This is a genomic window from Larsenimonas rhizosphaerae (assembly GCF_023700005.1).
In the GTDB taxonomy this organism is placed as follows: domain Bacteria; phylum Pseudomonadota; class Gammaproteobacteria; order Pseudomonadales; family Halomonadaceae; genus Larsenimonas; species Larsenimonas rhizosphaerae.
The window spans coordinates 1,575,247-1,632,728 of sequence record NZ_JAMLJK010000001.1 but is presented as its reverse complement, the minus strand read 5'-3'; the positions used below and the strand labels follow the sequence as shown (position 1 = coordinate 1,632,728).

The following is a 57,482-nucleotide window of genomic DNA, read 5'->3' as shown; positions in this document are numbered from 1 at the left end:
GGCAATACGGTGAAGATTGGCAGGATAGTCTTCCGCCAGCGGATCAATGGACACTACATTGCCATCAAGTGACTCCGCCAGGCGGCGTGCTGTGGCCTGAGAAAACTGTTTCTGCACAAAAATCGTGTGAATCCCGTTTTTCCTCGCAGTGGTCATCAGGTCATGCAGGGCACGCGGCGTAGGCTCGCGACCGTTAAGCTCGATCGGGTGCTGATTCAGGTGATAATGATCGGCAAAGTATCCCCATGCAGGGTGGTACACCATGAAACTACGCCCCTTGTAAGGCATGAGCTGCCGGGTAATCTGCTGATCTGTCTGCTTGATCTCGTCGACCAGTGCGGACTCACGCTGGCGAATGGCGCCAGCCTGGTCGGGCAGGGCATTAACGAGGGCATCGGCAGCATTATGCGCCATGATGATCATGTTATTCGGGTCAAGCCAGATATGTGGATCCGGTGCGCCGGCTTCATGATGATGGCCGGATGCTGCTTCATGTCCATGATGATGGTCATCGTGCGCATGATGATCATTGTGTGCTTCGCCGTCATGGTGAGAGGGCTCATCATGAGATTCTATGCTTCGGTGCGCGACGTTCTTGTCCATGCTGACAATGTTCATGTCAGGGGCGCGCTCGGCAAACCGGTCAAGCCAGGCAGCCTCAAAGGGGACGCCGATTGAAAAATAAAGGCGGGAATGGGAAAGACTGGATAATTGCCTTGGGCTGGGTGAAAAATCTTCCGGTTCCTGCCCGGGCAGCACCATGGTCTGCACGTCGACGCTGTCCTGACCCAGCTGCTTGATCAGCCATTGCTGGGGAATGATGCTGACAGACACCGATAGCGGAGCGGCCATTGCCGTCAATGGTGATAGGGTCAAAAGGGCAGTAGCAACCAGTGCGGGGAAGCGCATGTGAAAAACTCTCCAACGGATAACGGGGTAGCGAGCGCATGCACGACAGCACATGAGCGGGATTTTGTTACGTTATAACATTTTTATCCCGACGCCAATATCATTCACTACGACACGTCTCACATATCCCGAGCAACTCAATGGTCTGCCGCTCGATATGGAAGCCTTCACGCTTTCCTGCCGCGTCCAGATCCGCGGCAATGGCCGTATCATGAAGCTCCTGTACAAAGCCGCATTGCTTGCAGATCATGAGCTGAAACCCGCGATGATGATCAGGGCAGGGACAGGCGACGTAGGCATTGAGTGATTCAATGCGATGAATCAAGCCCAGTTCCAGCAGAAAATCAAGCGCGCGATAGACGGTCGGTGGTCGAGCCGATGCGTGCTCGCTGGTCAGGCGATCGAGAACGTCATACGCCTTGAGTCCTGAATCGGAGCCGGCAATCAACTCGAAGACGCGCTGCCTGATCGCGGTGAAACGAACCCCACGGTCAGCACACCGATGCTCCGCAGCGGCCAGCATATTCTTCAATGAATGAGTATGAGCCATCAAATAAAGCCATAGGTAAATCGGAAAGGAAATCGACGAGTGATAAGATAACATCCCTTGCGCCGTCAGCGCACGAGATGCCACAACCACACACAAGCATCACAGCAGGAATCATGTTGATGACATTTGGCCCGGAGCTGCTTCTCCTTTTCTTCATGCTGGCCATGGCTGCCGGCTGCATTGATGCCATAGCCGGGGGGGGCGGATTGATTCTACTGCCATTTCTAATGGCTACAGGCATGCCGCCGGCTACAGCCATCGCTACCAACAAGCTGGGCTCCACGGCGGGGTCTCTGGCCGCAACGGTGCATTTTGTCAAAAAGAAACAAGTCGATCTTCGACTGATCAGGTTTCAGATTCTGACGGCTTTCGTGGGCGCAGCACTGGGCAGTGGTTTACTGCTCACCATGCATTCCGACGTGCTGGAGCAGGTGATTCCGGTGCTCTTGATCGGTTTTGGTATCTACTTCCTGATGGCACCACGGCTGGGTGAAGTGGATCAGCATCAGCGCATCACGCCGTTCGTGTTTGGTCTGACAGCGGCGCCATTGATTGGATTTTATGACGGATTCTTCGGTCCGGGCACGGGCGCATTCCTGGCCATCGCCTTCGTTAGCCTGATGGGCTATAACCTGGTCAAGGCCACTGCGCACGCCAAGGTACTCAATTTCGTCAGTAATCTGGCATCACTGATATTTTTCATTGTTTTTGGCGATCTGTACTGGAGCGTAGGCATTGCAATGCTGGCTGGTCAGGTTATCGGTGGCAGTATTGGTGCGCGCCTGGCAATTACCAAAGGGCAGAAGTTGATTCGCATCGTCATGGTAATCGTGACATTCAGTGTGTCGGTCAAGTTGCTTTGGTTTTCGTAATTCGTAAGCAGTGATTATCAGACTCGATTACCAATCCATTGCGTATTTAACATAATATATATTATGCGAAACAAAATAATGTCATGAATATGTCTGGTGCGCTCTTGTGATTTTGTGCCGAAATGCGCCTTTCCGATCTTTTTGTTACAGCTTTGTTGGTCTGGCCCTCTGTCTTGTGTGCTTGAAATCAGGCCATGGTAAGGTCGGCCTGATTCGTTTTTAGGGGGATTTTCACGATGCGTCATTTCCTGAAAGTGACGGTATGTGTCGGACTGCTGGCTAATGCCGGCGCAGCCTTTGCGTCATGCAGTACCACAATGGATGACATCGCCAGCAAGATTCATGGCAATGGAGTGCCTTACAATCAGTTTTCGCTGAACACGGTGAAGATGTCGGACGCCGATAGCGCTGAAGGCAAAATGGTCGGCTCCTGCAGCAACCGTTATTTTGCCATCATGTATACGCAACATGCGCCACGTCCATCATCGAATACCGATGCCGATAACACACCATCTGCTCGGATCAAACCGGCTCCAAAGGCAGATGGTAACGACAAGGCTGCCGCCAAAGGGTCTCAGTCCGAAAAAAAGGCGTCGTCGTCGTCAGCAGACACAGGCACTGCGAAAAGGCGTCATGATACGTACAGGGCTGCGCCGCAAGCTGATGATACGGCCGCTCAGCATAAACATGGCCGGCAGGACCCTTCAGTTGCAGACATGAGAAAGGATGATCTGTTCAAGAGCGAAGCTGATGGTACGCCCTGGTATTTGAAGTAGCTTTCAAGTACTCGAGGCTGGTCACGATAAAAAGCCGCTCCCGTAAATACGGGAGCGGCTTTTTATCGTGCTGCATGCCAGGCAACAAGGTCAGATATCATTCATCTGCAGCGGCATACGAGCCATCTTCACGGTGTTTTTCAGTGCCGGTAATTGGCGGGTTAAAGACACAGGCTACCGTCATGCCCTTCTCCTTGCCGCGCAGCAGATGCTCATCATGCTGATCCAGAAGGTACATATCGCCAGCCTTGATGGTGTGGATCTTGCCGTCAGCAATGGTTTCGACTTCACCTTCACCCTCATAACAGAATACAGCTTCGATATGGTTTTTATAATGAATGTGGGTTTCCGTACCCGGGTAAATACGGGTGATATGAAACGAGAAACCACACTTATCATCGGCCAGCATCAGCCGTGTGCTATCCCAGTTACCGTTTTCTGCTTCGACAAAACGTTCGGTCTTGCGGCATTCTTCAAGGTTACGGACAATCATTAAGAGGCTCTCCTTGCATGATGTAAATCAATTTGAGAGAAAGGCCGACGCCGGATGGGCGCCGACCACATGCCAGTATCAGGAAATGACTTCCCTGACACTTTCTTCAAGAATATCAAGAGCCTTACCAAGCTCATCATCAGTAATCGTCAGGGAGCACAGGCACTTGATCACGTTGCCATCGTGACCACAGGTTTCGATGATCAAGCCTTTTTCAAAGGCCTTGCCGGTAATTTTGTCCGCCATGTCACCTGTTGAAACATCAAGCCCTCGCATCAGCCCGCGTCCACGCTCACTGGCAGGATGTCCTGTTTCGCTGATCATGCGTGCCAGACGCTGATAACGCTCCTTGACCACCTCGCCCTTGCGCTGCACTTCCTTTTCAAAGGTATCATCGGACCAGAATTTCCTGAGCGCGGCCGTAGCCGTAACCATGGCGAAACTGAAGCCACGGAACGTACCGTTGTATTCACCCTTTTTCCAGACATCAAGATCGCGCCGCATCAGTACCATGGCAAAAGGCAGCCCGTACCCTGACAGGGATTTCGAGTTGGTAATGATGTCCGGCATGATACCGGCGTGCTCAAAGCTGAAGAACTTGCCGGTACGGCCGCAACCTGCCTGGATATCGTCCACGATCATCAGGATGTCATGGGCCTTGCAGATCTTCTCAAGACGCTGCATCCACGCGATCGACGCTACATTGATGCCACCTTCACCCTGTACCGTTTCAAAGAATACGGCCGCTGGCTTGTCGATACCGCTGGAGCTGTCATTCAGGGTTTTTTCAAGATAATCGAGGGTATCAACGCCCTCGCCCATATAGCCGTCATAAGGCATGAACTGGGCACCCAGCGTAGGAATCTCAGCCGCCTTGCGAAAGCGTGAATTACCGGTAGTAGCCAGTGCTCCCATGGTGACGCCATGGAAACCATTGGTGAACGTGATGATGTTGTGACGTCCGGTCGCGCGTCGAGCCAGCCTGAGAGCAGCCTCTACCGCATTGGTCCCGGTCGGGCCAGGCAACTGGATCTTGTAGTCCATGCCACGGGGCTCAAGAAGGTATTTCTCCACGGCCTTGTAAAAGTCGTGCTTGGCCTGAGTCCACATGTCCAGCGCATGAACGATACCGCCACTTTCAATGTAATCCAGCAGTGCCTTTTTCAGGTCAGGGTCACTGTGGCCATAATTGAGGGTCCCTGCCCCTGCCAGAAAGTCGAGATATTCAGTACCGTCCTTCTGCCAGATCCGGGCACCCTCCGCTTTCTCGAATACAACAGGAAAGGAGCGTGAATAGGTACGGACATTTGACTCGATATTTTCGAAATACTCGGTTTCCATCAAGGTCTCCTCGAATTCTTGATACATTGAGAGCAACATCGCCCTTCAAGGGATAGCACTTTTATATGCGATCTGGAGCAAACGGTCCTATACGGACCAGGTTTTCCGGGTCATGCTCACCACCCAATTGTTCTTCTGAAAAGTATTCCCGGCTGTTGAGTGGGGAATGCCAGCGGTGAGCAAGTTTCTTGAATAGCCCCCATGACGCTTCATTATCCGGCGTAATGGTTGTTTCCAGATGCCGAACCTCGCTTTGATGAGGCCGTTTCAGGACTGCTTCAATCAGCCTGGGGGCCAGGCCTGTTCCTCTGGCCTTTTCACCGACCGCCACCTGCCAGAGAAAATAGGTATCAGGTGCGTTGGTTTTGACGTAGCCCGATACAAAACCCACGATTTCGCCATCCTGCGTGGTGGCTACTGCACAACGATCCTTGAACTGCGTTGCCAGCAGCAGATAGGCATATGCTGAATTTACATCCAGCGGTGGGCAGGACTTGACCAGTTCATAGATGCCCCATCCGTCATCTGTCCCGGGTGCACGAATGAAAAGAGAATAATCCCCGTTGGTAATAACCTCCTCCGCGCCTGATCTGGCCAGATCGGAAGAGGACGTAAAAGGCTCTTTGAATGTATCCATGCTTATAGTTCGCAGGTGGCGAATTCGGTACTTACCATAACAATGTGGCACCAGGTTGGCAAATCTGAATGTTATGGATGGAAACCATCACCATAAAAAAATGTTATGGATATGACTGGCTGGTACCATCCCTTGGCCTGTCTTCCAGGATAGTTGATTTCAAAAAAAAAGCCGCACAATCGGTGCGGCTTTCAAAAGGAAAAAATGAAACATGGCTATTCGCGCGTAACGGTTCTCATGGTTACCAGCTCTTCGGCGCTGGTTGGATGAACCCCGACGGTGGCATCAAAGTCTGCCTTGGTCAGCCCGGCCCTGACGGCAATGGCTACGCCCTGAATCAGTTCACCAGCCTCATCGCCAACCATATGCACACCAAGTACACGGTCAGAGTCGGCGTCAACGATCAGCTTCATCAGGCAACGTTCATCCGCACCTGAAAGCGTATGCTTCATTGGCTTGAATGACGTGGCAAACACCTTGATGCGAGCGTACTTCTCACGCGCCGCTTCTTCGCTCAACCCTACGGTGCCAATATTGGGATGACAGAATACCGCCGTGGCAACCTTGCTCAAATCGAGCGGTGCGCGAACTTCGTTGTCGAAATGGCACGCCACCAGATGCATGGCTTCTTCCAGAGCTACCGGGGTAAGCTCGGGACCTTCAATGATATCGCCGATGGCCAGAATGGACGGCACCGTCGTCTGATAGCGGTCATCAACCACAATCTTGCCGGCCGGAGTGAGCTCGATGTCGACGCTTTCAAGCCCCAGACCGTCAAAGTTGGGTACACGACCCGTAGCCCCCAGTACTGCATCAACCGTTAACGTTTCACCCGAAGTCAGCGTGACGCGGTAGGCATCTCCGTCCGTGTCTATGCGTTCGATATTGGTTTCAAAGTGAAGGTTGACGCCCTTCTTCTGCATTTCATCACGCGTGAATTCACGTACTTCATGGTCAAATCCACGCAAAAATAGATCGCTGCGATAAACGAGATGTGTTTCGGCGCCCAGACCGTTGAAGATACTGGCAAATTCGACGGCGATATATCCGCCCCCCAGTACCAGAAAGCGGTCGGGGAACGTGTCCAGATCGAATATCCGGTTGGAGTCGAGCAGGTGCTCACGTCCAGGTATGTCAGGACTCCAGGGCCATCCACCTGTAGCCAGCAGAATTCGCTCCGCAGTAATGCGCTCGCCGTTGACTTCCACCTCATGAGCCCCCGTCAGACGAGCACGACCGTCGATGCGGAATACGCCCGAGTTGTCCAGCAATCGTTCGTAGATACCGTTCAGGCGGGTAATTTCGCGTGTCTTGTTGTCACGCAGGGTTGACCAGTCAAACCGGGGCTTCTGATCGAATGACCAGCCAAAGCCCTGACTGTGCTTGAAGTCTGCACTGAAGTGGGCTGCATAGGAGTATAGTTTCTTCGGCACGCAGCCAACGTTGACACAGGTGCCGCCCAGATAACGGTCCTCGGCTACCGCTACACGTGCACCCTTCCCGGCCGCCGTGCGTGCTGCCCGCACGCCACCTGATCCGGCACCGATAACAAATAGATCATAATCAAACTTGGACACTCTGGACTCCCTGGAAAGCAAAGGATTTAATAACGCTGAATGTGTTGAATACTGTACGCATTATACCGATAGACCAATGTCATGAGCGTTGAAAAGGACATGAATCAATGAGTAAAAGTACTTCTCCTGATATCCAGAAACTATTGGATCAGAACAAGGAATGGTCAAAGCAGATGCAGGAGAAGGATCCGGACTTCTTTAACCGGCTATCCGAGCAGCAGAACCCGCATTATCTATGGATTGGCTGTTCCGACAGCCGCGTCCCGGCCAACCAGATCATTGACCTGCCCCCGGGTGAAGTATTCGTTCACCGCAATGTAGCCAACATTCTTCATCACACTGACATGAATGCCATGTCAGTCATTCAATACGCCGTGGACGTGCTGAAGGTTGAACATATCATGGTCGTGGGCCATTACGGCTGTGGTGGCGTGCGCGCTGCATTGACCGGTGATGAATGCGGCATTGTAGACTACTGGCTTCATAGTATTCGTCAACTGCATGCCATACATCGTCATGAGCTTGAACTGCTGTCGCCCAAGGCCCAGGCAGATCGCATGTGCGAATTGAATGTCATGGCACAGGTAAGGAACCTGAGCTGCACCAAGATCATTCAGCGCGCCTGGGCGCGCGGCCAGAAACTGTCGGTGCACGGCTGGTGCTACAGCCTGAAAAACGGCCTGGTGAACAACATGGAATGCTCGCGTAGCGGGCTGGACGAAGTCGATCAGCTGTACCGATTCGACTTCGTCTCACATAGCTGACCCCGTTCTAGCCAAGGGGGCAGCTGACGCCTGTCCCCTTGAGTCCGCAGTACCCGGCCGGATTCTTGCTCAGATATTGCTGATGATAGGTTTCCGCATAATAAAATGCGGTCAGAGGCGCTATTTCGGTGGTTATGTCCGGCCGACCTGCCGCAGTCAGTGCCTGCTGATATCTGGCAGCGCTCTGACGTGCAACCTCCAGCTGCTCATCGTTGCCTGTATAAATCACCGAGCGATACTGCGTGCCTGTATCATTGCCCTGCCGCATCCCCTGCGTCGGATCATGTGCTTCCCAGAACACCTGGAGAATATCTTCCAGCCTGATCCTTGCAGGATCAAAGACAACCCGGACAACCTCGGCATGCCCGGTCATGCCTGAACAGACTTCATCATAGGTCGGGTTCGGCGTTATGCCGCCTGCATACCCTACTGCCGTGACGTCCACGCCCGGCAGTTTCCAGAAAAGGCGCTCTGCTCCCCAGAAACACCCCAGCCCCAGTACAATCTCTTCAAGATGTGCTGAAAACGGGGGCTGAATCGTGCTTTCAAGCACATGGTGAACCGGGTCAACCATCAATGGCTGCTGGCGTCCTGGCAGTGCTGTTTCGGCCGTGGGTAACGGAATTTGTCGACCCATGTCAGTTATCCTCACTTTTCCGGGTAGGCAGTTTTGCCTTGCCCAGACTGAATGTATACAACAGGTCCAATGCCTGATTGGAGCCGGATACCGCTTCCAGATACAGGTTTTGAAGCAATTTATAACGTAATGTCAGTTCGGCTATGGAGGAGAACATGCCGACGCCATAGCTGACTTTCAAGTCCTTGAACAAATAACCACTGACCACGACCTGGCTGTCATCTCCTGACCCTGCGGTATCCAGACTCAGATCCTGAACACCGAAACTCTCACCGATGGAACCTATTGCCCGGCCACTTTGTGACAGCGACAGGCCAATGAGTGCCGAGGTCAGCGCATCGTCATTGCCGCCTCCTGAATCGTCGGGTGCTCGCCCGCGCAGGAGGTAGGACAGTGCCGTGGTTTCATTCATGTCCGGGTCGGAAAATACAGAGACATTAGGCTGACTGGCACTGCCTGTAACCCGCAGGCCTGCGGTCACGTCATCTTCAATGGTATCCGGATTTCGAATGGCCTCGAAGTTCAGATAAGGCTCTGCCGGCGGCCCATTGAAGGTTATCTTGCCCGTTCGAATGATCAGGTTCTGGCCATAGGCCTTGAATTGCCCATTCTCGAGATCGATATCCCCCATCAGCTGTAGCGTATTGCGCTGCTGGCGGACCTTCAGCCCCCCATTGAGATTGGTGCTTAGCCCATAGGCTTCCAGCGTAACATCATCACCGATGATAACGCTGACATTGACGTCGATATCCATACCCGACTGGGCAAGCGTTGATGCATCAGCCCAGTCGGGTACATTTCCCTGCTCGATCTTCTGATCTATCCGGGCTGCTTCTTCCCGAGTAATGATGACCTCGTCCGAAGACGGCGATACTGCGGCGGGGGGCACTTCATCGACCTTGATACGCGCCCAGGGTATACGTATCACCCCGGCAATGGCCAGGTTGGCCGGGTCAGCATCCACCGTCAGATTGGGTGCCACCCTTAGTCGGCCATATTGTGGCAACGCGGCGAGCAAGGGAGCATTTCGGCCATCAAGCTCCACATGCGCCTTCCAGTCCCCCGTGGTAGGCCAGCCGGCGTTGCCTTTCAGATTCCAGGTCGCATCGCCGGAGGTCAGATAGCCGTCAAGATTGCCTCGATCACCGTCAAGCTTCAGAGCCAGCCGCGCATCATTCAGCTCAACCGGCAGGGCTGCCCCCTGCACCTTGAGTTGATCGAGCACCATCTGTCCATTCAGCAGCGGTGACAATGTCGTACCCGCCAAGCCAACCCGGCCATTCAATTGGCCCTGAAGGGTATCAATCTGCGGGAACAAGGGCTTGTAAGGGGCCAGCACAAGCTGGCGGGCCAGCAGCTCACCGGACAATGTTCGATCCCCTGTCGGGTTTTTGACATTTGCGGTGAGTGTAAGGCCCCCGGCCTGCGTCAGATCCAGCACAGCCTGAACGCGGGCATTGGCCTGTGTGGCATTCAGATCGATCGTGGCGCTGGTTTTGGGTAATTGCCATGGAGTGTTGTCCGGCGCCTTGCCGGACATTTCCAGGCTGGAGGTAATATGACCGGTACCTTTCCATTGTGTGCCGGCACGTGACCAGGCCAGATTGATGTCACCGACTGTAGTGCCGCGAGCGTCCCAGCCTTCAGGGAGGAAGCTGTTCAGCAGGGACATGGGGATATCACGCAGGGCCAGATGAGCATCACCCTTCTGTGCCGATACGCGAGCCTTTCGGGTCCAGCACAGTTGACCGCCCTGTGAGCGCGACAGACAAAACGGATCAATGGTGGCTGCGCTGTCTGCCAGGTCAATTCGGGCATTGAGCACATCGACCAGCGCGATGTCATTATCCGCACTCAGGCGTGTTGCAAGCTGCGTCACGCTTGCCAGATAACGTTGCTGCTGCTGGTTGAATCGCCCGTCCAGCCCGACATTGAACGACGCGATGCTGTTGCCGTCTCTGGCGTCTCCTTCCAGAGCCAGTCGATGCTGGCTGAGGCGCCCCTTCAGCGTGGTATTGATGCGTCGCCACTGCTGAGCACCATTGACAAGATCGCTTGCCGTCATGTCTACAGACAGTGCGGGATCATCCTTGCCTTTGGTATGTGCCTTGAGTGACAGGGCACCAAGGCTCAGGGCGTTGAACTGAATCGCCTGTCCATCGAGCGTTGCATCAATCACGGGTGTTTCGGCGCTGCCCTTCAGACTGACATTACCTGCCAGTGCGCCGGCAAGAGAAGGCATCAGGGTATCGAGGCTGGGGGCGTCAAGACGTGCATCCAGATCATAGCGATCTGACAGCGTACCGCTGGCCTTCAGGGAATTGTTGCCTTGCACAATGGACAGCTCATGCACGTTCCATTGCATATTGCTGTCACCGTCCAGGTGGGCCTTCATCGAGAAGGGGCGTTTCTGTAATGTGCCGCCGATATCAAGCATCGGAATATCCAGCGTCCATTGGCCTGGAACCGGCTGGTGGAATGACATGTTTCCCTGCCCCTGCAGGCGGCCGGACAGCGAGGGGGCCAGTGCACCTATATCCAGTGACTTCAGGTCAATATTCGCCTGTGCCGCTATACCGGATGCCCAGTTCACACCGCCCTTGCTTGATATACTGCCATCCGGCGTGGTGACTGCGAGTCTGGACCAGTCAAAATGACGCGCATCTCCATTGCCCCTGGCATTCAGTGTCAGCCTGTCTACTTCGGGGCCCTTGGCCTGCCCATCCAGTGTCAATTGATAGGCGTCCAGATCGCCCTGCAAGTGGCTATCAAACCGGTTGAGTACATAGACAGGTGTCTGTTCCCCAAACGGCCATGACAGCGTATCGGCGTGGGCCTTCAGTGAAAATGGCAGTCTCGGGGCCAGCAGGTCCGCCTGAGCATCAAGCGTGGCGGGTACATTGCCCTTGGCAGATAGTTCAAGCATCAGATCGGCTGCACTGCCCGTGAGTGAGAGATCAAATTTCTGCTGTGTGAACGGTGCGGCATGCCAGTCGCCCTGAACGGCCATGTCGACTGGGTAATTATCCGCCATGGTGACATCTGCTGTCGCCGTCATCTGCCCCTGAGGCATCTCTACATGGAGGCGCTGAAGATTGATCTGCTGATCCCTTGCATGAAGTGCAATCTGAATCACGTCGATGTGCTGCACCTGCTGGCCAGTGTCCACGGCGAGGTCATTCAGGGTCAGTGAGGGCGCGTCGAGATTGATCGGCAGCGTAATGGTGGGCAGCTCGATGCGCTGAGTGGCCTCATCCTGATCAAGTGCTCGCAGGGGGTGGGGCAGCGTTTCACTGTTTGTGTCGGACGGCCTGGCTGCCGGAGTAGCGAGCTCGGTCGCAGGTGGCGCTGTCCAGCGCAATCCGTTCAGCGTTGTCGGGGACAGGGTCAGCGTATGACCGGAGAAGGCCACGCCACTATTGAATTCGTTCCAGCGCAGACTGGCACCGGTCGCCAGGTCCACCTGGACATCGTCAACCTTGATATGGCGCACATCGACCGGTATCGGTGTGGCTATACGGCCCGAACCGGTCTTTTCCTCTGCGGGCTGCGCCTGGTCTACAGGGTGAAGTGCTATGTGAATCCCCTGCCCGGTCAATGAATCGATACAAAGACTGCCGCGCAGAAGACAGTCCGATGCCCAGTTCAGCACCAGGGTATCGGCGTCGAGAGTCATGCCGGCGGTTGTCAGCGAGACGCCCTTCAGTTCGAAGTCGTCAAGTGGCCCCCCACTGACTGACTGATAGTCAATCCATCCTTCGGATCGAGCGAATTCGAGCGCCTGACGTGTGCCCCAGGGAGAGAGCGCTATCCCCAGTACCATCAGTACCAGCGCCACGACACATACCAGTGTCCAGATAATACCCTTGACCACGTTCATCAGAATTCAGGCCCTATCGCAAAATGGATGTGCAGACTGTTGTTGTCGTCATCGCCGATCGGTTTGGCCAGATCGAACCGGATAGGCCCCACCGGCGAGATCCAGCGCACGCCAATACCGGCACTTTTCTTGATTTCCTCGGGCCACCAGGCGTCGAAGGCATTACCGGCATCAATGAAGGTGGCGGCCCACCAATCGCCGGTGACACGTCGCTGGTATTCGGCCGTCGTGGTCAACAGATGCTGACCACCCAGCAATTCACCATCGTCATTCTCGGGCGAAATGCTCTCGAAATCGTACCCCCGCAGACTGTTATCACCGCCGGCAAAAAAACGCAGGGATGGAGGAATCTTGTCGAAGGTATCCGTGGCAGTGGCGCCGACGGTGGCCCGACCCACGAACCGGTTGTTGTTGCCAAGACTTGTTATCCACTGCGAATTCAGGCGTGTGCGTACAAAGCGGGCATCCGACCCCCAGGCCGTATCGGAAGCCTCGAACAGGGCATCCTGGCGGTTGCCATGCATGGGAAAGCGCTGATTATCGACCGCGGTGCGGCTCCAGCTCACACCAGGCACCAGAAGATAGACGGTTTCATCCTGATCGGCCTGAGTGAAGTCTTCGCGCGTAGCACGCAGATAAAGACGCTGGTCCCAGCCATTATCGAATTTCCAGAGGCGTGCAAAGGCAGCAGAGCTTTCAAAGCTTCGGGTATCTTCATTATCCAGCTTCTTGAGCCCATAGGTGATTTCGTAACTGTCCTTGATGGGGTTGGCCAGCGGGATTGAATAGACGCCTTCAAACACGGTTTTGGGGGCTGACAGATACAGGGAGTTGTTCCAGCTGTCTCCACGTCGGTTGACCCAGGGCTGTTTCCAGTTGAACTGCAGGCGAGGTCCGACATCGGTCGCGTACCCTCCGCCTATTTCAAACTGATGGCGATCCGCAGGGAGGAGATTGACATCGATGGGCACCACGGCTTTCTCCGGCGGCGTCACCTGCCGAGGCGTATTGTCTGCTGCCGGCGGCAAGGTGCCCTTGCTGCCCTTATCAACAATCACGGTGTCTTCATTGGCTGTAGATAGACGGGGCGTTACAGCAATTCCCTTGAACCAGCCGGCCTGAGACAGACGCTGGTTATAGGTGGCCAGCTCGCTCGTCAGGTAATAGTCACCGGTCTTGAATGGCAACATGTTGCGCAATCGTGTTTCGTCTACCTGATTACCCTTGATGGTAATGTCGCCGTACCGATACCGTGGGCCACTGTCCAGAATCAATGTTACGTTGGCTTCATCGGCCCAGGGGCGTATTTCCAGACGATGCGCTGTAAAGTTCGCATCAAAATAGCCACGCTGCAGTGCCAGGTTCTGAAGACGTGTCTTGAGAGCTGCGTAATCCGCATGATGAAGCGGCTTGCCCTTCCGGGCCTTCAGGGTGCTTTCATCAATGGCCTTCTCAAACGGCGCATCATCCTTCGCTGCACCACGCACTTCCAGCCACAGATGATCAAGCCTGACCTGGGGGCCAGGGGTGACGGTAACAATGACGTGGTTACGGCTTTCAATATTGATATCAAGGTCGGACGAGTAATAACCATAGGCGTGCAGCGCCTGTTCGACCTTTTGCTCTATTTCGCCCTGCCATGCACCCAGTCTGGCCTGTTCGCCAATAGACACCGTAGACAGGAAATTCTTGATGTTGGTGGCCGGCTGACCGCCAATTCCCTTGACGGTGGTATCTATCGCCAGTGCCTGGCTGGTGGACAGACAGCATAAAACGGCCATTATCGGCCGCTGCATTTTTCCCCATGACATCCTGGTCATTTTTTATCGTTTCCTGCTACTGGGATGGTCTTGATGATTCGATATTGAGGTCTTGCCGTTGCCCGTCTTTCCAATACAGCTGGCCGCGGTTACCGGGAGCCCCTTTTCCTGCTCAGCCCTCGCTGGCGGCCTGCAGTGCAATGATATCGCCGGCCTGGGCAGCCAGTTGATGTGCCAGTGTTTCCAGGCGGTCTGCCTGTTCCGAGAGCGCATCACGAACAGTCTGTTGCTGTTTGCTTAATTGATTTGATATATCCGGCATCTTCGACATGGCCCCATCGAGCGCATCAAGTCTATTATTGATGTTCTCAAGCTCCTGTTGTTGCGCACTCAACCGCGTCAGGAGCATGTCCTGTTGTTTTTGCCGGTTATCCTGACTATTCACTAATTGGGCCACCTTTTTGGTCTGATCTACCTGCCCTGTCTGCAGCATTTGCTGGTCATGCGCGAGTGATGCAACGCGCTGTGCCAGCGCTTCATGCTGCTGTTTACGCTGATTCGTTATCTCCGTCAGTTGTTGTTGTGTGGCAAGTTGTGACTGACGTGAGGTATAGGCATCCAGGTCATTATCCAGCCGGTTGACTACCGCTTCTGTTGAACGTTGTGCCTCAGAGAGTTCGACTAGCCGCCGCTCGATACTTTCGGCACCATTATCGACACCGTCGACAATACCCAGACGGGCTGTTAGCTGTTCAAGTCTGGCCTGGGTCTTTTCAAGCTGGGAATGCTGCCAATACCCGCCCCCCGCCGCAAGACCAATAGCCAGCAGGGCGAGCCACAGCGCGGGAGATGATTTTCCAGCCCGCCGCTCACTGGCCGTCATGCGTGAAGACCTGGTCGATGTACGATGAGTGGCTGTCTTTTCTTCCGGATCGGGGATTATTCGCATAAGAAAATCGTCACCATGATGGCTGGGGTTATGACCCTTGCTGAATCAATAAGTTTACTTGTATCCGTTGCTGGCGAACATGGCACCATGGCTGGAATTTCATGCATAAAAAAGGCGGGCTCATGGAGCCCGCCTGATCAGTCTTTCGGTCACTTGTCCGAGGGATCAGCACGCCGCCCGATGCCACGGTAGATGAACCCCTGATCTGCCACATACTGAGGGTTATAGATGTTACGACCATCCAGAACCAGTGGTGTTTTCAGCAGTGTGCTTAACCGTTGCCATTCAGGGTTCCAGTACCCCTTCCACTCGGTAACCAGCAGTAATGCATCCGCATCCCGGCAGGCCTCATACTTCCCATCAGCCAGCGTCAACAATGGATGTTCGCCAAAATATTCCCTGATGCGTGGCATGGCCACGGGGTCGTGTACCTGAACATGTACTCCCTGAGCAAACAGGGCCTTCAGCAGGGAAACGGCCGGTGAATTATCGATGCTGCTGGTATTGGGTTTGAATGCCACGCCCCAAAGCGCCACGGTGCGCCCGGCAAGCGTGCCTTCAAAATGCTGCCAGAGCTTGCGAAAAAGGGTTTCCTTTTTCTGTTCGTTTATGTCCAGCACGTTTTGAAGCAGTCGGGTATCGCGACCGGTATCGGACTGAATGCCGGCCAGACGAGTCAACTGATGAGCAAAGGTTGGCCCGCCAAATCCGCAACCGGGATACAGGTACTGATGGCCTATTCGAGGATCTGCCCCCATACCCTGACGAACCAGTTCTACATCCACATCAAGATGGTCAGCCAGGCTGGCCAGCTCATTCATGTAGCTGATCCGGGTAGCCAGCATGCCAATCACTGCAAGCTTGGTAAATTCAGCGGCCTTGCACGGCATGAGCTGGAAGGCATCTTCGCGTCGATTGAAGGCACGCAGCAACTCCCTGATCTGGCGCGTTGCCTGTTCATCATGACTACCCAGAAGAATTCTGTTCGGTCGCGTGAACATGGTGAGCGCCCGGCCTTCCTCCAGCATGTCGGGAAAGGCAACACACGCCTGTCCCTTGCGCTTCAGAAGCTGCCCAAGGGTTTCGGTAAATCCAATCGGGAACGTGCTGTTATTGACGACAACAAATTCCCCCTTTTCATTACCCAGCACCTGGTTTACCCACTCTTCTGCATAATCCTGCTGACTGGGCTCCAGCGCCAGCCAGTAGATGTTTGCCCGTGGCAAACCTCGCTGATCATGACAAATGGTCAGACTACCCTGGGCACGAGCAGCATCGAGCTGGGAGCGAAGCCCCGGCTCGTTGTTCAGCCACTCTACTTCATCAAGCTTTTCAAAGGGGGTATCAGAGTGAGGCCACCAATGTACACGGTGGCCAACCATCGAGAGCGCCGTAGCCGCCGTGGCGGCGCCGAGAGTACTTCCGTGTACAATAACCTGCATGATTATCCCTCTTGGCTATAGCGCTTGAGCAGCTCGCGGAAGCCTTCGCCAAACTTGGGATGGCGCTTGGCAAAGGAAAGCGTGGCTTCAAGGTAGCCCAGTTGATGTCCGCAGTCGTAGGTATCACCCTTCATGCGGTAAGCGGCCACGCTGCTTTCCTTGCGCAACGCATCAATGGCATCCGTCAGCTGGATTTCATTGCCGGCACCAGGTGTAGTTTCAGCCAGCAGCGGGAAAATACGCCCGGGCAGGAGGTAACGACCAATCACTGCGAGTGTCGAAGGCTCTTCACCCGGTGCCGGCTTCTCGACCATGCCGGTAATGGGGGCGCTTTCCCCCGCAGAAGGTGCATCACCCTCCAGGGCTACAATGCCGTATTTATAAGCTACATCCTGCGGCACATTTTCAACCATGATCTGTGCATGATCAGTCTTTTCATAGGCATCAATCATGCCCTTGAGGTCGTTATGGTCGAAGCCTTCACAGTCAACCAGTACATCAGGCAACAATACGGCAAACGGTTCGTCATCACCGATGACCGAACGAGCGCACAACACTGCATGGCCAAGGCCAAGTGCCTGATGCTGGCGAACACTGATGATGGACACGTCACTGGGAACGATGCTCTTCAGTTCATTGAGCAGTTCGGTTTTGCCCTTGGCTTCCAGCTGTGTTTCAAGCTCGAAATGGGTATCAAAATGGTTTTCGATGGCTGCCTTGCTGGCATGCGTTACGAGCACGATTTCCTTGATACCGGCTTCGACAGCTTCCTGAACCACGTACTGGATGACCGGCTTGTCCACGATAGTGATCATTTCTTTCGGGATCGCTTTTGAAGCGGGCAAACAACGCGTGCCAAAACCGGCAACAGGCAAGACTGCTTTGCGGATCATTCCGTTGGTCCTTTTATGGATCTATTCAGCAAATTCAAGGTTTCAGCGAGCCTGATCAGCAGGCATGGCTGTTGTTAAACTCTAACATGATTTTTGATGTTGTCCTGTGTTGGTTGGGCTATGACGCCCTTTTCCGTCACAATGACATCGATCAATGCTGCAGGTGTTATATCAAATACAGGGTTGAATGCATTGATATTTTCAGGTGCGATGCGTGTATTTCCCTGATACATGATCTCTTCACCGGCTCGCTCTTCTACCGGTATATCACCGCCTGATTGTATCGTCAGATCAAAGGAACTCAAGGGAGCAGCAATCATAACCTTTACACCGTGATACCTGGCGGCAATGGCAAGTGCGTAAGTACCAATCTTGTTGGCGACATCACCATTGGCAGCTATTCTGTCCGCGCCCACTATCAACCATTTGACATTTCCTTTACTCATTATCAGTGCTGCTGCGCTTTCAACATTTAAAGATAACGGTATATTTTCTCTTGAAAGTTCCCATGACGTTAATCTGGCACCCTGCATCCATGGCCTTGTTTCATTGACATGGACATGTTCAATCATTCCGCATGATGCGCCGGCCTTGATAATACCCAGCGCCGTACCATGCCCTCCGGTTGCCAGAGCGCCGGTATTACAGTGAGTCATGACCGAAAAAGGATCTTCTCCTGACATGTGCTGCATGGTGCTCAGCGCAAGGGCCGACATGCGCTGGTTATTGGCGCAATCTTCTTCATGGATAAGGCGGGCCTCCTCAATCAGTGCAGCGACGGGTGGGCTTGCTTCATCATGCGCGTTATCCAGTACCGTCTTCATTCGCTCCAGTGCCCAGAAAAGATTGACGGCCGTGGGCCGAGAGGCAGCCAATTGCTCGATATCGCGCACCACCATGCCATACCACTTCTGCTGCCCCTTCTGATTGATCGCACCCAGCACCACGCCATAGGCTGCAGTAATCCCTATCGCCGGGGCTCCCCTGACCACCATATCCCGGATCGCATCCGCTACATCCTGTGCACTGGTCAGCTCAAGCCATACTTCCTCGGCAGGCAATCTTCTCTGATCAAGCAAGGACAAGGATACATTACGCCAGCAGATGGCACTCCAGGATGTTTTTGACATCATGACCTCAACGGGTTGAAACAATGGATTAATTGCAGGGAGCGCCTGACCGAACACCAACTCCACGCTAGAATAGGGCCATTTTATAGAAGGAGTTCTTATATGCTACCCGAGGCTGCTCAACAGGTAGATCTATTACTGGAATGTCGCTGGCTGTTACCGATGACTGACGACCAGCCCTCTCTGGAATGGCAGGGGGTTGCCATCGACAAGGGACTCATCGTGGGGTACTGGCCACTGGAAGAGGCTCGCCAGCGCGTGATGCCTGATCGAGTACATGCCCTTCATCAACATGCGGTTATCCCTGGACTGGTCAACGCCCATAATCATGCAGGAATGTCACTGCTGCGTGGCTATGCTGATGATCTGCCCTTGATGAGCTGGCTCAATGACCACATCTGGCCTGCCGAAGCGCGCTTCATGCGCGGTGATTTTGTTGCCGACGGCACACGTCTGGCCATGGCCGAAATGATTCGTTCGGGCACAACTACCTTTTCTGACATGTATCTTGCTCCGGAAGATGTGGTCGACTCCATCGCGGAGTTCGGAATGCGCGCGCAACTCTGCACTCCCCTGATCGATTTCGACATCCCCTGGTCTCGTAATTTCACGCATGGCCTTGAAAAGACACGAGCCCTGACAGATCAGATCAGGCCCTTCCCTGCGCTTTCGCTGGCCTTTGGCCCCCATGCACCGTACACCGTCAGTGATGAAAGCCTCACATTACTGGCCAGGGCACAGCAGGCGCTTGGCCTGCCAATACAGATGCACGTACACGAAACCGCCGATGAGGTGAACCAGGGCGTAACTGCAGCGGGAATTCGACCCATCGAGCGCCTTCACCGCGCAGGACTGCTGGGCCCCGGTTTCCAGGCAGTGCACATGACACAGCTGACCGAGTCAGACATGGCGCTGGTAAAGTCAACCGGCACCTCTGTTATACATTGCCCCCAGTCGAACCTGAAACTCGCCAGCGGTATGTGTCCGGTCAAGGTACTGCTGGATCAGGGCATTCCCGTGGCCCTGGGCACTGATGGTGCCTGCAGCAACAATGATCTGGACATGTTTGATGAAATGAAAACAGCGGCCCTGCTGGCCAAGGGGCACAGCGGCAACGCGCAGGCACTGCCGGCCATGGATGCACTGGCCATGGCCACGCGTGAAGGCGCAAGGGCTCTGGGCCTTGGAGATATTACAGGTCAGATCAGGACAGGCTACGCAGCCGATATTACGGCAGTCGACCTGCAGGCACTGAATACCGTGCCGGTACATCATCCCGAATCGGCGCTGGTCTATGCCGTCAACAGCTGCCAGGTAAGCCACGTAATGGTGGCCGGCAAGTTGCTTCTGGAACATGGTCAACTGACCGGCATCGATGAGAAGGCCCTTTTGGACACGGTCGCACAGCGACTGAGCGAAATGACAACGGAGTACACACAATGACGGCCTATCGTGAAAATGTGGATCACGCGGAAATCGACAAATTCGAATCCCTGGCAGACAAATGGTGGGACCGTGAAGGCGATTTCAAACCACTGCATGACATTAACCCGCTGCGGCTGGATTATATCGATCAGCACGCCGGCCTCATCGGCAAAAAGGTGCTGGATGTGGGGTGCGGTGGCGGCATTTTGAGTGAGGCCATGGCCAATCGGGGCGCTCAGGTCACCGGAATCGACATGGGAGAAGCGCCGTTGGCGGTTGCACGGCTGCATCTGGAAGAAAGCGGTGCCAACGTTGACTATCAATGCATCAGTGCAGAGCGTATGGCCGAGGCACATCCAGCCGAGTTCGATATCGTCGTCTGCATGGAAATGCTCGAACACGTGCCGGAGCCTGCCAGTGTCATCAAGGCCTGCGCGCAACTAGTCAAGCCAGGTGGTCAGATTTTCTTCTCGACCATCAATCGCCACCCCAAGGCATATGCGCTTGCAATTCTGGGAGCAGAGTATGTGATGAACCTTCTGCCCAAAGGAACACACGAGTACAGGAAGTTCATTCGCCCTTCAGAAATGGCGCACTGGGCTCGTCAGGCCGGGCTTGAAGCACGCCATCTCACCGGCATGACCTACAACCCGCTGACGCGCAGCTACCGCCTTGTACCAAACGATCTCAACGTCAATTATTTCGGCTACTTTCAAAGGCCGAGTTCATGAAGCGCCCCGCTGCTGTTCTGTTTGATCTTGATGGCACTCTGGTGGATACCGCTCCGGATCTGGCCACCGCGACCAACCTGCTGCGCGCTCATCATGAACTCCCTCCCCTTGAGGAAGATATCATTCGACGTGAAGTGTCCCATGGTGGCAGTGCCCTGGTCACGCTGGCGCTGGGGCATGATCAGCACCATCCGGAGCATGATGTTGCCCGGCAGTTTCTACTTGATAGCTACGAATGCAACGTAGCCGAGAGAAGCCGGCTTTTTGACGGTTTCGAGACGCTGATCAACTACTTCAAGGTGCATGATCTGCCCTGGGGCATTATTACAAACAAGCCTCGCCGCTATACAGAGCCATTGATCAAGGGGCTCGGACTGACGCCTGATGTCCTGCTGTGTGCAGATGATCTGCCTGTCAGGAAACCGGATCCTGCTCCCCTGCTGGAAGCAGCCCGCCGACTGGGCGTTGCCCCCGACGAGTGCTGGTATCTTGGGGATCACGCACGTGATATGGAAGCTGCACGTCGAGCCGGCATGCGATCCATTGCGGTAGGGTACGGCTATATTCGCGAAGGTGATGATGCCACTCAATGGGGCGCTGATCTGGTTCTGGATCATCCTTCGGATGTTGTCGATTTATTCATCAATAAATAGGCTTCAAAAAAAACCTCCATCAGTGGAGGTTTTTGAGTATCACGCCACACTTACTGGGATGACTGGTTCAGGAAGTCCTGCGCCTTGCCTGCAGCATCGCTGTTCGGATAGTCATTGACCACCTTTTTAAGCGTAGCCATGGCACTGGCCCCCTCGCCAAGCCTTGCCTGAACAAGACCAAGCTTGTACAGGGCATCAGGTGTCTTGCTGCTGTTACTGTACTTGTCGACAACGGTTTGAAAGGCTTTCTCGGAGTCGCCCAGGCGTGATTTGGCTGAATAAAGCTCGCCAAGCCAGTAATAGGCATTGGCATTCAGACTGGAGTCCGGGTAGGTAGAAATAAAATCTTCAAATGCCTGAATGGCGCCATCAAACTCCCGAGACTTGACCTTCGCAAAGGCGTCCTGGTAAGCCTGTTGCGCGTCCTGCTGGCCACTGGCACCTGTACTGGCGGATGACTGGCCGGCTGCAGCATTGACAGGATCTTCAGGCGTGCCTGCATTGCTGTCAGCACTGTTTGAGCTGGTATCCAGACGCTGTTCCAGATCCATGTAACGCTGCTGGGATAATTGCTTTTGCTCATCGAGCTGGTGTCTCAGCTCTTCTATCTGGCCACGAAGCTCATTGATGGCATCGCGCTGCGTTTGCAGCTGATTGAAGGTTTCAAGCCCGCCTGAAGCAGTCGCGGTCTGATCATAAAGTGAATTTGATTGTGCGGCCTGCGCCAGGGGGAGCCCCCAAACGGACAGCGGGAGCACAAGGGCTCCCGCGCCGCACAGTCTTTTCAGACTGTATTTCATGCAATACTCCGCGTCTTAGTAATCGAAGACAACGCGACGGTTTTTCTCGTAGGCGCTTTCGGAATGCCCTTGAACTGCCGGACGCTCTTCGCCATAGCTGACAACTTCCATCTGGGACGCAGGTACGCCCTGCATGACCAGGTACTGCTTGACAGCATTGGCACGACGCTCGCCGAGGGCCAGGTTGTATTCGCGGGTACCGCGCTCGTCAGCATAGCCCTGCAGGACAACGCTGGCGTTCTGATTGGCCTTCAGGTATGCCGCGTGGCCATTCAGGACCTGCTCGTACTGGGACTGAATGGTGTCCTGGTCGAAATTGAAGTAAACGGTCATGACGCTGGGCATCTGAACGTTCATGTTCTGTCCGTCCATGCTCTGGCTGCTGTCGCCGGAGATGGTAGAGGAACCACTGGACATACCGCTTCCTGCGCCGTCCTGAGTGCCACCACCGCTGGAGCAACCTGCAATCATTGCAAATGAAAGTGCTGCGGCCAGAGTCTTGGCTGAAGTGGTAAACTGCATGTGAACTCTCCTTGCTCTTGGAAAAAAACCACAAAATCTAACGTAGTAAATCAGTTCGTGTAAGGCGACCATGCCGGCTCACGAACATTCCCTTTTGTTGACGGGATAACAAACTCGGCCTTGCCATCATCAGAGACCAGACCAAGAACACCTTGTGTTCCCCGCTGAGTGGCATATTCCACCATTGTTCCATTCGGTGCAATGGTCGGCGCCTCATCCCAGTGAGTTTTTGTCAAGATTGTAACTCGTCCTGTATCAAGATCCTGACGCGCAATCCTGTAACCGCCGTTATCCCTGGTCACCATGAACACGCGCTTGCCATCAGGACTGTAGTGACCACCGGCATTATAGTTGCCGGTAAAGGTCAGCCGCGTGGCGCTGCCCCCGCCAAAGGTATACTCATAGAGCTGGGGTGCGCCGCTACGATCTGAAGTAAAGAGTAACTTCCGGCCATCAGGCGACCAGCTTGGTTCAGTGTTGATGGCGCTGCTATTGGTGATACGCGTCAGACCTCGGGTGGCCAGATCCATGATATAGATTTCAGGATGACCATCCTTGGACAGGGACATGGCGAGGCGCTTGCCGTCCGGCGACCAAGCCGGTGCACCGTTGATGCCCTTGAAGGAGGTCAGCTTGACGCGCTTGCCGCTGGCGAGCTGCTGTACATAAATGGCAGGTCGTCCACCTTCAAAGGACACATAAGCAATCTTCTGACCATCAGGTGACCAGGCCGGCGACAGGATCGGCTCGCTGGAACTCAGTATCTGCCGTGAGTTGTAACCGTCATAATCCGCGACATTCAGTGTGAAGTGCATGTTCTTGTCGGCACCGGTAGCACTGACATAGGCAATACGCGTCGAAAAGGCACCACGAACATCAGTGATCTTCTTGTAGATCTGATCGGAAATGTAGTGTGCACTGGCACGGAGCTGATTCTGGGAGGCACTGACAAACTGACCCAGCAGGCGCGTCTGGCCAAGGACGTCATGCAGCTCGTAACTGACCTTGTACCCGCCATTTTGTGGTTCGATGCGTCCGACTACCACATAGTTGGCGTTGACCATTTTCCAGTCACTGTAATTGATGGCATCACCGCTGCCGGGCAACGCGATCAGGTCCTGACGGGCCAGTGGATCAAAACGACCACTGTGTTCAAGATCATCAGCGACTACCTGAGCCATATCAACACTCGGTGACGCCCCATCCGTCTTGAACGGTACCACGGCGATCGGGATGGCCTGGGCATTGCCCTTGGTAATTTCAATCGTGAGGTCGTTGGCAGCAAGTGCTGCACGACTCATCAGCAAGAGGCAGGTCATTACTGCCAGCGCGTTAAACATCCGTTTCATCAGCGCACATCCTCCGGATTAAACAGCAAATTGAATTCCCTGAACTGCCGCTGCTGCGATGACGGCAATTGCTGCAGCTCCTTGAACGGAGCAGCCTGCTGTACAGCACGTATTGCCGACTGATCAAAGGCCTGGTCACCACTGCTACGTATTACACGCACATCGATCAATTCGCCTGTCGGCAACAGTTTGAGCGTTAGTGTAGCCTGTGTGCCCTTTGCCACATTATCAGGCTGACGCCATGCCTGCTCAACGTACCGGCGCACCAGGTTCTTGAAACCATTGGCAGCTTCTCGCCCCTGTTTTGCATTGGCAATGGACTGCTGCTCATCACTTACTGCGCTGCCGAATGCGTCCTGACTTGCGGCAGCGGCTGCAGCGGCAAGCCGTTTTTCACGGTCGGCTTTCTTCTTCGCTTCGGCTTCGGCTTTCTTCTTCGCTTCGGCTTCGGCTTTTTTCTTCGCTTCGGCTTCGGCTTTTTTCTTCGCTTCGGCTTCGGCTTTCTTCTTCGCTTCGGCTTCGGCTTTCTTCTTCGCTTCGGCTTCGGCTTTCTTCTTCGCTTCGGCTTCGGCTTTCTTCTTCGCTTCGGCTTCGGCTTTCTTCTTCGCTTCGGCTTCGGCTTTTTTCTTCGCTTCGGCTTCGGCTTTTTTCTTCGCTTCGGCTTCGGCTTTTTTCTTCGCTTCGGCTTCGGCGGCGGCCTTCTGCTTGGCTTCGGCTTCGGCGGCGGCCTTCTGCTTGGCTTCGGCTTCGGCGGCGGCCTTCTGCTTGGCTTCGGCTTCGGCGGCGGCCTTCTGCTTGGATTCGGCTTCAGCGGCGGCCTTCTGTTTGGCTTTGGCTTCAGCGGTGGCCTTCTGCTTGGCTTCGGCTTCGGCGGCGGCCTTCTGCTTGGCTTCGGCTTCGGCGGCGGCCTTCTGTTTAGCCTCCGCGTCTTCACGTTGCTTCAAATCAACCGCTGCAGCATCCGTATCCGGTGTCGTGTCAGGCGCAGCGGTATCCGTGTCCGGCTCAGGGGTTTCCGAACGCTCTGCCGGCGCATCTGGGGTGGCAGTGCCTTTGGCTTCCTCTGGGCGTTGAGCCTGATCGGTCACCGTCTCCATTTGCACCAGCGTCGCATTGACGATGGCATTGGACGTTTCTTCTGGAGTTTTCTGTGGCCATGTCCAGATCGATAGCCCCAGTATTCCGCCATGTATACACAGGGCTAGAATGGTCGGGAGCACATAGCCTGGCTGGCGCGGCTGATTCGCCATGGTAGTTACCCTGTCACTGACCGCTGGGTGGATCTGAAATCAACCCGACATTGGGCACACCCGCTGTCTGGAGCGTGCTCATCAAGGTCACGATCTGACCGTAGGTTGCGTTGGTATCACCGCGCACCATGACCGGTGTTCCCGGAGTACGCTTGATGACCTTCACGACCTGCTCTCCCAGACCATCCAGCGTCACGGGCTCTTCATGATCCCCCAGGTTCAGGTAATAGTTGCCCTCCCTGTCTACGGACACGATCAGGGGATCAGCCTGATTTTCAATCGGGCTGGAGCTGACTTTTGGTAACTCGACATCAACGCCCTGGGTCATCATTGGTGCGGTAATCATGAAGATGATCAACAGCACCAGCATGACATCAATGAAAGGCACCACATTGATTTCACTGGACAGCTTGCGCCGCTTTCGGCGGTTGTAAGGGCCTTGCATGATCAGTGCTCCCGAGCATCGTCCTGAGCGCGCGACTGGACGTTACGATGCAAAATGGAATGGAACTCTTCGGCAAAATCTTCAAGACGGCCCAGTTGACGATCACTTTTGGTCGACAGGCGGTTATAGAAGATAACAGCGGGAATGGCCGCAAACAGGCCCATGGCCGTGGCAACCAGAGCTTCAGCTATCCATGGCGCGACTGTGGCAAGCGTCGCCTGCTGTGCATTGGCCAGTGCCTGAAAGGAACCCATGATGCCCCAGACCGTACCGAAAAGGCCGATATAGGGACTGGCCGAGCTGATGGTCGCCAGGATGGGGAGATGCTCATTCAATCGCTCTTCCTCACGGGAAAGGGCAACCCGCATGGCACGCTGCACACCGTCCATCACATCCTGATTGCTGCGGGCCTTGGGCATCAAACGATTGAATTCACGGAAGCCGGCACGAAAGACATGTGCAGCACCGGTAGCCCCTTCAGACGGCACGTCACGATACAGCTCATTGAGATCAACGCCTGACCAGAATCGTTCTTCGAACGTATCGTACTGACGACGCTCGGCACGCAGGGCGAAGGTCTTTCGGAAAATCAATATCCAGGACAGCACCGAGGCGGCCAGAAGGATCAACATGACCACCTGAACAATCAGGCTGGCATGCAGGAAAAGGGAAACAATGGACATCGAATCGTTCACGGGGGGTCCTCGTCAGGGCTGCGTTAACAGGTCGTTTTTCAAAGCAGTTTCAAGTACACCCGGCCAGCGCGTCGGGCGCAGCCGCTCGGTATCTATACAGGCAATGTCGACCTCGGCGGAAAACAGATGTTCCCCCTTGCGGTCAATTTGCTGGTCGAAGGTGACCGCACAGGAGGAAAGTCCCTTGACGGTCGTTGTAACTTCAAGCGCATCGTCCAGTCGGGCCGGCCTGATGAAGCGACAGGAGAGACTTCGTACCACAAGCTGCACCTGCGAGCCCATCAGCGACTGCTGCTCAAATCCCAGTGTGCGCAGCCACTCGGTACGGCCGCGCTCCAGAAAATTGAGGTAACGGGCGTGGTACACAATCCCGCCGGCATCGGTATCCTCGATATAGACTCTCAACGAGAACGTATGGGACATGATCTTCCTTGTATCTACAGGGACTCATCAGGTGCCTGTGAGGGCACCGCAATCTCAAAATGCTCATAGGCAAGCCGGGTGACCATACGTCCTCGAGGCGTACGCAGCATGAAGCCCTGCTGAATCAGATATGGCTCCAGCACATCTTCAATCGTATCGCGCTCTTCACTGATGGCCGCCGCCAGACTTTCTACCCCGACCGGCCCACCGTCGAACTTTTCGATCATGGTCAGCAGCAGGCGGCGGTCCATGTGATCAAGCCCGAGGCGATCCACATGCAGCATATTGAGTGCTGTATCGGCAATACCGGCAGTCAATCGGCCATCGCCCTTGACCTGAGCTACATCCCTGACCCTGCGCAGCAGCCGATTGGCAATCCTGGGCGTACCTCGTGCCCTGCGGGCAATTTCAAGCGCGCCCGGAGCATCACTGTCCATGTCAAGCAGCCGCGCCGAGCGCGAGACGATCTGACTGAGATCATCCACTGCATAAAATTCAAGGCGCTGAACGATACCAAACCGGTCACGCAGCGGCGATGTCAGAAGACCGGCTCGCGTGGTGGCGCCTACCAGAGTAAATCTGGGCAGATCGATCTTGATCGAACGGGCTGCCGGGCCTTCGCCGATCATGATGTCGAGCTGAAAATCTTCCATGGCCGGGTAAAGCACTTCTTCGATGTGCGCTGACAACCTGTGAATCTCATCGATGAAAAGCACGTCGCCTTCATTGAGACTGGTCAGCAAGGCTGCAAGATCCCCGGCCTTTTCCAATACAGGCCCGGACGTCGATGTCAGCTCACCGCCCATCTCGGTGGCGATGATATTGGCCAGTGTGGTCTTGCCCAGCCCGGGCGGCCCGAAAATCAACGTGTGATCCAGTGCATCACTGCGCTGCCGAGCCGCTTCAATAAAAATACCCAACTGCTCCCGCACCCGTGGCTGGCCAATGTAATCAGCCAGGCGCCTGGGACGAATGGCATGATCAACACGTGCCTCGCTGCTGTCGGCTCGCGGGCTGATCAAACGATCGGACTCGATCATGTTCAGCGTCCTGTAGCCATTTTGCGGGTCAGCGCTGCCTTGATGAGCGCCTCAGTAGCCTGCTCTACGTCCAGATCAGCCAGCATTCTGGCAGCCTCCGTGGGCTTGTATCCCAGAGCAATCAGCGCCGATTCCGCATCAGCATAGTTGTTGCCGGCGGCAGGGATATCCTGCCCACCCTGCTCGGCGTACAGGTCGTTACCAGACGTCCAGCGGGACAGGCGATCACGTAATTCAATGATCAAACGCTCCGCGGTTTTCTTACCCACACCGGGCAGGCGCGTCAGCGCCTTGCTGTCTTCATCATGAACACACTGGATCAACATCTCGCGTTCCATGCCGGACAGAATGGTCAGTGCCAGCCGCGGACCTACGCCGGAGATACGAATCAGCTCACGGAACAACAGCCGTTCCTGCTCGTGGGAAAAGCCATACAACAGATGCGCGTCTTCCCGAACAGCCAGATGGGTATAAAACATCGCCGTCTGGCCAGGTTCCGGTGCAGCGATCAGCGTATTCATGGACGCTTCCAGCTCATAGCCGACTCCGTGGACGTCAATGACCACATAGGGAGGGCTCTTTTCGATAATCGTTCCGTACAGACGGCCAATCATTGCTTGAAATTCCAGTGCTTAGGGCATGTGCAAGCCGTCACTATACTGGCGGCCCGAGTCAATGACCAGACAGGCTGCGTTACACCAGGTATTTCATGTCACCCCTGGTAATTACGCCAGCTGCCACGCCCGGAGCCTCGGCGTTTTTCACTGTGAGAGCGACCGGACACACCACGTGAGGAGTAATGGTGTGTCAGTGCAATGGCAAGCGCATCCGCGCCATCACTTTGCAGTGGTCCATCGATGCCCAGTGTCAACGTGACCATCTGCTCTACCTGGTGCTTGTCCGCGTTACCGTGGCCGGCAATGGTTTGCTTGACCAGTCGCGCAGCATATTCGGACACCGGAAGGCCATGGTTGGCGCCGCAGACGATGGCAGCGCCGCGCGCCTGCCCAAGCTTGAGCGCGGAATCGGCATTCTTGGCCATGAATACCTGTTCAATGGCCAGCTCTTCAGGCCGGTGCATGGCAATAAGTTCAGCCACGCCGGCATAAACCTGGGCCAGCTTCTGTGGAAGGTTATCTGCCGTGATCCGAATACACCCGCTGTCGATGTAGGCAAGTGATGTGCCTTCGACACGGATGACACCAAAACCGGTTCGTATCGACCCTGGATCAATACCGAGAATAATCATGACGTCGTTTTATACTCCCTGTCAGCCTGGCCCTTGCCGGCAAGCATCCGGTAGTCGGCATTCAAGGGCCGAAAACCGGATTGAAGTGATACTGGCACTATAAACAAGGACGCCGCTCACGGGGAGCGGCGTCTGGCAGTACCCTGTTGATACACCGTTATTCGGCAGCGGCAGCCTTGGCGCGCAGACGAATATTGAGCTCCTTGAGCTGCTCGGGAGATACCTCGCCCGGTGCATCGGTCATCATGCAGGCAGCGCTCTGGGTTTTCGGGAACGCGATGACATCACGAATCGTACGCCCACCGGTCATCAGCATGACCAGACGATCCAGACCGAAGGCCAAACCACCATGCGGCGGTGCACCGTACTGAAGTGCATCGAGCAGGAAGCCAAACTTCTCGCGAGCTTCATCGTCATGAATGCCCAGCACCTCAAACACGGTCTGCTGCATGGCCTGATCATGGATACGGATCGATCCGCCACCAAGCTCGGTGCCGTTCAATACCATGTCATAAGCTCTGGAAAGCGCCTGCTCGGGATTGGCCTTCAATGCTTCCGGCGAGCAGGATGGCGCGGTAAACGGATGGTGCAGCGCGCTCAGACGACCGTTGCCATCAGCTTCAAACATCGGGAAGTCGATGACCCAAAGTGGCGCCCACTCCTGGGTATAAAGATCCAGATCCTCGCCCAATTTGACGCGCAGCGCACCGATGGCCTCGGAAACCACGCGTGCATTGTCTGCCCCGAAGAACACGATATCGCCGTCTTCAGCACCTACCCGATCAAGCACCTGCTCAACGACCGACCCCATGAACTTGACGATGGGAGACTGCAGGCCTTCCAGCCCCTGACTGCGATCGTTGACCTTGATATAGGCCAGTCCCTTGGCACCATAGATGCCCACAAAACGGGTATATTCGTCGATCTCCTTGCGGGTCAGTCTGGCACCCTGGGGCACACGAAGCGCAGCGACACGGCCATTTTCATCGTTGGCCGGACCGGAGAAGACCTTGAAGTCAACGTCACCCAGCAGGTCATCAACGTCGACCAGTTCAAGCGGAATGCGAAGATCCGGCTTGTCGGAGCCAAAGCGACGCATGGCATCGGCATAGGTCATCTGCGGGAAATCAGGCAGTGTCACGTCCAGCACATCTGCAAACAGCTGACGAATCATTTCCTCGGTCAGCCCCATAATGTCCCTTTCCTCGACAAAGGAGGCTTCAAGGTCAATCTGGGTAAATTCAGGCTGCCGATCGGCACGCAGGTCTTCATCGCGGAAGCACTTGGCGATCTGGTAATAGCGATCAAACCCGGACACCATCAACAGCTGCTTGAAAAGCTGCGGTGACTGGGGCAGTGCGAAGAACTGACCGGCGTGTGTCCGGCTGGGCACCAGATAGTCGCGAGCTCCTTCCGGCGTAGCGCGGGTCAGGATTGGCGTTTCGATATCAAGGAAGTCATTCTTTTCCAGGTACGCGCGAACGCTGTGCGTGATGCGTGACCGCAGACGAAGCCTGTCGATCATTTCAGGGCGGCGCAGGTCGACATAACGATACTTGAGGCGTGTCTCCTCACCCACCTTGCCATGCTCGTCGAGCTGGAATGGCGGTGTCGCGGCAGTATTGAGAACGTTGACCTCGAACGCCAGCACTTCAATCATGCCGGTAGGCATATTGGCATTGGTGGTTCCTTCCGGACGTGGCCGAACGCGTCCCTTGATCTGCAGCACATATTCACTGCGCGCCCGATCGGCTTCGGCAAAGGCGTCGGCGGTATCCGGGTCGACCACTACCTGTGCGACGCCTTCCCGATCGCGCATGTCCAGGAAAATCACACCACCGTGATCACGGCGGCGGTGCACCCAGCCACACAGGGTCACGTCCTGGTCCACCAGAGTCTCGTTCAATTGGCCGCAATAATGGCTGCGCATGCTGTATCAATCCCGTACTGATTCACTGAAAAAGGCAACGGCTCGCAGGCGTTGCCTGCCGAGCCGTCCATGGTGCAGCCATGACCCGGATACCGCGTCATCACTGCGAGGTAGATGATTATGTCGATGATGCCTTGTCACTGCCCGAGGAGGAAGTACTCCCCCCTTCGCCGGCCAGATTGCGTTTGGTTCCCGACGACTTGAAGTCGGTTTCATACCAGCCACCGCCTGCCAGTCTGAACCCGGCTGCGGATACAAGACGTTCAAGGGCCGGCGCATCGCAGGCCGGACATTCGACCAGTGGCGCGGCACTGATCTTCTGAAGCTTCTCAAGGCGCTGACCACACGCCTTGCATTGGTATTCATAGATGGGCATGTTAACTGATCCTGACATGATGCGGCCCGTGCCGCTGACTACCCGAGTCACCTGTGGCGTTACCCTGCAATATTACAGGGAACAGACAATCCGATATCAAGGTGCCGACCTTGAAACCGAATCAGGCCTGCCAGCCAATACACCATAGTATAGCGCGGCAGCCTCCCGGGTCGGCAAGTCGCTATTATCCGCAACCTGGAGCTGACATGAAAGCCGTACTGCTCGATAGTGCCTCATTGGGCGAGGGAATCGATTTTTCTCCCCTGAAGCGTCACGTTGACACCCTGATCCTGCATGACCAGACATCACCTGCTGACTGTGCCTCACGCGTCAGCGAGGCTGACATTCTTCTGACCAACAAGGTCGTGATCAATGCCGAGGTCATGAACGCCGCACCCAACCTTCGCCATATCTGTGTTCTGGCGACCGGCACCAACAATATTGACCTTGAGGCCGCTGAAGAACGGCATATCAGTGTCAGCAACGTTGAAAACTACGGCACCGCCTCGGTGGCTCAGCATACGTTGATGATGATACTGGCACTGGCCACCCGGCTTCCGCTCAACCAACACAGTGTCAGGGCCGGAGACTGGCAGCAAAGCCCGTTTTTCTGCCTGCTGGATCATTCGGCCCTGCAGCTGGCCGGGCGACATCTGGTCATCGTGGGTGAAGGCACGCTGGGACGTCGAGTCGCCGAGATGGCACGCGCCTTCGACATGACCGTTACCTTTACCGCTCGTCCGGGCAGTGACAACGATTCGCGCCCGGCTCTTCATGATGTATTGCCGGATGCGGATATAGTGAGCCTTCATTGCCCATTGACCGAAGCTACGCGGCATCTGATCGATACCGAGGCCCTGTCTCTCATGCAGCCTCATGCACTACTGGTCAATTGCGCTCGCGGCGGGATCATCGATGAGGTCGCAGCACTCGACGCTCTTCGCCACGGGCGGATTGGCGGACTGGCCGTCGACGTACTTCCCGTGGAACCTCCAAGGGATGGCCACCCGTTGATTGATGCCACCTCAGAGGCACTCAATCTGATTGTTACACCACACAGCGCCTGGACCACACTTGAAGCCCGGCAAAGAATCATCGAGCTGACCAGCAACACCCTGGCACAACGCCAACAGGGCTAAAGCCATTTCTTCCAGCGGAAGAACAGATAGGTTCCCAGGGCCGACACACACATCATCACCAGCGCCATGGGATACCCCAGTTCAAGATTCAACTCCGGCATGAACTGGAAGTTCATGCCATAAATGCTGGCAATCAGCGTCGGGGGCATGAACACGACGGCAGCTACCGAAAAGATCTTGATGATTCGACTCTGGTCCATGTTGGTAAAGCCCATGGCGACATCCAGCAGGAACTTTATCTTTTCAAATATGAAGGCGGTATGAGGGTGCAATGAATCGATGTCCCGCAGCATGTCGGTAATTCTGTCACGTCGACGCTGCCCCTCTTCCCGGTCTCCTGCGTGACGCATCATGTTACGTAATGCCCGCTGGGTATCCAGAAGTGCCAAACGCACGATATCGTTATACCCCTCCTGGGTCAGCAGATCCCGCAGCGTATCTTCCAGTGCCTCCGGCGTCATGGCCTGATGTGCAATTCGCTCAAGCGTGGCGTAAATGTCTTCAACCTGGTCAGCCAGGTAGTCGACCTTCATTTCCATCAGAGCCAGAAATATTTCCCAGGGATGGGTTGGCCTGAGCCGCTGCCGGCGCAGGTGGTTGCGAAGCAGACGCAACATGCCGGTCTCTTCATTGCGCAGCGTTACCAGCAGGGTTTCGGACAGATGAAACGAGATATTGATGCCACGTGCTTCGCGCTTTTGACGGTGCGGGAACAGGGAGGTGACACGTACCCCATCGCTATCGACCTGAAATCGCGATGAAGACTCTATTTCGTCCAGATCCTCTGCAGTAGGCAATTCCTTGTCAAACAGCTTTTGAAGCCAGGCGTGTTCACGCTCATCCGGTTGGCAGGCATCGACCCACAGGGTTGCCGGTGGCAGTGCTTCTCCCGGGATCCCTTCAACCGTCTCGAGACGTTCCTTTTCACGGTAATAAATCGTGATCATAAATGGATCTATCCTGAAGTATTCATCTTAAGATAACGGTATAAAAACAATTGGTAATGCCGTTATCCTACTCTTTTTCAATCAGTAAATCGCAGGCTACTGAAATCCGGGACAAAACTTGCTTTTCGTGTCTTTAGAGGTGAAAGTTTTGCCTGGTTTCATTGCACTAAAAAGGAAACAACGATGCGAACACCCATTATTTTCGATACCGATCCAGGCGTTGATGATGCCCAGGCCATCGCCCTGATCATGGCTGACCCGGATATTGAAGTGCTGGGCATGACCACTACCTACGGCAACGTACCGGTCGAGACAGCCACATCCAACGCGCTGCTGCTCGCCGAACTGGGTGGTCACTCCATTCCTGTTGCGCAAGGTGCTGCTCGCCCCCTGAGCAAGACTCCCAACCCCTTCCCGACCTTTGTGCATGGCGTCAATGGTTTGGGGGATATCGACCTTCCCACCCCGACAACCCGCGCCGTGGATACGACAGCGGCTCAGTTCATCGTTGACGAGACCCGCAAGCGTCCCGGTGAAATCACACTGGTTGCCGTGGGCCCGCTGGGTAACCTGGCCGTCGCCCTGCAGCTTGACCCGACACTGGTTGACCGGGTCAAACAGGTGATTGTCATGGGCGGCAGTGTCAAGCAGGGAGGCAACGTCACCCCGCTGGCCGAAGCCAATATCTATTCCGACCCTCACGCCGCGCATCGCGTATTTACTGCCGGCTGGCCGCTCGTCATGGTGGGGCTGGATGTTACCCACAAGACACATATCGATCCCGAGCGCATGGCACGCATTGCCAAGGGCCAGGGAAAACTGGGTGAAGTACTGGCTGACAGCTACAGCTTCTACGCGGATTTCTACCGCAAGGCGCTGGGCATCAATGGCTGCTGCCCGCACGACAGCTGCGCCGTGGCATGGCTCAAGCACCCGGAACTGTTCAAGACCGTTCGCGGCCACATGAGCGTGATTACTGACGGGCTGGCACAGGGTCAGACTGTCTTTGCGCCGGAAAGCGCGGTATTTGCAGAAGATCGCTGGTCCCAGACTCCATTGATCGATGTCTGCATGGAAGTTGACGGTGAGCGTGTTTCACAATGGATCGAGGATGTACTGACCAGCCACTGAGCCTCGCCGTTATCGACGGACACTGGCGCAAATGCCAGTGTCCTCTTACCCTTTCGATAGTCCTTATATTCTCCGGACTCATACAGGCATGTGCCACAGCGCATGTGCTATCTGACTCGGCTGTAAACTGAGCCGCCTACATCATTGACACAAGGAGTGAGTCACTCGATGTCAGCCCCGGAACGCCTGTCACCTCCCCCCCTTTCACCGGATCGCCACTGGGCGCTGTTTCTGGATGTCGATGGTACGCTGACACCCCTGATGGACCGCCCTGAAGATGTCCGGCTGACCGAAGACGTCATCTCACTCATCGAAAGGCTGGACCAACGGCTTCAAGGCGCCCTGGCCGTGGTCAGTGGCCGAGCGATCGATAACCTGACCCCGCTTCTTTCCCCCCTGGATATTGCCATGGCCGGCCAGCATGGTGCCGAGCGGCGTGACCAGTACGGGTACCATCAGGCGGATGTCCCCGAATCCCTGATTGATCATGTGCGAGACGCCCTGCACGAGTTTGCTGAACAGCACGACGGGATCAGCATTGAACACAAGGGCGGAAGCCTGGCACTTCATTACCGAAACGCACCGGATCTTTACGACCGAGCACGTGAATATATCGATAATCTGCTGGCTGGCTGCGATAAGCAGATGACCGCGCATGAAGGCAAGTGCGTGATCGAACTCAGAACATCGAGCGACCACAAGGGCGACGCGATTAGAGCCTTCATGGAAAAGCCTCCCTTTGCAGGCCGTATTCCGGTATTTCTGGGCGATGACGTGACCGATGAGGATGGTTTCGGCACGGTAACTGAGCTTGACGGCCTGACCATCAAGGTCGGTGATGGACCTACCTGTGCCATCTACTGGCTGGAGGGCCCGGAACAGGTGGCCCAATGGCTATCGGACAGTCTGGATTCTCTCAAAGAGGCCTAATGCCATGTCTTCTCTCGAGCTTGCACTGATCGGTAACTGCTGTGTTTCCGCCCTGATTGATACACGGGCCAGCATGACCTGGGCCTGCCTGCCAAGGCTTGATGATGATCCGGTGTTTACCGCTCTGCTGGATGATGACAACGCAGACCAGGGTCGATTTGATCTGGCCCTGGCCCATCAGTCTGACCTTGAGCAGCACTATGTACGCAACACGGCCGTACTGCGCACGGTGCTGACCGACAAGGCAGGACAGCAGGCCGAGATCTTCGACTTTGCTCCCCGGTTCGAACAGTACGGACGGTTTTTTCACCCTCGGATGCTTGTTCGCCACATTCGTCCGCTCAAGGGGACACCACGGCTGAAGGCTCATATTGCGCCGATGACAGAGTTCGGCCAGCCCCCTCACCAGATAACCCATGGCAGCCATCATATTCGCTACGTCGGCGAACAGCGCACCCTGCGCCTGACCAGCAATGCACCGATTACTTCGCTGCAGGACGGCATGCCCTTTCTGGTGGACACCCCCATCACGCTGATCTTCGGTGATGACGAAACCATAACCGAATCACCCGATACGCTGGGTGAGCGGTTTTTGACCAGAACAACGCAATACTGGCAAGCCTGGGTGAGGAACCTGTCAATTCCCTATGAATGGCAGGATGTGGTCATACGCTCTGCCATCACTCTGAAACTCAACACGTTTGAGGATACCGGCGCAGTGATTGCCGCTGTCACCTCATCCATTCCTGAATCGGCCGACAGCAGCCGAAACTGGGACTATCGATTCTGCTGGCTGCGCGATGCCTGCTTTGTAGTCGCAGCCCTGAATCAGCTGGGTGTCACCCAGACGATGGAAGGGTTTTTACGGTATATCATCAATATTGCGGCAGACAGCGAGGACGGCTACCTGCAGCCGGTATACAAACTCAATGGCCAGGGGCGAATCCATGAAAACCAGGTAGCCTCACTGGCCGGCTATCGCGGCATGGGTCCGGTTCGGGTTGGAAATGACGCCTGGCAGCAGGTTCAAAACGATGTATATGGCTCGGTTATTCTTGCTGCCGGCCACATGTTTCTCGATCAGCGTCTGCCGCGAGCAGGAGACCTCCCCCTGTTTGAACAGCTCGAGCGCCTTGGCACCAAGGCCGCTCGCATGTTCGACCAGCCCGATGCGGGGCTGTGGGAATTTCGCGGGCGGGCCGAAGTCCACACGTTTTCCGCCGTCATGTGCTGGGCTGCCTGCAACACCCTTGCCCGCATTGCCGGTCATCTGGAGCTGCCCGAGCGCCAACAGCACTGGACACGGACATCACGCCGGATCCATGAACACATCTGCTCCGAAGGCTGGAGTGATACACGTCAAAGCTTTGTCTCCTCGCTGGGTGGCGATGCCATGGATGCATCACTGCTTTTATTGCAGCGCCTCGGCTTTTTGAGCGCTGATGATCTACGCTTCAAGGCAACCGTGGAAGCCATTGAGCAGGAACTTAGAATCGATGACTTTTTTTACCGCTACATTGCTCCAGATGATTTTGGTGTGCCGGATGTATCCTTTACTGTATGCAACTTCTGGTACATCGATGCGCTGGTGGCGCTGGGCCGAAAGGATGAGGCCCGAAGGCTCTACCAGCGCATGGTCGAATTGAGAAACCGCTTCGGTCTACTGTCGGAAGATGTGGACCCGCGTACCGGCGAGCTCTGGGGAAACTTCCCGCAGACCTACAGCATGGTAGGTCTGATCAATTCGGCCAGACTTTTAAGTAAACCATGGGAGGATATCTTTTGAGTAACAGTGAACAGGACAGCCAGTTGATCGTTGTCTCCAACCGCGTCCCCAATCCGGACGGCGGCAGCGGTAACCAGGGAGGGTTGGCTGTTGGCGTAATGACGGCATTGCAGCAGGCTGACGGCCTGTGGCTTGGCTGGAACGGCAGCATCGACGATGATGAGCATGCCAGGCTGGAGCATTACGACTTTGATGGTGTTCGCTTTGCCACCTTTCCTCTGACGGAAAACGATCACAAGACCTATTACACCGGCTTTTCCAATGAAATGCTCTGGCCGCTGTTTCACTATCGTCCTGACAAGGTCGAATACAGTCGGGAAAATCTTGAAGGCTATCTGCGTGTCAATCAGCGTTTCGCTGACCACCTCATGCCGTTGATCAAGGACAATACTCGTGTGTGGGTACATGACTACCATCTTGTGCCGCTGGGTCATTACCTGAGAGAAACCGGTGCCGACGCGCCACTGGGGTACTTCCTTCACATTCCCTTTCCCCCCTGGGATGTACTGCGCATTCTTCCGGATTACGAAAATCTGCTGCGGTATCTGAGTGCTTATGACCTGATTGGCCTTCAATCCGATGTCGATCTCAAGAACTTCAAGGATTGCATGACCATGGCCCTTGACGCCGTCGAACACGATGACGGCATGCTGGAGGTTGATGGCCGCCGCTTCAGGGCGGAAAGCTATCCGATTTCCATTGATGTTCAGGCTGCCCAGGAAATGGCTCAGGCCGGCGTCACCTCATCGGCCGGCAAGCGACTGCAGCGCTCACTGGGGGATCGCCCACTGGTGATGGGTGTGGACCGTCTGGATTACAGCAAGGGCGTTTACAAGCGCTTCCAGGCCTTTGAGCGCCTGCTCGAAAAGCAGGAGCATCAGCGGGGCAATGTCGTCTTTATCCAGATCTCACCGCCCTCACGAACCGATGTTCATGAATATGCCCAGTTGCGCACCACACTTGAGCGTGTAGCCGGCCATGTGAACGGACGTTTTGCCGACTACGACTGGACTCCGCTTCGCTATCTGAATCGTGGTTACAGCCGTGAAGCCATCATGGGCTTTTTACGCATGAGCCGGGTGGGCTTTCTGACACCGCTGCGTGATGGCATGAACCTGGTCGCCAAGGAGTTCGTCGCTGCCCAGGACCCGGAAGACCCGGGCGTGCTCATCATCTCGCATCTGGCCGGCGCTTCCTGGGAGCTGAGCAAGGGAGCGCTGGTCTGCAATCCCTACGACATCGATGGTGTGGCCGACATGCTGGAACAGGCCCTGACAATGTCACTGGACGAGCGCAAGACCCGGTGGCGTACCATGATGGATGTGCTGGAAAACAATGACATCCATCACTGGAGCCAGAACTTCCTGGATGAACTGATGGATGTCAGGCTGAACCGTTCGGCAACCTGACGTCACTCTCACCCGGTAGTAAATTCATTGTGTATCGAGGTCTCGGCCTGCTCCATGGCCGCGACCTCGACATGTGCCACCCGTGCATGGGGTGGCCCCTTGTCAAGCCAGGCTATCAATGCCTGCACGGCAGACCTGTCCCCTTCAGCCAGTACATCCACGCGCCCATCTTCCAGATTGCGGGCATAGCCACCAAGTCTGAGCTCTCGGGCCTTTTCCCGAGTCGCGTAACGAAACCCCACACCCTGCACGTGCCCGCTGACAACCGCTTTTTGTCGGTACATGCTTTCGACTCCCCGTCGTTGGTTCAGCGATACAGCCTGGTGGATAAAGGACAGCGGTTCAAATTGCACCTGTCTGTGGAACCGGCATAATACCTTCGTTACATATGCCTTTTACGATGTCCCGAAAGAGAACCTGTATGCCTGAGAAGGTGTTTGATTGCCTGGTCTTCATTGGCCGTTTCCAGCCCCCTCACCGTGGGCACATTGAAGTGATCGCACAGGCACTTTCAAAAGCCGAACAGGTCATTGTGCTGATAGGTTCCGCCTGGCAGGCTCGTTCCCTGCGCAATCCATGGACATTCGATGAACGCGCCGAGATGATTCGAGCCTGTATTGGTAGTGAGGATCAGAGCAGACTGACCATGGTGCCCCTGCTTGATGCCCTGTACAACGATGATATCTGGGTGCGCGACGTTCAGAAAAAGGTGCGGGACCTGGCCATGCAGCCTGCACAGAAGCTGCCGAAGATAGCCCTGATCGGAGCACGTCAGACTCGGTCGAATTATTTTCTGACCCTGTTCCCCCAGTGGCAGTCCGTAAGTGTCGATCCACTGGACGGCATTTCCTCGGAAGATATCCGCGTCCCATTGTTCCACAATGCCGACACCGCCAGAGCGTACCTCGCCCCGACACCACACCCCACGCTCGAGGCGCCGGTGACGGCACGACTGTCGCAGTTTATGGACACGGAACACTGGCAGGCCCTGCATCAGGAACGTCAGCTTCTAGAGCAGTATCAACGCGCCTGGCAGGATACGCCTTATCCCCCCATGTTCATTACCGTCAATGCGGTGGTGGTGCAGTCCGGGCATGTCCTGCTGGTCGAACGACGAGCCGCACCAGGCAAGGGGCTTTATGCCCTGCCTGGCGGATTTGTTCAGCCTCAGGAACGGCTGGAGGATGCCTGTTTTCGAGAGTTGCGGGACAACATTCGGCTCAAGGTACCGGAACCGGTACTTCGAGGGTCCCTAAGGGCGCATCGCCTGTTTGATGACCCCCATCGCAGCTGGCGGGGCCGAACACTGGCACAGGCCTTTTATCTGGCACTGCGCCCGGAGCAACGACTGCCCGAGGTGCGCATGCCACGCACCTCGCGTCACAAGGCTGTCTGGCTGCCCCTGGCCGATCTCGATCCGGAACAGCTGTTCGAAGATCACTTTTTCATCATTCAGAGTTTTCTGGGATTACCTGCAGGTTATAACGCCTCCTGAGCAACGTTCAGGGACTTTCCAGAAAGTCCCTGGGCAGTTTCTGCAAACGCTTCCAGAGCCGCTCGACGCCTGGCTTGTGCACCAGCGAGCACCGATACAGCCGGATCTCCAGAGGAATATCCCACTGTTCGCCACCGGCCCGCACCAGCCGATGATGATGCAGGTCATCCCGAATACAGAACTCGGGAATCCACGCCACCCCCGCGCCCTCAAGGGCCATGCCCTTCAACCCCTCGGCCATCGCCGTTTCATAGACCGTCTTGAGCCGCATTCGCAACGGGTCATTTTTCAGTAGCATGCGCACGCTGCGTCCCAGAAAGGCGCCCTGGCTATAGCTCAGAAAAGGCAACGAGCCGGAAGAATCAAGGGAAAAGGACGGTGCGCCGTCCTCGTTGGGCACGCTGATCGGTACCATCCGCACCTGAGCAACCGAAAAGGAGGGAAAGGCTTCACTATCGAGCTGCATGGTGGCGTAAGGATCATGGTAGGCCAGCATCAGGTCACAGTTGCCTTCACGCAGCACATGGATCGCATCACCGACGTTCATGGCCGTCAATCGTGTCGGCAATTCACCGACGCCCTTTTGCAGCCGTGAGATCCACTTTGGATAAAACCCGAGGGCCAGCGAATGTGCTGCCACGATATCCAGCGCCTCATTGGCCATTTCCAGCCCGCGCAGATGCCCCAGGCATTCACTTAACTGCTCGACCAGGTTACGCGCCGTGATCACGAACAGCTGCCCTTCCGGCGTCAGGGTGACCGGCGTAGTCGAGCGGTCTACCAGCTGCGCGCCCACGGCCTGCTCAAGTGAGCGAATACGGCGACTGAATGCCGGCTGAGTGACATGGCGCTGACGCGCCGATGCAGAAAAGCTGCGCGTATTGGCCAGCGCCACAAAGTCTTCCAGCCATTTCGTTTCAAGATTCACAATCGCCGTCCTGCTCGTCACCGATGCAGACCGTCCGGTCTGTTGTTATTGAATCGGCGCGGCCAGATATGCCGCCCGGGAGATGATCTTGCGCCACAGCGGGCGCGACTGTACCTCATCCAGAGATACTTCACGGCTTACCTTGAAATCCTGCTCGAGCATGGCCTCGACCGACCGGGCAAATGCCGGTGAGGGAATATACGCAGTAATCTCGAAATTAAGCCTGAACGACCGGTTATCCAGATTCACGGTACCCACTGATGCGGTATCGTTATCGACCAGAAACACTTTCTGGTGCATGAACCCCGGCTGGTAGCGATAAATACGAACGCCGGCGTTGATCATGTCGGGCAAAAATGAAAATGCCGACAGAAATACCAGCAGGTGATCAGGATGCTCCGGCATCAGTACCCGAACATCCACCCCTCTGAGGGCAGCCAGTTTCAAGGCGTCCTGAACGCCCTGGTCCGGAACAAAATACGGGCTGGTGATCCAGAAACGGTAATGCGCGCCATGAATGGCCTGCTGAATGATCAGGCTGGCGGTTTCCTGATGATCTGCCGGACCGGAAGGAACAATCACGACATGGTGATCTCCATGGCTGGACAGGCGCGGCGTCCAGTTCAGTGCAAGAATGGTACCGGTGGCCCAGTGCCAGTCTTCCCAGAATGCTTCCTGCAGTCCCAGCACTGCCGGGCCGGTCAATGTCATGTGCGTATCCCGCCAGTGACCATAGCGCGGGCTTTCCCCCATGTATTCATTACCGACATTCAAACCACCGACCCAGCCGCGCAGCCCATCGGCAATCATGATCTTGCGGTGGTTGCGGAAGTTGACCTGAAAACGGTGACGCCAGCCGCGGGACGACCCGAACCGGGAGACCTCGACACCGGCCGTCTGCAGTTCGACCAGATAGGCCTCGGGCAGTTTGCGGCTGCCAATCTCATCATACAAAAAGCAGACACGTACCCCGCGCTCGGCGCAGCGGCACAGGCGGCGCTTCAACTCCTGCCCCAACCGGTCATCGCGCACAATGAAGAACTGAATAAGCAGATAATTCTCGGCCCGTTCAATTCCTCTGAACAGACTGTCAAAGGTCGCCTGACCATCAATCAGCAATTCGGGATGATTGCCCCGGGACATCGGCATCATGGCGAGTCGCTCGACCGCGACCAGACGACGCTCATCGCTTTCGGGGCGGGAAAAGAACGGCGTAAGATCACGACGAAAGCGGGTGAGTACCTGACGAAGCGATGAATCCCGCTCTTCCCGCGCTGATACATAGCCGTAAAACCGCGGTCTGCCGAAAACCCAGTAGGCAGGCAGCGCAAGATAGGGGAAGGTCAGCAGGGAAATGATCCACGCGATGGCGCCCTGGGACGTCCGGCTCGACATCAACGCCATCAGTGCAGAGAGTGTTCCCAGCACATGAAAGATGATGATGATTACACCACCCAGTATCGCGGTCATCGTGGTGCCTGCCTGTTGAGACCCAATGGAAAAGCCAGGGCAAGCCCTGGCTGACATTCATGCATGGTGCGAAGGATACACGAGGTATGCGCTCAAAGGGAGCGATACCCCCTGCCCGTCACCCCTGCTGTGCAATAATATCCCGCCACTTCGCCGGACCACTCTGATGCACTGAATTTCCGCCGGCATCCACTGCAACCGTCACCGGCATGTCCTCGACATCAAACTCGTAGATGGCTTCCATGCCCAGGTCCTCGAACGCAACCACGCGGGACCTTTTAATCGCCTGAGCCACCAGATAGGCCGCTCCGCCGACCGCCATCAGATAGGCCGCCTTGTGATCACGAATGGCTTCAATGGCTACCGGGCCACGCTCGGCCTTGCCGATCATGCCGGCCAGACCGGTCTGCTCCAGCATGGTACGAGTAAACTTGTCCATGCGAGTTGCCGTGGTCGGGCCTGCCGGACCCACGGCTTCGTCACCAATGGGATCAACCGGGCCCACGTAATAGATGAAGCGTCCCTGCAGATCAACCGGCAACGACTCGCCCCGACCCAGCATATCCACCATGCGCTTGTGCGCGGCGTCACGACCGGTCAACAGCTTGCCGGACAGCAGCAGCGTATCACCAGGCACCCAGCTCTGGATCTCCTCGGCGGTTACCGTGTCCAGGTTTACCCGCTTGACGCCCTCGCCCGCTTCCCAGGTAATATCAGGCCAGTCATCCAGTGACGGTGCCGGCAATTCTGCAGCACCACTGCCATCGAGGGTAAAATGTACGTGCCGGGTAGCGGCACAGTTGGGAATGATCGCCACCGGCTTGTTGGCGGCATGGGTCGGGTAATCCAGCACCTTGATGTCCAGCACCGTGGTCAATCCGCCCAGTCCCTGTGCGCCGATGCCGGTCTGGTTGACCTTATCGAACAGTTCGAGACGCAACTCTTCACTGCGCGTAGTAGCGCCACGAGCCTTCAGCTCCTGAATGTCGATCGGCTCCAGCAGGGATTCCTTGGCCAGTTGCATTGCCTTCTCGGCCGTGCCGCCAATACCGATGCCCAGCATGCCCGGCGGACACCAGCCAGCCCCCATTTTGGGGATCTGTTCCAGCACCCAGTCCACGACGCTGTCCGACGGGTTCAGCATGGCAAACTTGGACTTGGCTTCACTGCCACCTCCCTTGGCCGCAACATGAATCTCGACGGTATTTCCCGGCACCAGCTTGTGATGAATGATGGCTGGCGTATTGTCCCTGGTATTCTGGCGCTTGCCATCCGGGTCGGCCAGCACGGAAGCCCGCAGGATGTTATCCGGCAGGAGATAGGCGCGCCGCACCCCTTCATTGACCATGTCGTCCAGGCTCATCTCGGCATCCCAGCGTACATCCATGCCCACATGCACGAATACCGTAACAATGCCGGTATCCTGACAGATGGGACGGTGGCCAGTGGCACACATGCGCGAGTTGATCAAAATCTGTGCAATGGCATCCCGCGCCGCTGGATTTTCTTCCCGCTCGTAGGCCGCATTCATGGCCTGAATGAAATCCTTTGGATGGTAATACGAGATGTACTGCAACGCATCGGCGACGCTATCGATAACGTCGTCCTGACGAATCACGGTCATTAAGGGTACTCCTCATCATTTTTTGGTCAAAAAAGACGACGGTCAGCGTCCTTTCAGCGGCAAAAGTATACTGGAAACAAACCGTCAATGTCCCTTGAGCAGGCACTCTAAATGGGACTCGAAAAAAGATAACGGTATAAATCAGGATTGGCAGTGGGGACAGTAATACAGCCGACGTGAATTACAGGGGCGCTTTTCCACCAGCGTGCCACAGGCAAAACAGGGCTCACCCGCCCGATTGAATACAGCATGACGCCACACACTGCGTCTGAAACCCTGCGCCTGCAGCGGCGCACGCCACTCGGGTGTGTTGGTTACTCCGGCCTCACGCCAGGCCTGTACTGTTATTTGACGTATCATATCCGCCAGTCGGGTGATGGCGCGAGTCGATAGTTCATTCGGCCGCCAGTGCTCACGGAGCCCGGCGTAGAACAGTATCTCGGAGCGCAGATAGTTGCCGATACCAGCCACCAGCCCCTGATCCAGCAAAAGCGACCCAATCTGGCGTCCAGCGAAGCGCCTTGACGTCAACCGCTCGACCAGGGCGTCGGTCTGCACATCGTGAGTAAGCAAGTCAGGTCCCAGCCGGGACAGAAACGGATGCGTCGGCAGGTCATGTTCGTCCCACAGCGAAATGCTCGAGGCACTGTAAAGTCTGGCCACATGAGTGGAGGTAGCCAGTGCAGCCCGCAATGAACGGGTCGATGACAATGGCTGCTCACGTCGTTCAATCCGCCAGCGTCCGTACAACTGATTATGGCTGTACAGCACCTGCCCATTGTCAAAGTGGGTTAAAAGCGCCTTGCCCCAGCTGTCGACATGAGTTACCCGATGAGAAAGCAGCTGAATTTCAGCCGGTTTGAGTTCTGCAAAGGCAAACCAGACATCCGCAAGCGGCCGCCCCGCCAGCACACGATTCAATCGGTCAGCCACGCGACGAATTTCCGGTCCTTCGGGCATCGGTATCAGGCCTCCCTGCCTGTGATGTGTAATACGCTACTGAAGCATGACGTCACTACTTGAATTCGATCAGCCGCTCGTTGAGGGCATGAATCTGATCACGTAATCCAGCGGCCTTTTCAAACTCCAGGTTCTGCGCGGCCTCATACATCCTGTCTTCCAGTTGCGACAGCCGTTCCGTCAGCTGAGCAACACTCATGGATTTAAGATCGTCAACGCCCAGGTTCGCCTCATCATTACCCTGGCTCTTGCGCCCACGAGTCTTCTTGCTGCCCGGGGCCTGAGCGCCCTCCATGATATCGGCCACGCTTTTGGTAATGGTCCGCGGAGTTATATTGTGCTCTTCGTTGAACGCCAGCTGTTTTTCCCGCCGCCGTGCCGTTTCATCCATGGCCCGCTGCATGGAACCGGTAACACGATCACCGTAGAGGATGGCCTTGCCATGGGCGTTACGCGCTGCACGGCCGATGGTCTGGATCAGGGAACGATCAGACCTTAGAAATCCTTCCTTGTCGGCGTCCAGAATGGCCACCAGCGAGACTTCCGGGATATCCAGTCCTTCACGCAGCAGGTTGATGCCTACCAGCACGTCAAACTTGCCCAGCCGCAGATCGCGAATGATTTCAACACGTTCGACGGTATCAATGTCCGAGTGCAGATAACGTACCCGAATATCATGCTCGGCCAGGTACTCGGTCAAATCCTCGGACATCCGCTTGGTCAGCGTGGTAACCAGTACCCGCTCTCCGACCTCAAGGCGAATGCGAATCTCGGAAAGCAGATCGTCTACCTGAGTGGTAGCCGGACGCACCTCGATTTCAGGATCCACCAGCCCGGTCGGCCGTACCACCTGCTCCGCAACCTGATCGGCATGCTCCTGCTCATACGGACCCGGTGTGGCAGAGACGAAAATGGTCTGGGGCAGGATGCCTTCCCACTCTTCGAAGGTCATCGGGCGATTATCCAGCGCCGAAGGCAGCCTGAAACCGTATTCCACCAGGGTTTCCTTTCGCGAACGGTCGCCTCGATACATCCCGCCAACCTGGGGGACACTGACGTGAGACTCATCAATGAAGACCAGCGCGTCCTTGGGCAGGTAGTCGAAAAAGGTCGGAGGTGCATGGCCGGGCTCACGGCCGGACAGATAACGAGAGTAGTTTTCAATGCCATTGCAGTACCCCAGCTCCAGCATCATCTCGATGTCGTACAGGGAACGCTGTTCAAGCCGCTGGGCCTCGACCAGCTTGTCGTGCTTGCGCAGATAGTCGAGGCGCTCCTTCAGCTCATCCTTGATGGAATCAACAGCCTGCAGGATGGTGTCACGCGGCGTGACGTAGTGGCTTTTCGGGTAGATGGTCATCCGTGGCACCTTGCTGGCCACTTCGCCGGTCAGCGGATCAAACAGGCTGATGGTATCGATCTCATCATCGAAGAGCTCTACCCGCACTGCCTGCTCATCGGAGTCTGCCGGAAAGATATCGATGACATCACCCCGTACCCGGTATGTACCACGCCGGAAATCCATGTCGTTGCGCGTATACTGAAGCTCTGCAAGCCGCCTCAGGAAGGCTCGCTGATCAATCTGCTCACCGCGATTGAAATGGAGCCGCATCTTCAGGTACTGATCCGGATCCCCCAGGCCGTAAATCGCCGAGACCGATACCACAATCAGTGCATCGCGACGCTCAAGCAGGGCCTTCGTCGCCGACAGGCGCATCTGTTCGATGTGATCATTGATGGAGGCATCCTTTTCGATGAAGGTATCGGATGACGGTACATAGGCCTCGGGCTGATAATAATCATAATAGGAAACGAAATACTCGACGGCGTTGTCCGGAAAAAAGGCCTTGAACTCACCGTAGAGCTGGGCTGCCAGCGTTTTGTTGGGTGCCATGACAATCGCCGGGCGCTGAAGGGTTTCCACTACGTTGGCCATGGTGAATGTCTTGCCGGAACCGGTCACGCCCAGAAGCGTCTGGAAGGCAAGCCCCGCCTCAATACCATTGACCAGCGAGGCAATGGCTGCAGGTTGATCACCGGCCGGCTGATACGATGACTTGATTTCAAACGCCTTGTTGCTCATGAAGCCTCCATGCATAAAAAAACAGTGACGCTGCGTACGCACCGCCACTGTATATATAGCCACCCCCTGCATCTTGCAAGGGTATCAGCCCATCAACACGTTCATCCCTTGCGTGCCTTGAAGCCGAGCGGGCTCAGCGCCCGATTGACCTGCTCCAGCGAGGTCTGACCGTCGACATGGGCAAATGACAACCCGATTTCAACGCTGTCAACGCCGTCAAGCATCATCAATGCCGTCGTGGCCTGGTTCACATCATCTGTCGTCTTGAGTCCTTCAAGGGTAAAGGCCATGGCCATACCGGTATCTCCTGTCTTGACTTTAGCCACTCTGGGCCCCATCACAAGGTAACAAAACGATGACCCTATCGCAGCAACAGTCACGCGGGAGCCTTGCATGAACGACAGGACCGATACGACCCCGACCCTCGGGTCCACCTTCAGCATCATCGAGTTTGCGGGGGCCGATAGCGCAAAATTGCTGGAAGGCCAGGGGTCTGCCGCCACCGCCAGCGCCAACGGGCATTTCGCCCCTTTAGTATGCTTCTGCACTCCCAAGGGCCGCATGCTGGCCAATGGACAACTGATTCGGCGCGATGAAACCACCTACTGGTTACTGACGACCGCTACCCTGGCCGAAGACCTGCTGACCCACCTCAAGAAATTTGCCGCCTTTTACAAGACAACCTTACGTCTGAGAAGTGAGTTGGCCATTCAGGGATTCATTGCACCGGACGCGACGCTGCTTGATGGCCCCCTGCCGGATACGGCATGGCACACCAGTGCCTGTCAGGACGGCGTACTGATACGCCACCCGGGAGAACATACAAGAATCCTGCGCATTGCCGAACAGCCACTGGATACCGACATCCATGCCGATACTGCCTCTTGGCAGCTTGAAGATGTCAGAGCCGGGGTCTATTGGCTGGAACATACCCAGCGTGAACAGTGGCTCCCGCAAATGATCAACTGGGAAGCTCTGGGTGGAATAAGCTTCAGGAAGGGATGTTATACCGGTCAGGAAGTGGTAGCGCGGGCCCATTACCGCGGACAGGTCAAGAAACGCCTGATGCATCTGGCAACCGGCATGCTGGTTCAGGACATCCATCCGGGCGACCCGGTCGAAAATGATGCAGGCAAGAATGTCGGTACCGTTCTGCGTGTCGCTGACGGTGAACACCAGCAGGAACTGCTGGCCGTGGTTAATGTCGCGGCACTGGACGCCCCCATGCTGACCTGTGGCCATGCACTGACTCAGGTGCCCCTGCCATACCCACTTGAGCGTCTGGACCCTGAAAGCCTGGTGCACTCCCCGTCCTGAAGCACGACGCCTGAAAGTCCCGCACACATGCTTTTCAGGGGCACTGACAGGTATAGCCTGTCGGTCCCCCTGTCCGTCCCATCCCTGGCAACTGCTCGATCAGGGAGCGCGTCGACGCTGGTGCAGCTCCCGGTTGCGATGGCTCGCCCGAGGAGACTTGCGAAGCGCAACGGTCGTTGCCCCTACGCCGCCCTGATGTGTCTGGGCACTGGCAAAGGCCTGCACCTCTTCAAACTGCTGTAACCACTTCACCACATAGGAGCGAACGATATTGGCATGGCTCGCATCGTCACGCCCCCTGCCATGAATGATCAACAGCGTACGAAGCTCATGGTCAAAAGCCTCGCGAATAAAGGCAAAGACTTCACGGCGACACTCCTCAAGAGAACGGCGAGTGATATTGATACGGGCATCAACGTGATACCGGCCCTGACGCAACTTGTCGATCACGCCGGTCTGAATACCATCACGGCGATATTCCACGGGGTCATTGGCGGGAAGCAGCTCCACGAATTCATCGGACAGGAAATTGCTGGTCTGCTCGGCACGCTGCGCACTTTCACGGCGGGCCAGTTGTGCCTCGGTGGGAGGCCCAGGCGGCTTGATCGGCACCACCCTGTCCCGGGGTTTCAGGGGAATCACCCCGGCCATTTCCTTCGAAAACAGCACCTGATCGTCGTTATCATCCATCGTTGTCGCCCTCTAGCTGTGACATACATGGGTGCAAGGTACGTCACTACTATCGTAGGAGAAGGCGCTTGCGTCCAGTCCCGGGTGAGGTGATGTTGCGGTCGGCATCATGCTCGTGAAAATAAGAGTTCAACGGGTGGCGCGTTGCGGTTGACCGCTGCAGCGCCAGCGCCGCCAGCGCCTGCTGTACCGGCTGAAAGCGAGGGTCAGGGACGTTCTGTTCGTCCTTTCTAGTCCAGCCGATATGTTCAATCACCTCACTGAGTGGGAGCTCATCAAGAGAGCGTGCCAGCACCCACCCTCCCTGATTGCTTTGTACCACCCATCCCTGCTCGACCATCGACGCCATCAGCGTTCGGTAATGACCGCCGACCAGCCGGCGCACCTGCCCCAGTGACAGGTGTCCCCCTGATTTCCGCTGTTCATCGAGCCGCCACAACAGCCCCAGTGACTGCCAGAAGGGAGACCAGTGACGCCAGTCCGCCCGGGAAGATTCACCCAGCAGGGCCGTGATTTCAGCACCTGCCAGCACCAGTGACCAGCTCAGATACACCCACAGCAGAAATAGCGGTACGGCCGCAAACGCACCATAAATCACCTGATAGGACGTGAAGTGACCGACAAAGATCGAGAACCCGAACCGGGCAGCCTCGAAGGCAATCGCCATGAAAAGCGCTCCCAGAGCGGCATCACGCGCCCTGACACGAGTGCTGGGCACGGCCATGTACAAAAAGAAGAAGGCAGCCAGGCTCAACAGCGGTGGCACCCCCATCAGCAACAGATCCTGACCACCAAACAAGGACGCGGCTCGATTGAAAAACCGCAATGAGGCCAGATAGGACGACAGCGCAAAACCCGCGCCAATCAAGAAGGGTCCAAGGGTCAGTACCGCCCAATAGATCACGAAGCTGGCCAGCCCGCGCCGATGCGTCGTCACCTGCCAGATTTGATTAAATGCCTGCTCAATGGTGTACATCATCAAAAGGGAGGTCACGAACAGAAATCCCACCCCGAATGCCGTCAACTGTCGTGCCTGTGACGAAAACTCGGTCAACTTCTCGAGTACCACCTCTCCCGTGGCCGGTAGAAACTGCTGAAACACATAGGTTTGAAGCTGATCACCCACGCCCTGGAAACTGGGAACCGCAGAAAGCATCGCATACAGCACGGTCGTCAGCGGCACCACGGCAAACAGGGTGGTATATGTCAGCGACGCAGCAGTACGCAGGCCATCATGCGCCATGAAACGTCTGAACACGGTGACTACCGCTCGCCCTGTACGACGGGTTCTGACGCCTGGTGTCCAGTATTGTGACAGACGCGAATACCACACTAGAATGCACTCCCATTGATCATCAGGGTTCGAACCTGCCATGGTTGAGATACCTTATCACACCGACCGGCGCGCTCGACGCCATGCGCCCTTTCAGGAACCGACATGACAACACCTTATGTACTTGTTCTTTATTATTCCCGCCAGGGAGCGACCCGTGCGCTGGCAGACTGCATGGTGGCAGGCATCGAGTCCGTTGCCGGGGTAGATGCTCGCCTGCGCACGGTGCCGTCCGTATCCACGACCTGTGAAGCCACGGAAGCTGAAATCCCCCCCGAAGGGGCTGTCTACGCGACCCTGGAAGATGTCAGGCACTGCGCCGGGCTGGCACTGGGCAGCCCGACCCGCTTTGGCAACATGGCAGCACCGCTCAAGTACTTTCTCGACGGCACCAGCGAGCTGTGGATGACCGGTGCACTGGTCGACAAGCCGGCGGGCGTCTTTACCTCGACCGCCAGCCTGCATGGCGGGCAGGAAACGACCCTGACCAGCATGATGACCCCACTTCTTCACCATGGCATGGTACTGGTGGGTGTGCCCTACAGTGTAACGTCACTGTTCGATACTACCCGCGGGGGAACACCCTACGGCGCGACACACGTCAGTGGTGACAGTGACGAAGCCACGCTCGACACCCATGAAAAGGCCATCGCTCACGCGCAGGGGGTCAGACTGGCCCGCCTGGCGCTGGCGCTGCATACAGGCCGCACGGAGGCGTCATGACACCCGAAGCTCAACCCGCAAAGCGCCCGATGCCGGTCATCGTGTCCTACACCGTCCTCATGGTGATCGCCATCGCCAATGGCCTTTGGCTGATGGCACTACACAACGTCGAGCCGCTGCCGGTGGTTATCCGACTGGCCCCCCTGGCACTTCTTGCCACCGTTTTCTGGCTACCCCGCACCCGCGGGTTTGTATGGCTGGCCTTTGTCGGCCTAATCTATGCAATACAGAGTATCCTGATGATCAAGGCGCCGGGACAGTGGCCCTGGTCCGTCGCCGAAACCCTGGCCGCCAGTGCATTGCTGATTACCGCGCTGAAACAGGCCAGACGGCTCAGGCATGCTGAACGACACGCCGAGACGACAGGCAAAAGGACAACAAAATGACTCAGGACATTGCCAACCTGCGACGAGACTATGACGGCGACACGCTGGATACAGCCAATACGCCCGCGTCTCCGTTCCCGCTGTTTTCCGAATGGCTTCGTGCCGCCGTCGACAGTGACAACCTTGATGCCAACGTCATGACCCTAGCGACTGCCGACGGCAGCGGACGGCCTCATGCGCGGATTGTGCTGCTCAAGGGGTTTGATGAAAGCGGCTTTGTATTTTATACCAGTTACCAGAGTCACAAGGGAGGAGAACTCTCCAGTAACCCCCTGGCATCACTGGTATTCTGGTGGCCTACCCTCCAGCGTCAGGTACGCATCGAGGGCAGCGTGGAACAGGTCGAAAGGGAGCGCTCCGAGGCGTACTTTCACAGCCGCCCACGCGAAAGCCAGCTTGGCGCATGGGTCTCCCAGCAAAGCGTGGAAATCCCGGATCGCCAGTGGCTTGATGACCGCCAGCATCGCTTTGAAAGCGCCTATGCCGACAGTGAGGTGGAGCGTCCCGCCCACTGGGGCGGCTATCGGGTCAAGCCGGACATGATCGAATTCTGGCAGGGTCGGCCGAGCCGGCTTCATGATCGAGTACGTTACCGCCGCCATGGCAGTGACGACGAATGGAGCAAGGTACTGCTCGCGCCCTGACCCCACGACCGGCGGCCGGCTATCCCACCCACGGGCTGGCCGCCGGTCATTTGCCCAGACGCTGACGCTGCCAGGCCGTTGAAGGTTCGTTGAGCATCAGGCGGGCATTGATCACCCCCTCATCCATATCCAGCGACGTGGTAAATCCGACGCTGATCACCAGCGCGCGCATGGCCCGGTTTTCCGGCGCAATCTTGCCATACATCTCAAGCGTGCCCACGTGCCGGCTATAGCGAATCAACTGCTCCATCAACAGGCGCCCCGCGCCCTGTCCATGCATGTCATCGCGCACAATGATGGCAAACTCGGTACGCACATTGTCCGGATCATTCCAGACCCGAGCGACGCCCAGCATGTCGGTGTCTGCGTCATTCACCAGCAGAAAGGCCATCTGACGATCATAATCAAGCTGCGTCAACCGTGACAAATCGACCTGAGAGAGCTGAGGCTTGTCGCGGAAATAGCGAAAGCGAATGCTTTCACGAGAAAGCCGAGTATGAAATTCAGTTACAAGCGCTGCATCTTCTTCCCGTACCGGACGCAACCGGGCCTGCTGCCCCTTGCCAAGGGTGACGTTTCGCTGCCACTCCTCCGGATAGGGCATGATGGCAAAGGGCGTGGGTGGACCGATCGACAGCCGATAGCTGTCGGCACGAAGCTCTCCGGCGGTCGTAACCTCCAGCGGATTGATATCCAGTACCGCAAGATGTGGCAGATCCGTTGCCATGTGCGACAGGGTAACCAGCAGCCGTGACAACTGATCCTGCAGGTTATCGGGCGCCTCGGACTGGTGTGCAAGGATGGACCAGACACTGCTTTGCTCGATCAAGGCAGCCGCCAGCGCATTATTGAGAGGCGGCAGTGCCACCTGACGATCAGCGGTTTCATCCAGGTGGTGGCCTGCCCGGCCAAAGAATACCACTGGGCCAAACGTGGCATCTCGCGTAATGCCACAGCTGATGCTCATCGCTGGCACGTCGTCGCGCCGGGGCTGAATGCAGGCGCTGAACGGAATCAGATTCCTGTCTTGACACCAGGCCCGCTGCCGCGCCCCTTCATCGGCCAGCGCGCTCGGCGTGGCTATCGAGGTGTTTCCCCCGGCATCGATCACATCATCGTTGAAGGGCTGGCAGTTTGCCGGATGTATCAACCGCAATCGCCAGGGGGGTGAAAAAGGCGGCAGCGATATCGTTTCAGCATTCAGGTAATCATAATGAGCCGGGGTAATGGCCATGCCATACCCTTCCAGCACCTGGCCACATTCCTCATGGGTCAACGCCGAGCGCCGGCGATCAAAGGCCTGCTGAATCAGGTGCCGCGCCTGATCACGTCGTGCCGGTGTACCGGGGAGCTGAACGGCAGGGGGTGTCTGGCGAAGCAAATGCTGTACCTGGCGATAGCGGGCCATCAACATCAGTCCATCGATGGCCTTCTCGGGCGAACGGTAGTGCGCCACCCCGGCCCGCTGACACAACTGCCGCGCTTCGCGGGCATCCTGAAGCCCCATCCAGCAACTCATCCAGGCACTGCGCATGTCCGGCCTCAATGCCAGCAGGCGCTCTGCCACCTCCCGGGATGGCGCCATGCGTGTGGGCACATGAATGGTCAGTACCACATCCACGCCGGGATCATCAGCCACCAGCCTGACGGCCCGCTCGAACCGCTCCGGCGTAGCCAGGCTGCCGACATCCACTGGATTATGACCACTCACACTCACGTCCAGCCCCTCGTCGGACAGTGCCTGTCTGCAGGCAGAAGACAGCTCGGCCAGAACGCCACCCTGACGCGCCAGCTCATCCATGGCCAGCAGCGCAAGTCCCAGCCCGTTGGAAACCAGCACCACCCGCTCGCCGGCCAGTGCAGGCAGGCGGGTCAGTGTATCCAGCGCATCCATCAGGCCATCGGAGTGTGCCACGCGCAGCACCCCGGCGCGGGACAGGGCGGCATCAAAGACCTGATCACGCCGTGACAGCCCGGGAGCAAGGGGACGACCGGACAGATCCGTTGAAGCACATCGACCACTTTTGATTGCAACCACCACGTGGTGGCGCGCCGCCTCCCGCAGGGTCGTCATGAAATGCATGGCGTTGGTGATCTGTTCGATATGAAGCACCAGTGCCCGGTAGCCGCCGGTCTGGTTGAAATGATCCAGCACATCGGCAAGCGTCACATCCACACTATCTCCCAGTGCCACCAGGTTGGAAAACCCGATCCCGCGCGCAGCAGCCCAGTCCATCAGGGCATGCCCCACCATGCCCGACTGCCCAAGATATGCCAGCCGCCCCCGAGCCACCGGTACACTGGCACAGGAGGCGTTAAGGTAATGGCGCGTCGAAACAACCCCCATGCACTCGGGCCCCATGACCCGCACGCCCTTTCGGCGCACGATGTCATGAAGCCGCGAGCGAGTGGAGGCCGGGTCATCCAGCCGGCTTTCACTCCACCGGGCACCGCCGGTCAGAATGATGGCCGCCGATACGCCTCGAGCGGCCAGCAGTTCAAGCTGGTCCGGCACGTCATCCACCGGCAGACAAAAGATGACCAGTTCCGCCAACGGAGTAACGGCTTCCAGCAGGTTGACCCACTGAACACCCTCCAGCACATCACCGGCCTGACTATCCGGTGCTACTGCCCAGATTTTTCCGCGAAACCCGCCCTCACGCAGATTGAACAATACTGCCTGCGTCAACGCGTCTTCACGGCCTGGCGCCACCACCATGATGGCGCGGGGCCGGAAGAAATGTTCAACGAATTGAACCCCCATTCCCTTATCCAGCATCATGACCTCATCAGGCACTGCTACACTCGACGACCACGACCCCGGACGATGCACGGAGGTCATTCGAACGCCTTGAGCTTCCACGATAGCGCAGCACATCCACCCTGCACAGGAAAGGCCATGATCACCTCGTTCATTCTGCCGGGGCAATGTCGGCGACACATGATTGCCCCGTGGCACCCGGATCATCCTCGCCGTCTGGACGCCATTGAGCGCCAGCTGGCGTTATCCGGTGTCGCTCGGCAGCTCCAGCACTTTGATGCCCTCCCCGTTGCCCCCGATATGCTGCGCCTTGCGCACACCTCGGACTATCTTGCCTTGCTGGCCGATGCTGCAGACAGCGACACCCCGGTGGCTCTGGATGAGGAAACCCTGGTCAATGCAGATAACTGGGACGCGGCTCGCTGCGCTGCCGGTGGCGTGATAAAGGGCGTCAATCAGCTTTTTCGCAATCAGGCGGACAACGTATTCTGTGCCGTACGCCCCCCCGGCCATCACGCCGAGAAGGCGCAGGGCATGGGATTTTGCCTGATCAACAATGTAGCGCTGGCAGCCTGTTATGCGCGCCGGCATTACGATATCCAGCGCATCGCAATCATTGATATCGATGCCCACCAGTGCAATGGCACACTGGATATCCTGGCCCACAACCATGACATACTGATTTGCACCATGTACCAGCAGGGGCTGTATCCCTGGTCATCCGCCAATGAAAACGCTCCGAACGTAGAGAGCCTGCCGCTGCCGGCCGGCAGTACAGGCCAGCAGGCAAGAGATCGCTGCCTTCACCAGTGGATGCCTCGCATTGATGCGCATCGGCCGGAACTGATTCTCATCAGTGCCGGCTTTGATGCCCACCGTGATGACCCCATGACAGAACTGGCCTTTGACAGCGGTGACTACTTTGACCTGACCCGGGACATACTGGCCATGGCCGAACGCCATGCCAACGGCCGGGTACTGTCAGTACTGGAGGGTGGCTACCACCTGGAAAGTCTGGCCCCGTCGGTGAATGCCCATCTGAGCGCCATGATCGGGCTGGAGCGCCCATAACCGTCCTTCGTGTCCCGAGAGCGATCAACGAGACGGGATCAATTTTCCATTAAAAAACGCGCCCGGGGGCGCGTTTTTTCCTTCAGGCAGGATCCGCTCAGTGATACTCGCGAGTCATGACCCGTTCAGCATAGCCCTTGCCGTAGGTCTTCAGCGCCCAGACATACATCGCCAGCCCCGCCAGCATCCAGAGCCCGAACACCAGCCATTCGGTGCCGGTCAGTGCCGAGGGGCTGAACGGTAGATAAAGGCCGGTCATGCCGATCGATAAGAGCACGGCCAGAACGCCTACCAGCTTGCCCTGACGAACAAAAAACGGCCGAGGCATGTCCGGCTCCCGCACCCGCAACACCAGAAACGACAGCGCTACGAACAGGTAGGCAATCACGATCCCCAGGCCTCCGGCATCGACAAGCCAGACCATGGCAGGACGGCCCAGCAATGGCGCCAGACTAGACAGCACTCCGATCAGAATGATCGCATTGGTCGGCGTTCGGTATTTGGGATGAAGCTTCGCCAGCGGCGCCGGCAGCATACCGGCATGCGCCAGAGCATAAATGGCCCGTGACCCACCGATATAAAACGCGTTCCAGCTGGTGATGATGCCTGCCACGCCGGCCAGAATCATCAGCTTCGAAGCCCAGGGTGCCTGAAAGACCTGCTCCATGGCCGCAGGCACCGCCAGCACGCCGCCACCCAGGGAAGAAGCCGGCATCATCAACGAGGTGCCAAACACAATCAGCGCATACCACACGACGGCCAGAATGACCGACAGGGTCAACACACGGCCGATGTCACGAAACGGAAGATTGATTTCCTCCGCCGCCTGGGGAATGACGTCAAACCCGACAAACAGGAACGGCACCATGATCAGGACCGACATGATGCCACCGGAGCCACCGGTAAAAAGGGGCTGAAGTGTAGTGGTCTCACCGGTAAACAGGGCGCCGGTAATGAACAGGACCCCCACCGCCAGAATCAGCAGCGTTACCAGCCGCTGAATCAGCGCTGCCATGGTAACGCCGAAATAATTGATGGCCATCATGATCAGCGAACCGACCACGCCAACCAGCACCCAAGTCAGTTTCACGTCCCAGCCGGACAGGGTCCACAGATGACCGACGGAATAACCTGGAAACAGGCTTTCAACCACGGTA

54 protein-coding genes (2 of these 54 only partly in view) are annotated in these 57,482 nt (G+C 56.4%); 17 read left to right on the top strand and 37 right to left on the bottom strand.

What is annotated here, in order from left to right; genetic code table 11:
- Both NAT21_RS07465 and NAT21_RS07460 read right to left on the bottom strand, forming a co-directional pair.
- On the bottom strand, window positions 1-909 hold the 5' portion of the coding sequence (locus NAT21_RS07465; RefSeq protein ID WP_250936829.1) for a metal ABC transporter solute-binding protein, Zn/Mn family. It extends 48 nt beyond the left edge of the window; the window shows 909 of its 957 coding nt (coding positions 1-909); its start codon is at window positions 907-909; the stop codon falls past the left edge of the window.
- Window positions 910-1,009: 100 nt separating this feature from the next.
- A complete protein-coding gene (locus tag NAT21_RS07460; protein ID WP_250936827.1) occupies window positions 1,010-1,459 on the bottom strand; it encodes a Fur family transcriptional regulator in 450 nt (149 codons plus the stop codon).
- Window positions 1,460-1,578: 119 nt separating this feature from the next.
- On the opposite strand from NAT21_RS07460, the gene NAT21_RS07455 reads away from it, so the two are divergent.
- Window positions 1,579-2,331, top strand: coding sequence for a TSUP family transporter (locus NAT21_RS07455; protein ID WP_250936825.1), 753 nt, complete (start codon window positions 1,579-1,581; stop codon window positions 2,329-2,331).
- A gap of 236 nt (window positions 2,332-2,567) precedes the next feature.
- Window positions 2,568-3,107 carry a DUF1161 domain-containing protein gene (locus NAT21_RS07450; RefSeq protein WP_250936823.1) on the top strand — a complete coding sequence of 180 codons (540 nt, stop codon included), beginning with the start codon at window positions 2,568-2,570 and terminating at the stop codon, window positions 3,105-3,107.
- 97 nt (window positions 3,108-3,204) lie between these two features.
- Here the strand turns inward: NAT21_RS07450 and NAT21_RS07445 are convergent, their stop codons facing one another.
- The 4 genes from NAT21_RS07445 to gorA form a co-directional block, all read right to left on the bottom strand.
- Window positions 3,205-3,600: an ectoine synthase gene (locus tag NAT21_RS07445; protein WP_250936821.1), complete on the bottom strand. Its 396-nt coding sequence runs from the start codon at window positions 3,598-3,600 to the stop codon at window positions 3,205-3,207.
- 78 nt (window positions 3,601-3,678) lie between these two features.
- Window positions 3,679-4,941: a diaminobutyrate--2-oxoglutarate transaminase gene (ectB, locus tag NAT21_RS07440; RefSeq protein WP_250936819.1), complete on the bottom strand. Its 1,263-nt coding sequence runs from the start codon at window positions 4,939-4,941 to the stop codon at window positions 3,679-3,681.
- A 61-nt stretch (window positions 4,942-5,002) separates the two neighbouring features.
- Window positions 5,003-5,578 carry a diaminobutyrate acetyltransferase gene (ectA, locus tag NAT21_RS07435; protein WP_250936817.1) on the bottom strand — a complete coding sequence of 192 codons (576 nt, stop codon included), beginning with the start codon at window positions 5,576-5,578 and terminating at the stop codon, window positions 5,003-5,005.
- 215 nt (window positions 5,579-5,793) lie between these two features.
- Window positions 5,794-7,155 (bottom strand): glutathione-disulfide reductase, encoded by a 1,362-nt coding sequence (gene gorA / locus NAT21_RS07430; protein WP_250936815.1) that lies wholly within the window; start codon window positions 7,153-7,155, stop codon window positions 5,794-5,796.
- Between the two features lie 107 nt (window positions 7,156-7,262).
- On the opposite strand from gorA, the gene can reads away from it, so the two are divergent.
- Window positions 7,263-7,919 carry a carbonate dehydratase gene (can, locus tag NAT21_RS07425; protein WP_250936814.1) on the top strand — a complete coding sequence of 219 codons (657 nt, stop codon included), beginning with the start codon at window positions 7,263-7,265 and terminating at the stop codon, window positions 7,917-7,919.
- A gap of 7 nt (window positions 7,920-7,926) precedes the next feature.
- Here can and msrA read toward each other — a convergent pair whose 3' ends face one another.
- From msrA to mtnA, 7 genes are all read right to left on the bottom strand, one after another.
- Entirely contained in the window at window positions 7,927-8,556 is a 630-nt protein-coding gene (gene msrA / locus NAT21_RS07420) for a peptide-methionine (S)-S-oxide reductase MsrA (RefSeq protein ID WP_434084391.1), read from the bottom strand.
- Between the two features lies 1 nt (window position 8,557).
- Window positions 8,558-12,436: an autotransporter assembly complex protein TamB gene (gene tamB / locus NAT21_RS07415; RefSeq protein ID WP_250936813.1), complete on the bottom strand. Its 3,879-nt coding sequence runs from the start codon at window positions 12,434-12,436 to the stop codon at window positions 8,558-8,560.
- Window positions 12,436-14,256 carry an autotransporter assembly complex protein TamA gene (tamA, locus tag NAT21_RS07410; protein ID WP_250936812.1) on the bottom strand — a complete coding sequence of 607 codons (1,821 nt, stop codon included), beginning with the start codon at window positions 14,254-14,256 and terminating at the stop codon, window positions 12,436-12,438. The genes tamB and tamA overlap by 1 nt, the downstream gene beginning before the upstream one ends.
- Before the next feature lie 112 nt (window positions 14,257-14,368).
- Window positions 14,369-15,145 carry a hypothetical protein gene (locus NAT21_RS07405; protein WP_250936811.1) on the bottom strand — a complete coding sequence of 259 codons (777 nt, stop codon included), beginning with the start codon at window positions 15,143-15,145 and terminating at the stop codon, window positions 14,369-14,371.
- 149 nt (window positions 15,146-15,294) lie between these two features.
- On the bottom strand, window positions 15,295-16,587 hold the full coding sequence (locus NAT21_RS07400; RefSeq protein ID WP_250936810.1) for a nucleotide sugar dehydrogenase: 1,293 nt from the start codon (window positions 16,585-16,587) through the stop codon (window positions 15,295-15,297).
- Between the two features lie 2 nt (window positions 16,588-16,589).
- A complete protein-coding gene (gene galU, locus NAT21_RS07395; RefSeq protein ID WP_250936793.1) occupies window positions 16,590-17,480 on the bottom strand; it encodes a UTP--glucose-1-phosphate uridylyltransferase GalU in 891 nt (296 codons plus the stop codon).
- A 74-nt stretch (window positions 17,481-17,554) separates the two neighbouring features.
- The gene (mtnA, locus tag NAT21_RS07390; protein ID WP_350355163.1) at window positions 17,555-18,676 is read right to left on the bottom strand and encodes an S-methyl-5-thioribose-1-phosphate isomerase; all 1,122 of its coding nucleotides are present in this window, start codon (window positions 18,674-18,676) and stop codon (window positions 17,555-17,557) included.
- Between the two features lie 36 nt (window positions 18,677-18,712).
- On the opposite strand from mtnA, the gene NAT21_RS07385 reads away from it, so the two are divergent.
- From NAT21_RS07385 to NAT21_RS07375, 3 genes are read left to right on the top strand one after another with little or no spacing between them, the layout of a single operon-like run.
- A complete protein-coding gene (locus NAT21_RS07385; RefSeq protein ID WP_250936785.1) occupies window positions 18,713-20,053 on the top strand; it encodes a TRZ/ATZ family hydrolase in 1,341 nt (446 codons plus the stop codon).
- Window positions 20,050-20,766, top strand: coding sequence for a bifunctional 2-polyprenyl-6-hydroxyphenol methylase/3-demethylubiquinol 3-O-methyltransferase UbiG (gene ubiG, locus NAT21_RS07380; protein WP_250936783.1), 717 nt, complete (start codon window positions 20,050-20,052; stop codon window positions 20,764-20,766). Before NAT21_RS07385 ends, ubiG begins: the two co-directional genes overlap by 4 nt.
- Window positions 20,763-21,419, top strand: coding sequence for an HAD-IA family hydrolase (locus tag NAT21_RS07375; RefSeq protein WP_250936781.1), 657 nt, complete (start codon window positions 20,763-20,765; stop codon window positions 21,417-21,419). The genes ubiG and NAT21_RS07375 overlap by 4 nt, the downstream gene beginning before the upstream one ends.
- A gap of 50 nt (window positions 21,420-21,469) precedes the next feature.
- On the opposite strand, the gene ybgF is transcribed toward NAT21_RS07375, so the two are convergent.
- From ybgF to NAT21_RS07315, 12 genes are all read right to left on the bottom strand, one after another.
- The gene (ybgF, locus tag NAT21_RS07370) at window positions 21,470-22,219 is read right to left on the bottom strand and encodes a tol-pal system protein YbgF (protein WP_250936780.1); all 750 of its coding nucleotides are present in this window, start codon (window positions 22,217-22,219) and stop codon (window positions 21,470-21,472) included.
- A gap of 15 nt (window positions 22,220-22,234) precedes the next feature.
- Window positions 22,235-22,741 carry a peptidoglycan-associated lipoprotein Pal gene (gene pal, locus NAT21_RS07365; RefSeq protein ID WP_250936779.1) on the bottom strand — a complete coding sequence of 169 codons (507 nt, stop codon included), beginning with the start codon at window positions 22,739-22,741 and terminating at the stop codon, window positions 22,235-22,237.
- Window positions 22,742-22,791: 50 nt separating this feature from the next.
- Window positions 22,792-24,081, bottom strand: a complete 1,290-nt coding sequence (tolB, locus tag NAT21_RS07360) for a Tol-Pal system beta propeller repeat protein TolB (RefSeq protein WP_407658239.1) — start codon at window positions 24,079-24,081, stop codon at window positions 22,792-22,794.
- An 8-nt stretch (window positions 24,082-24,089) separates the two neighbouring features.
- Window positions 24,090-25,340, bottom strand: a complete 1,251-nt coding sequence (gene tolA, locus NAT21_RS07355) for a cell envelope integrity protein TolA (RefSeq protein ID WP_250936777.1) — start codon at window positions 25,338-25,340, stop codon at window positions 24,090-24,092.
- Window positions 25,341-25,353: 13 nt separating this feature from the next.
- Window positions 25,354-25,785 carry a protein TolR gene (tolR, locus tag NAT21_RS07350; protein ID WP_250936776.1) on the bottom strand — a complete coding sequence of 144 codons (432 nt, stop codon included), beginning with the start codon at window positions 25,783-25,785 and terminating at the stop codon, window positions 25,354-25,356.
- A gap of 2 nt (window positions 25,786-25,787) precedes the next feature.
- Window positions 25,788-26,480: a protein TolQ gene (tolQ, locus tag NAT21_RS07345; protein ID WP_250936775.1), complete on the bottom strand. Its 693-nt coding sequence runs from the start codon at window positions 26,478-26,480 to the stop codon at window positions 25,788-25,790.
- Window positions 26,481-26,492: 12 nt separating this feature from the next.
- The gene (gene ybgC / locus NAT21_RS07340; RefSeq protein WP_250936774.1) at window positions 26,493-26,903 is read right to left on the bottom strand and encodes a tol-pal system-associated acyl-CoA thioesterase; all 411 of its coding nucleotides are present in this window, start codon (window positions 26,901-26,903) and stop codon (window positions 26,493-26,495) included.
- A gap of 14 nt (window positions 26,904-26,917) precedes the next feature.
- Complete coding sequence (ruvB, locus tag NAT21_RS07335; RefSeq protein ID WP_250936773.1) at window positions 26,918-27,943, bottom strand: Holliday junction branch migration DNA helicase RuvB; 1,026 nt, start codon at window positions 27,941-27,943, stop codon at window positions 26,918-26,920.
- A gap of 2 nt (window positions 27,944-27,945) precedes the next feature.
- The gene (gene ruvA / locus NAT21_RS07330) at window positions 27,946-28,557 is read right to left on the bottom strand and encodes a Holliday junction branch migration protein RuvA (RefSeq protein WP_250936772.1); all 612 of its coding nucleotides are present in this window, start codon (window positions 28,555-28,557) and stop codon (window positions 27,946-27,948) included.
- A gap of 98 nt (window positions 28,558-28,655) precedes the next feature.
- A complete protein-coding gene (ruvC, locus tag NAT21_RS07325) occupies window positions 28,656-29,192 on the bottom strand; it encodes a crossover junction endodeoxyribonuclease RuvC (protein WP_250936771.1) in 537 nt (178 codons plus the stop codon).
- A gap of 157 nt (window positions 29,193-29,349) precedes the next feature.
- Entirely contained in the window at window positions 29,350-31,122 is a 1,773-nt protein-coding gene (gene aspS / locus NAT21_RS07320; RefSeq protein WP_250936769.1) for an aspartate--tRNA ligase, read from the bottom strand.
- A gap of 118 nt (window positions 31,123-31,240) precedes the next feature.
- The gene (locus NAT21_RS07315; protein ID WP_250936767.1) at window positions 31,241-31,498 is read right to left on the bottom strand and encodes an FmdB family zinc ribbon protein; all 258 of its coding nucleotides are present in this window, start codon (window positions 31,496-31,498) and stop codon (window positions 31,241-31,243) included.
- A gap of 206 nt (window positions 31,499-31,704) precedes the next feature.
- On the opposite strand from NAT21_RS07315, the gene NAT21_RS07310 reads away from it, so the two are divergent.
- Complete coding sequence (locus tag NAT21_RS07310; protein WP_250936765.1) at window positions 31,705-32,637, top strand: D-2-hydroxyacid dehydrogenase; 933 nt, start codon at window positions 31,705-31,707, stop codon at window positions 32,635-32,637.
- On the opposite strand, the gene corA is transcribed toward NAT21_RS07310, so the two are convergent.
- Entirely contained in the window at window positions 32,634-33,584 is a 951-nt protein-coding gene (corA, locus tag NAT21_RS07305; protein WP_250936763.1) for a magnesium/cobalt transporter CorA, read from the bottom strand. The genes NAT21_RS07310 and corA overlap by 4 nt on opposite strands.
- Window positions 33,585-33,767: 183 nt before the next feature.
- Here corA and NAT21_RS07300 point away from each other — a divergent pair, with 183 nt between their 5' ends.
- The 4 genes from NAT21_RS07300 (at window position 33,768) to NAT21_RS07285 (ending at window position 38,840) form a co-directional block, all read left to right on the top strand.
- Window positions 33,768-34,715: a nucleoside hydrolase gene (locus NAT21_RS07300; protein ID WP_250936761.1), complete on the top strand. Its 948-nt coding sequence runs from the start codon at window positions 33,768-33,770 to the stop codon at window positions 34,713-34,715.
- Between the two features lie 168 nt (window positions 34,716-34,883).
- The gene (otsB, locus tag NAT21_RS07295; protein WP_250936759.1) at window positions 34,884-35,645 is read left to right on the top strand and encodes a trehalose-phosphatase; all 762 of its coding nucleotides are present in this window, start codon (window positions 34,884-34,886) and stop codon (window positions 35,643-35,645) included.
- Between the two features lie 4 nt (window positions 35,646-35,649).
- The gene (locus tag NAT21_RS07290; protein ID WP_250936757.1) at window positions 35,650-37,431 is read left to right on the top strand and encodes a glycoside hydrolase family 15 protein; all 1,782 of its coding nucleotides are present in this window, start codon (window positions 35,650-35,652) and stop codon (window positions 37,429-37,431) included.
- Entirely contained in the window at window positions 37,428-38,840 is a 1,413-nt protein-coding gene (locus tag NAT21_RS07285; protein WP_250936754.1) for an alpha,alpha-trehalose-phosphate synthase (UDP-forming), read from the top strand. The genes NAT21_RS07290 and NAT21_RS07285 overlap by 4 nt, the downstream gene beginning before the upstream one ends.
- An 8-nt stretch (window positions 38,841-38,848) precedes the next feature.
- On the opposite strand, the gene yccX is transcribed toward NAT21_RS07285, so the two are convergent.
- A complete protein-coding gene (gene yccX, locus NAT21_RS07280) occupies window positions 38,849-39,124 on the bottom strand; it encodes an acylphosphatase (protein WP_250936752.1) in 276 nt (91 codons plus the stop codon).
- Window positions 39,125-39,261: 137 nt separating this feature from the next.
- Between yccX and NAT21_RS07275 the strand changes: the two genes are divergently transcribed.
- The gene (locus NAT21_RS07275) at window positions 39,262-40,335 is read left to right on the top strand and encodes a bifunctional nicotinamide-nucleotide adenylyltransferase/Nudix hydroxylase (protein ID WP_250936750.1); all 1,074 of its coding nucleotides are present in this window, start codon (window positions 39,262-39,264) and stop codon (window positions 40,333-40,335) included.
- A gap of 7 nt (window positions 40,336-40,342) precedes the next feature.
- Here the strand turns inward: NAT21_RS07275 and NAT21_RS07270 are convergent, their stop codons facing one another.
- From NAT21_RS07270 to NAT21_RS07245, 6 genes are all read right to left on the bottom strand, one after another.
- Window positions 40,343-41,263, bottom strand: a complete 921-nt coding sequence (locus NAT21_RS07270) for a LysR substrate-binding domain-containing protein (RefSeq protein WP_250936748.1) — start codon at window positions 41,261-41,263, stop codon at window positions 40,343-40,345.
- A gap of 45 nt (window positions 41,264-41,308) precedes the next feature.
- Window positions 41,309-42,733, bottom strand: a complete 1,425-nt coding sequence (cls, locus tag NAT21_RS07265; RefSeq protein WP_250936746.1) for a cardiolipin synthase — start codon at window positions 42,731-42,733, stop codon at window positions 41,309-41,311.
- A gap of 118 nt (window positions 42,734-42,851) precedes the next feature.
- A complete protein-coding gene (locus NAT21_RS07260) occupies window positions 42,852-44,357 on the bottom strand; it encodes a fumarate hydratase (RefSeq protein WP_250936744.1) in 1,506 nt (501 codons plus the stop codon).
- 141 nt (window positions 44,358-44,498) lie between these two features.
- Window positions 44,499-45,317: an endonuclease VIII gene (gene nei / locus NAT21_RS07255; RefSeq protein ID WP_250936741.1), complete on the bottom strand. Its 819-nt coding sequence runs from the start codon at window positions 45,315-45,317 to the stop codon at window positions 44,499-44,501.
- A gap of 55 nt (window positions 45,318-45,372) precedes the next feature.
- Complete coding sequence (gene uvrB, locus NAT21_RS07250) at window positions 45,373-47,400, bottom strand: excinuclease ABC subunit UvrB (protein WP_250936739.1); 2,028 nt, start codon at window positions 47,398-47,400, stop codon at window positions 45,373-45,375.
- Between the two features lie 101 nt (window positions 47,401-47,501).
- The gene (locus NAT21_RS07245; RefSeq protein WP_250936737.1) at window positions 47,502-47,726 is read right to left on the bottom strand and encodes a hypothetical protein; all 225 of its coding nucleotides are present in this window, start codon (window positions 47,724-47,726) and stop codon (window positions 47,502-47,504) included.
- 67 nt (window positions 47,727-47,793) lie between these two features.
- Here NAT21_RS07245 and ygfZ point away from each other — a divergent pair, with 67 nt between their 5' ends.
- Window positions 47,794-48,717 carry a CAF17-like 4Fe-4S cluster assembly/insertion protein YgfZ gene (gene ygfZ, locus NAT21_RS07240; RefSeq protein ID WP_250936735.1) on the top strand — a complete coding sequence of 308 codons (924 nt, stop codon included), beginning with the start codon at window positions 47,794-47,796 and terminating at the stop codon, window positions 48,715-48,717.
- A gap of 99 nt (window positions 48,718-48,816) precedes the next feature.
- On the opposite strand, the gene smrA is transcribed toward ygfZ, so the two are convergent.
- Both smrA and NAT21_RS07230 read right to left on the bottom strand, forming a co-directional pair.
- Window positions 48,817-49,407 (bottom strand): DNA endonuclease SmrA, encoded by a 591-nt coding sequence (gene smrA / locus NAT21_RS07235; RefSeq protein ID WP_250936733.1) that lies wholly within the window; start codon window positions 49,405-49,407, stop codon window positions 48,817-48,819.
- Window positions 49,408-49,456: 49 nt separating this feature from the next.
- Complete coding sequence (locus NAT21_RS07230) at window positions 49,457-50,782, bottom strand: YihY family inner membrane protein (protein WP_250936731.1); 1,326 nt, start codon at window positions 50,780-50,782, stop codon at window positions 49,457-49,459.
- Window positions 50,783-50,845: 63 nt separating this feature from the next.
- On the opposite strand from NAT21_RS07230, the gene wrbA reads away from it, so the two are divergent.
- Genes wrbA through pdxH form a run of 3 tightly spaced genes read left to right on the top strand, consistent with a single transcriptional unit; the run spans window position 50,846 to window position 52,493 of the window.
- On the top strand, window positions 50,846-51,463 hold the full coding sequence (gene wrbA, locus NAT21_RS07225) for an NAD(P)H:quinone oxidoreductase (protein WP_250936729.1): 618 nt from the start codon (window positions 50,846-50,848) through the stop codon (window positions 51,461-51,463).
- On the top strand, window positions 51,460-51,849 hold the full coding sequence (locus NAT21_RS07220; RefSeq protein WP_250936727.1) for a DUF2069 domain-containing protein: 390 nt from the start codon (window positions 51,460-51,462) through the stop codon (window positions 51,847-51,849). Before wrbA ends, NAT21_RS07220 begins: the two co-directional genes overlap by 4 nt.
- On the top strand, window positions 51,846-52,493 hold the full coding sequence (gene pdxH, locus NAT21_RS07215; RefSeq protein ID WP_250936725.1) for a pyridoxamine 5'-phosphate oxidase: 648 nt from the start codon (window positions 51,846-51,848) through the stop codon (window positions 52,491-52,493). The genes NAT21_RS07220 and pdxH overlap by 4 nt, the downstream gene beginning before the upstream one ends.
- Window positions 52,494-52,539: 46 nt before the next feature.
- Here pdxH and NAT21_RS07210 read toward each other — a convergent pair whose 3' ends face one another.
- Window positions 52,540-55,335: a bifunctional acetate--CoA ligase family protein/GNAT family N-acetyltransferase gene (locus tag NAT21_RS07210; RefSeq protein ID WP_250936723.1), complete on the bottom strand. Its 2,796-nt coding sequence runs from the start codon at window positions 55,333-55,335 to the stop codon at window positions 52,540-52,542.
- 57 nt (window positions 55,336-55,392) lie between these two features.
- On the opposite strand from NAT21_RS07210, the gene NAT21_RS07205 reads away from it, so the two are divergent.
- Window positions 55,393-56,325, top strand: a complete 933-nt coding sequence (locus tag NAT21_RS07205) for a histone deacetylase family protein (RefSeq protein ID WP_250936721.1) — start codon at window positions 55,393-55,395, stop codon at window positions 56,323-56,325.
- 97 nt (window positions 56,326-56,422) lie between these two features.
- On the opposite strand, the gene NAT21_RS07200 is transcribed toward NAT21_RS07205, so the two are convergent.
- Window positions 56,423-57,482: the 3' portion of an APC family permease gene (locus NAT21_RS07200; protein ID WP_250936711.1), read on the bottom strand. The gene runs 344 nt beyond the window's last position; only the last 1,060 of its 1,404 coding nucleotides appear in the window; its start codon lies beyond the right edge, outside the window — the gene reads right to left on this strand; its stop codon occupies window positions 56,423-56,425.

What these genes read in the sequence shown, in the direction of transcription:
- ubiG (WP_250936783.1), top strand. Translation starts at nt 20,050, where the DNA reads ATGACGGCCTATCGTGAAAATGTGGATCACGCGGAAATCGACAAATTC.
- NAT21_RS07385 (WP_250936785.1), top strand. Translation starts at nt 18,713, where the DNA reads ATGCTACCCGAGGCTGCTCAACAGGTAGATCTATTACTGGAATGTCGC.
- NAT21_RS07220 (WP_250936727.1), top strand. Translation starts at nt 51,460, where the DNA reads ATGACACCCGAAGCTCAACCCGCAAAGCGCCCGATGCCGGTCATCGTG.
- NAT21_RS07300 (WP_250936761.1), top strand. Translation starts at nt 33,768, where the DNA reads ATGCGAACACCCATTATTTTCGATACCGATCCAGGCGTTGATGATGCC.
- nei (WP_250936741.1), bottom strand. Translation starts at nt 45,317, where the DNA reads ATGCCCGAAGGACCGGAAATTCGTCGCGTGGCTGACCGATTGAATCGT.
- tamA (WP_250936812.1), bottom strand. Translation starts at nt 14,256, where the DNA reads ATGACCAGGATGTCATGGGGAAAAATGCAGCGGCCGATAATGGCCGTT.
- aspS (WP_250936769.1), bottom strand. Translation starts at nt 31,122, where the DNA reads ATGCGCAGCCATTATTGCGGCCAATTGAACGAGACTCTGGTGGACCAG.
- ruvC (WP_250936771.1), bottom strand. Translation starts at nt 29,192, where the DNA reads ATGATTATTCTCGGTATTGATCCAGGGTCGATACGAACCGGTTTTGGT.
- smrA (WP_250936733.1), bottom strand. Translation starts at nt 49,407, where the DNA reads ATGGATGATAACGACGATCAGGTGCTGTTTTCGAAGGAAATGGCCGGG.
- NAT21_RS07230 (WP_250936731.1), bottom strand. Translation starts at nt 50,782, where the DNA reads ATGGCAGGTTCGAACCCTGATGATCAATGGGAGTGCATTCTAGTGTGG.
- cls (WP_250936746.1), bottom strand. Translation starts at nt 42,733, where the DNA reads ATGACCGCGATACTGGGTGGTGTAATCATCATCATCTTTCATGTGCTG.
- ygfZ (WP_250936735.1), top strand. Translation starts at nt 47,794, where the DNA reads ATGAACGACAGGACCGATACGACCCCGACCCTCGGGTCCACCTTCAGC.
- msrA (WP_434084391.1), bottom strand. Translation starts at nt 8,556, where the DNA reads ATGGGTCGACAAATTCCGTTACCCACGGCCGAAACAGCACTGCCAGGA.
- NAT21_RS07405 (WP_250936811.1), bottom strand. Translation starts at nt 15,145, where the DNA reads ATGCGAATAATCCCCGATCCGGAAGAAAAGACAGCCACTCATCGTACA.
- NAT21_RS07400 (WP_250936810.1), bottom strand. Translation starts at nt 16,587, where the DNA reads ATGCAGGTTATTGTACACGGAAGTACTCTCGGCGCCGCCACGGCGGCT.
- ybgC (WP_250936774.1), bottom strand. Translation starts at nt 26,903, where the DNA reads ATGTCCCATACGTTCTCGTTGAGAGTCTATATCGAGGATACCGATGCC.
- ruvB (WP_250936773.1), bottom strand. Translation starts at nt 27,943, where the DNA reads ATGATCGAGTCCGATCGTTTGATCAGCCCGCGAGCCGACAGCAGCGAG.
- tolA (WP_250936777.1), bottom strand. Translation starts at nt 25,340, where the DNA reads ATGGCGAATCAGCCGCGCCAGCCAGGCTATGTGCTCCCGACCATTCTA.
- NAT21_RS07275 (WP_250936750.1), top strand. Translation starts at nt 39,262, where the DNA reads ATGCCTGAGAAGGTGTTTGATTGCCTGGTCTTCATTGGCCGTTTCCAG.
- otsB (WP_250936759.1), top strand. Translation starts at nt 34,884, where the DNA reads ATGTCAGCCCCGGAACGCCTGTCACCTCCCCCCCTTTCACCGGATCGC.
- wrbA (WP_250936729.1), top strand. Translation starts at nt 50,846, where the DNA reads ATGACAACACCTTATGTACTTGTTCTTTATTATTCCCGCCAGGGAGCG.
- NAT21_RS07445 (WP_250936821.1), bottom strand. Translation starts at nt 3,600, where the DNA reads ATGATTGTCCGTAACCTTGAAGAATGCCGCAAGACCGAACGTTTTGTC.
- NAT21_RS07455 (WP_250936825.1), top strand. Translation starts at nt 1,579, where the DNA reads ATGACATTTGGCCCGGAGCTGCTTCTCCTTTTCTTCATGCTGGCCATG.
- NAT21_RS07375 (WP_250936781.1), top strand. Translation starts at nt 20,763, where the DNA reads ATGAAGCGCCCCGCTGCTGTTCTGTTTGATCTTGATGGCACTCTGGTG.
- galU (WP_250936793.1), bottom strand. Translation starts at nt 17,480, where the DNA reads ATGATCCGCAAAGCAGTCTTGCCTGTTGCCGGTTTTGGCACGCGTTGT.
- ybgF (WP_250936780.1), bottom strand. Translation starts at nt 22,219, where the DNA reads ATGAAATACAGTCTGAAAAGACTGTGCGGCGCGGGAGCCCTTGTGCTC.
- pal (WP_250936779.1), bottom strand. Translation starts at nt 22,741, where the DNA reads ATGCAGTTTACCACTTCAGCCAAGACTCTGGCCGCAGCACTTTCATTT.
- NAT21_RS07290 (WP_250936757.1), top strand. Translation starts at nt 35,650, where the DNA reads ATGTCTTCTCTCGAGCTTGCACTGATCGGTAACTGCTGTGTTTCCGCC.
- corA (WP_250936763.1), bottom strand. Translation starts at nt 33,584, where the DNA reads ATGATCACGATTTATTACCGTGAAAAGGAACGTCTCGAGACGGTTGAA.
- NAT21_RS07460 (WP_250936827.1), bottom strand. Translation starts at nt 1,459, where the DNA reads ATGGCTCATACTCATTCATTGAAGAATATGCTGGCCGCTGCGGAGCAT.
- pdxH (WP_250936725.1), top strand. Translation starts at nt 51,846, where the DNA reads ATGACTCAGGACATTGCCAACCTGCGACGAGACTATGACGGCGACACG.
- NAT21_RS07205 (WP_250936721.1), top strand. Translation starts at nt 55,393, where the DNA reads ATGATCACCTCGTTCATTCTGCCGGGGCAATGTCGGCGACACATGATT.
- NAT21_RS07450 (WP_250936823.1), top strand. Translation starts at nt 2,568, where the DNA reads ATGCGTCATTTCCTGAAAGTGACGGTATGTGTCGGACTGCTGGCTAAT.
- ruvA (WP_250936772.1), bottom strand. Translation starts at nt 28,557, where the DNA reads ATGATTGGCCGTCTGTACGGAACGATTATCGAAAAGAGCCCTCCCTAT.
- ectB (WP_250936819.1), bottom strand. Translation starts at nt 4,941, where the DNA reads ATGGAAACCGAGTATTTCGAAAATATCGAGTCAAATGTCCGTACCTAT.
- yccX (WP_250936752.1), bottom strand. Translation starts at nt 39,124, where the DNA reads ATGTACCGACAAAAAGCGGTTGTCAGCGGGCACGTGCAGGGTGTGGGG.
- tolR (WP_250936776.1), bottom strand. Translation starts at nt 25,785, where the DNA reads ATGCAAGGCCCTTACAACCGCCGAAAGCGGCGCAAGCTGTCCAGTGAA.
- NAT21_RS07210 (WP_250936723.1), bottom strand. Translation starts at nt 55,335, where the DNA reads ATGACCTCCGTGCATCGTCCGGGGTCGTGGTCGTCGAGTGTAGCAGTG.
- tamB (WP_250936813.1), bottom strand. Translation starts at nt 12,436, where the DNA reads ATGAACGTGGTCAAGGGTATTATCTGGACACTGGTATGTGTCGTGGCG.
- NAT21_RS07310 (WP_250936765.1), top strand. Translation starts at nt 31,705, where the DNA reads ATGAAAGCCGTACTGCTCGATAGTGCCTCATTGGGCGAGGGAATCGAT.
- can (WP_250936814.1), top strand. Translation starts at nt 7,263, where the DNA reads ATGAGTAAAAGTACTTCTCCTGATATCCAGAAACTATTGGATCAGAAC.
- NAT21_RS07260 (WP_250936744.1), bottom strand. Translation starts at nt 44,357, where the DNA reads ATGACCGTGATTCGTCAGGACGACGTTATCGATAGCGTCGCCGATGCG.
- uvrB (WP_250936739.1), bottom strand. Translation starts at nt 47,400, where the DNA reads ATGAGCAACAAGGCGTTTGAAATCAAGTCATCGTATCAGCCGGCCGGT.
- NAT21_RS07315 (WP_250936767.1), bottom strand. Translation starts at nt 31,498, where the DNA reads ATGCCCATCTATGAATACCAATGCAAGGCGTGTGGTCAGCGCCTTGAG.
- tolB (WP_407658239.1), bottom strand. Translation starts at nt 24,081, where the DNA reads ATGTTTAACGCGCTGGCAGTAATGACCTGCCTCTTGCTGATGAGTCGT.
- ectA (WP_250936817.1), bottom strand. Translation starts at nt 5,578, where the DNA reads ATGGATACATTCAAAGAGCCTTTTACGTCCTCTTCCGATCTGGCCAGA.